The sequence below is a fragment of the Candidatus Manganitrophaceae bacterium genome, assembly GCA_016200325.1.
In the GTDB taxonomy this organism is placed as follows: domain Bacteria; phylum Nitrospirota; class Nitrospiria; order SBBL01; family Manganitrophaceae; genus Manganitrophus.
This window is the reverse complement of the sequence record JACQEZ010000011.1, coordinates 573590-631260: the sequence shown is the minus strand read 5'-3', so window position 1 is coordinate 631260 and position 57671 is coordinate 573590. Positions and strand designations below refer to the sequence as shown.

At 58.1% G+C, this 57671-nt stretch carries 52 protein-coding genes and 2 tRNA genes (2 of these 54 running past the window's edge); 17 read left to right on the top strand and 37 right to left on the bottom strand.

The genetic code is table 11. The features are described 5' to 3' along the window. From HY282_10910 to HY282_10865, 10 genes are all read left to right on the top strand, one after another. Positions 1 to 199 carry the end of a porin gene (locus HY282_10910; protein MBI3804257.1) on the top strand. Its footprint begins 992 nt before the window's first position, so the window shows 199 of its 1191 coding nt (coding positions 993-1191); its start codon lies off the left edge, out of view; it ends in the stop codon at positions 197 to 199. Between the two features lie 45 nt (positions 200 to 244). After that, positions 245 to 1747: an ammonium transporter gene (locus HY282_10905; GenBank protein ID MBI3804256.1), complete on the top strand. Its 1503-nt coding sequence runs from the start codon at positions 245 to 247 to the stop codon at positions 1745 to 1747. A 13-nt stretch (positions 1748 to 1760) separates the two neighbouring features. Further along, positions 1761 to 2099: a P-II family nitrogen regulator gene (locus HY282_10900; GenBank protein ID MBI3804255.1), complete on the top strand. Its 339-nt coding sequence runs from the start codon at positions 1761 to 1763 to the stop codon at positions 2097 to 2099. A 357-nt stretch (positions 2100 to 2456) separates the two neighbouring features. Next, on the top strand, positions 2457 to 4109 hold the full coding sequence (locus HY282_10895) for an ammonium transporter (protein MBI3804254.1): 1653 nt from the start codon (positions 2457 to 2459) through the stop codon (positions 4107 to 4109). Positions 4110 to 4225: 116 nt separating this feature from the next. Next, a complete protein-coding gene (locus tag HY282_10890) occupies positions 4226 to 4534 on the top strand; it encodes a nitrite reductase (NAD(P)H) small subunit (protein MBI3804253.1) in 309 nt (102 codons plus the stop codon). Positions 4535 to 4560: 26 nt separating this feature from the next. Then, positions 4561 to 4899, top strand: a complete 339-nt coding sequence (locus HY282_10885) for a P-II family nitrogen regulator (GenBank protein MBI3804252.1) — start codon at positions 4561 to 4563, stop codon at positions 4897 to 4899. Between the two features lie 109 nt (positions 4900 to 5008). Beyond that, complete coding sequence (locus HY282_10880; GenBank protein ID MBI3804251.1) at positions 5009 to 6340, top strand: sodium:proton antiporter; 1332 nt, start codon at positions 5009 to 5011, stop codon at positions 6338 to 6340. 57 nt (positions 6341 to 6397) lie between these two features. Further along, positions 6398 to 9004: a [protein-PII] uridylyltransferase gene (glnD, locus tag HY282_10875; GenBank protein MBI3804250.1), complete on the top strand. Its 2607-nt coding sequence runs from the start codon at positions 6398 to 6400 to the stop codon at positions 9002 to 9004. 27 nt (positions 9005 to 9031) lie between these two features. Next, complete coding sequence (locus HY282_10870; GenBank protein ID MBI3804249.1) at positions 9032 to 10432, top strand: ammonium transporter; 1401 nt, start codon at positions 9032 to 9034, stop codon at positions 10430 to 10432. Between the two features lie 47 nt (positions 10433 to 10479). Next, entirely contained in the window at positions 10480 to 10818 is a 339-nt protein-coding gene (locus HY282_10865) for a P-II family nitrogen regulator (protein MBI3804248.1), read from the top strand. Positions 10819 to 10872: 54 nt separating this feature from the next. Here the strand turns inward: HY282_10865 and folB are convergent, their stop codons facing one another. The 3 genes from folB to HY282_10850 form a co-directional block, all read right to left on the bottom strand. Continuing rightward, the gene (folB, locus tag HY282_10860) at positions 10873 to 11232 is read right to left on the bottom strand and encodes a dihydroneopterin aldolase (GenBank protein MBI3804247.1); all 360 of its coding nucleotides are present in this window, start codon (positions 11230 to 11232) and stop codon (positions 10873 to 10875) included. Between the two features lie 193 nt (positions 11233 to 11425). Further along, the gene (locus tag HY282_10855) at positions 11426 to 11713 is read right to left on the bottom strand and encodes a (2Fe-2S) ferredoxin domain-containing protein (protein MBI3804246.1); all 288 of its coding nucleotides are present in this window, start codon (positions 11711 to 11713) and stop codon (positions 11426 to 11428) included. 55 nt (positions 11714 to 11768) lie between these two features. After that, positions 11769 to 12755 carry an RNA polymerase factor sigma-32 gene (locus HY282_10850; GenBank protein MBI3804245.1) on the bottom strand — a complete coding sequence of 329 codons (987 nt, stop codon included), beginning with the start codon at positions 12753 to 12755 and terminating at the stop codon, positions 11769 to 11771. A gap of 227 nt (positions 12756 to 12982) precedes the next feature. Here HY282_10850 and HY282_10845 point away from each other — a divergent pair, with 227 nt between their 5' ends. Beyond that, a complete protein-coding gene (locus HY282_10845) occupies positions 12983 to 13429 on the top strand; it encodes an Hsp20/alpha crystallin family protein (protein ID MBI3804244.1) in 447 nt (148 codons plus the stop codon). Here HY282_10845 and HY282_10840 read toward each other — a convergent pair. Beyond that, a complete protein-coding gene (locus tag HY282_10840; GenBank protein MBI3804243.1) occupies positions 13426 to 13662 on the bottom strand; it encodes a hypothetical protein in 237 nt (78 codons plus the stop codon). The two genes, HY282_10845 and HY282_10840, sit on opposite strands and share 4 nt — an antisense overlap. 44 nt (positions 13663 to 13706) lie before the next feature. Further along, positions 13707 to 14111, bottom strand: a complete 405-nt coding sequence (locus tag HY282_10835; GenBank protein ID MBI3804242.1) for a hypothetical protein — start codon at positions 14109 to 14111, stop codon at positions 13707 to 13709. Between the two features lie 278 nt (positions 14112 to 14389). Between HY282_10835 and msrB the strand changes: the two genes are divergently transcribed. Then, positions 14390 to 14875, top strand: a complete 486-nt coding sequence (msrB, locus tag HY282_10830) for a peptide-methionine (R)-S-oxide reductase MsrB (protein ID MBI3804241.1) — start codon at positions 14390 to 14392, stop codon at positions 14873 to 14875. A gap of 7 nt (positions 14876 to 14882) precedes the next feature. Here msrB and hrpB read toward each other — a convergent pair whose 3' ends face one another. Continuing rightward, positions 14883 to 17396 carry an ATP-dependent helicase HrpB gene (gene hrpB / locus HY282_10825; protein ID MBI3804240.1) on the bottom strand — a complete coding sequence of 838 codons (2514 nt, stop codon included), beginning with the start codon at positions 17394 to 17396 and terminating at the stop codon, positions 14883 to 14885. Positions 17397 to 17700: 304 nt separating this feature from the next. On the opposite strand from hrpB, the gene HY282_10820 reads away from it, so the two are divergent. Beyond that, complete coding sequence (locus tag HY282_10820; protein MBI3804239.1) at positions 17701 to 17907, top strand: cold-shock protein; 207 nt, start codon at positions 17701 to 17703, stop codon at positions 17905 to 17907. Positions 17908 to 18115: 208 nt separating this feature from the next. Next, positions 18116 to 18499: a cupredoxin domain-containing protein gene (locus HY282_10815; GenBank protein ID MBI3804238.1), complete on the top strand. Its 384-nt coding sequence runs from the start codon at positions 18116 to 18118 to the stop codon at positions 18497 to 18499. A 187-nt stretch (positions 18500 to 18686) separates the two neighbouring features. Here the strand turns inward: HY282_10815 and HY282_10810 are convergent, their stop codons facing one another. The 8 genes from HY282_10810 to HY282_10775 form a co-directional block, all read right to left on the bottom strand. Further along, on the bottom strand, positions 18687 to 20012 hold the full coding sequence (locus HY282_10810) for a TolC family protein (protein ID MBI3804237.1): 1326 nt from the start codon (positions 20010 to 20012) through the stop codon (positions 18687 to 18689). A 7-nt stretch (positions 20013 to 20019) separates the two neighbouring features. Then, entirely contained in the window at positions 20020 to 23163 is a 3144-nt protein-coding gene (locus HY282_10805) for a multidrug efflux RND transporter permease subunit (protein ID MBI3804236.1), read from the bottom strand. Then, complete coding sequence (locus tag HY282_10800) at positions 23160 to 26264, bottom strand: multidrug efflux RND transporter permease subunit (GenBank protein MBI3804235.1); 3105 nt, start codon at positions 26262 to 26264, stop codon at positions 23160 to 23162. Before HY282_10800 ends, HY282_10805 begins: the two co-directional genes overlap by 4 nt. Then, complete coding sequence (locus HY282_10795) at positions 26261 to 27511, bottom strand: efflux RND transporter periplasmic adaptor subunit (GenBank protein ID MBI3804234.1); 1251 nt, start codon at positions 27509 to 27511, stop codon at positions 26261 to 26263. The genes HY282_10800 and HY282_10795 overlap by 4 nt, the downstream gene beginning before the upstream one ends. A 509-nt stretch (positions 27512 to 28020) precedes the next feature. Further along, complete coding sequence (locus HY282_10790) at positions 28021 to 29346, bottom strand: HAMP domain-containing histidine kinase (protein MBI3804233.1); 1326 nt, start codon at positions 29344 to 29346, stop codon at positions 28021 to 28023. Then, positions 29343 to 30047, bottom strand: coding sequence for a response regulator transcription factor (locus tag HY282_10785; GenBank protein MBI3804232.1), 705 nt, complete (start codon positions 30045 to 30047; stop codon positions 29343 to 29345). The genes HY282_10790 and HY282_10785 overlap by 4 nt, the downstream gene beginning before the upstream one ends. 246 nt (positions 30048 to 30293) lie before the next feature. Then, positions 30294 to 31106: an outer membrane lipoprotein-sorting protein gene (locus HY282_10780; GenBank protein MBI3804231.1), complete on the bottom strand. Its 813-nt coding sequence runs from the start codon at positions 31104 to 31106 to the stop codon at positions 30294 to 30296. Between the two features lie 335 nt (positions 31107 to 31441). Continuing rightward, a tRNA-Leu gene (locus tag HY282_10775) sits at positions 31442 to 31530 on the bottom strand. Between the two features lie 121 nt (positions 31531 to 31651). Between HY282_10775 and HY282_10770 the strand changes: the two genes are divergently transcribed. Further along, positions 31652 to 32047 (top strand): hypothetical protein, encoded by a 396-nt coding sequence (locus HY282_10770; GenBank protein ID MBI3804230.1) that lies wholly within the window; start codon positions 31652 to 31654, stop codon positions 32045 to 32047. Beyond that, positions 32031 to 32771, top strand: coding sequence for a hypothetical protein (locus HY282_10765; GenBank protein MBI3804229.1), 741 nt, complete (start codon positions 32031 to 32033; stop codon positions 32769 to 32771). Before HY282_10770 ends, HY282_10765 begins: the two co-directional genes overlap by 17 nt. Here the strand turns inward: HY282_10765 and HY282_10760 are convergent. Next, positions 32749 to 32940 (bottom strand): hypothetical protein, encoded by a 192-nt coding sequence (locus HY282_10760; GenBank protein ID MBI3804228.1) that lies wholly within the window; start codon positions 32938 to 32940, stop codon positions 32749 to 32751. The two genes, HY282_10765 and HY282_10760, sit on opposite strands and share 23 nt — an antisense overlap. 12 nt (positions 32941 to 32952) lie before the next feature. Here HY282_10760 and HY282_10755 point away from each other — a divergent pair. Next, positions 32953 to 33025: transfer RNA gene (locus HY282_10755), tRNA-Asn, on the top strand. 268 nt (positions 33026 to 33293) lie between these two features. Here the strand turns inward: HY282_10755 and HY282_10750 are convergent. From HY282_10750 to aspT, 22 genes are all read right to left on the bottom strand, one after another. Beyond that, positions 33294 to 34271 (bottom strand): DUF1207 domain-containing protein, encoded by a 978-nt coding sequence (locus tag HY282_10750; protein MBI3804227.1) that lies wholly within the window; start codon positions 34269 to 34271, stop codon positions 33294 to 33296. A 57-nt stretch (positions 34272 to 34328) separates the two neighbouring features. Then, entirely contained in the window at positions 34329 to 35216 is an 888-nt protein-coding gene (locus tag HY282_10745) for a YihY/virulence factor BrkB family protein (protein ID MBI3804226.1), read from the bottom strand. A gap of 44 nt (positions 35217 to 35260) precedes the next feature. After that, entirely contained in the window at positions 35261 to 36037 is a 777-nt protein-coding gene (locus HY282_10740) for a hypothetical protein (GenBank protein MBI3804225.1), read from the bottom strand. A 108-nt stretch (positions 36038 to 36145) separates the two neighbouring features. Continuing rightward, complete coding sequence (locus HY282_10735; protein MBI3804224.1) at positions 36146 to 37645, bottom strand: efflux transporter outer membrane subunit; 1500 nt, start codon at positions 37643 to 37645, stop codon at positions 36146 to 36148. A 141-nt stretch (positions 37646 to 37786) separates the two neighbouring features. Further along, entirely contained in the window at positions 37787 to 38737 is a 951-nt protein-coding gene (locus HY282_10730; protein MBI3804223.1) for an HlyD family secretion protein, read from the bottom strand. 16 nt (positions 38738 to 38753) lie between these two features. Next, positions 38754 to 39104 (bottom strand): DUF3302 domain-containing protein, encoded by a 351-nt coding sequence (locus HY282_10725; protein ID MBI3804222.1) that lies wholly within the window; start codon positions 39102 to 39104, stop codon positions 38754 to 38756. 98 nt (positions 39105 to 39202) lie between these two features. Continuing rightward, positions 39203 to 40639, bottom strand: coding sequence for a sugar porter family MFS transporter (locus tag HY282_10720; GenBank protein MBI3804221.1), 1437 nt, complete (start codon positions 40637 to 40639; stop codon positions 39203 to 39205). Between the two features lie 67 nt (positions 40640 to 40706). Beyond that, positions 40707 to 41519: a hypothetical protein gene (locus HY282_10715; GenBank protein ID MBI3804220.1), complete on the bottom strand. Its 813-nt coding sequence runs from the start codon at positions 41517 to 41519 to the stop codon at positions 40707 to 40709. Between the two features lie 22 nt (positions 41520 to 41541). Continuing rightward, on the bottom strand, positions 41542 to 44277 hold the full coding sequence (locus HY282_10710; GenBank protein MBI3804219.1) for a glucosidase: 2736 nt from the start codon (positions 44275 to 44277) through the stop codon (positions 41542 to 41544). 12 nt (positions 44278 to 44289) lie between these two features. Then, positions 44290 to 45840 carry an alpha-amylase gene (locus HY282_10705; protein ID MBI3804218.1) on the bottom strand — a complete coding sequence of 517 codons (1551 nt, stop codon included), beginning with the start codon at positions 45838 to 45840 and terminating at the stop codon, positions 44290 to 44292. Between the two features lie 30 nt (positions 45841 to 45870). Further along, complete coding sequence (locus HY282_10700) at positions 45871 to 46659, bottom strand: hypothetical protein (protein MBI3804217.1); 789 nt, start codon at positions 46657 to 46659, stop codon at positions 45871 to 45873. 68 nt (positions 46660 to 46727) lie between these two features. After that, positions 46728 to 47516, bottom strand: a complete 789-nt coding sequence (locus HY282_10695) for a hypothetical protein (GenBank protein MBI3804216.1) — start codon at positions 47514 to 47516, stop codon at positions 46728 to 46730. A 54-nt stretch (positions 47517 to 47570) separates the two neighbouring features. Next, positions 47571 to 48038 carry a hypothetical protein gene (locus HY282_10690; protein MBI3804215.1) on the bottom strand — a complete coding sequence of 156 codons (468 nt, stop codon included), beginning with the start codon at positions 48036 to 48038 and terminating at the stop codon, positions 47571 to 47573. A gap of 25 nt (positions 48039 to 48063) precedes the next feature. Then, a complete protein-coding gene (locus HY282_10685) occupies positions 48064 to 48597 on the bottom strand; it encodes a hypothetical protein (GenBank protein ID MBI3804214.1) in 534 nt (177 codons plus the stop codon). A 422-nt stretch (positions 48598 to 49019) separates the two neighbouring features. Further along, the gene (locus HY282_10680; GenBank protein MBI3804213.1) at positions 49020 to 49787 is read right to left on the bottom strand and encodes a DUF1344 domain-containing protein; all 768 of its coding nucleotides are present in this window, start codon (positions 49785 to 49787) and stop codon (positions 49020 to 49022) included. Positions 49788 to 49966: 179 nt separating this feature from the next. Beyond that, entirely contained in the window at positions 49967 to 50389 is a 423-nt protein-coding gene (locus tag HY282_10675; protein MBI3804212.1) for a hypothetical protein, read from the bottom strand. A gap of 57 nt (positions 50390 to 50446) precedes the next feature. Continuing rightward, a complete protein-coding gene (locus HY282_10670; GenBank protein ID MBI3804211.1) occupies positions 50447 to 50824 on the bottom strand; it encodes a hypothetical protein in 378 nt (125 codons plus the stop codon). Between the two features lie 74 nt (positions 50825 to 50898). Continuing rightward, entirely contained in the window at positions 50899 to 52941 is a 2043-nt protein-coding gene (locus tag HY282_10665) for an amylo-alpha-1,6-glucosidase (protein MBI3804210.1), read from the bottom strand. Then, the gene (locus HY282_10660) at positions 52938 to 53315 is read right to left on the bottom strand and encodes a hypothetical protein (protein ID MBI3804209.1); all 378 of its coding nucleotides are present in this window, start codon (positions 53313 to 53315) and stop codon (positions 52938 to 52940) included. Before HY282_10660 ends, HY282_10665 begins: the two co-directional genes overlap by 4 nt. Positions 53316 to 53422: 107 nt before the next feature. Then, positions 53423 to 55201 carry a glycoside hydrolase family 15 protein gene (locus HY282_10655; protein ID MBI3804208.1) on the bottom strand — a complete coding sequence of 593 codons (1779 nt, stop codon included), beginning with the start codon at positions 55199 to 55201 and terminating at the stop codon, positions 53423 to 53425. A gap of 527 nt (positions 55202 to 55728) precedes the next feature. Further along, positions 55729 to 56793, bottom strand: a complete 1065-nt coding sequence (locus tag HY282_10650; protein ID MBI3804207.1) for a hypothetical protein — start codon at positions 56791 to 56793, stop codon at positions 55729 to 55731. Between the two features lie 381 nt (positions 56794 to 57174). Then, positions 57175 to 57671, bottom strand: the 3' end of a protein-coding gene (aspT, locus tag HY282_10645) for an aspartate-alanine antiporter (GenBank protein ID MBI3804206.1). 1195 nt of this gene lie beyond the right edge of the window; only the last 497 of its 1692 coding nucleotides appear in the window; the start codon falls outside the window, past its right edge — the gene reads right to left on this strand; it ends in the stop codon at positions 57175 to 57177.

Below are 57671 nucleotides of genomic sequence, written 5' to 3'. Positions count from 1 at the left end.
CACCTTGGGCAACGGAATCACCACCGGCCCCAAGGTTCAAGAGGTCACGGTTACAGGGGAACACAAAGTGGCCGGGAATCTGCTCGTTCGGCTGGAATACCGACACGATATGGCGGATAAAGAAATTTTCGAAAAAGAAGGGGCTACCTTCGAGAAGAGCCAAAACCGGGTCGTTCTCGGTGCCATTTATAGCTTCTAAACTAAGACAGAATCGTTTACTTTAATTCGGAATAGGAGGAGATAAATGAAGGGTTTCAAGAAAGTCAGTTGGATTGGATTCGGAATATTCACGGCGCTGGTCTTGTCTCTCTCGCTGCCTGTTTGGGCGGAAGAGGCCGCCGCGCCCCCCGCGCCCGCAGGGGCTCCGGCGGTGGCGGCGGATGCCGCTCCTGGAGCGCCGGCCGCACCGGCGGCTCCCCCGAAGGTCGATACCGGCGACACCGCCTGGCTCCTCGCCTCTTCGGCGCTGGTCCTTCTGATGACCCCCGGGCTCGCCCTCTTCTACGGCGGGATGGTCCGGACGAAAAACACCCTCAGCACCATGATGCAGAGCTTCATTCTGATCTGCTTGATCAGCGTGCAGTGGGTGCTCTGGGGCTACTCTCTCTCTTTCGGCCCCGACAAAGGGGGACTCATCGGAGGGCTGGAGTGGCTGGGACTCAATGGGGTAGGGCTGGAGCCGAATCCCGACTATGGCGCGACCGTGCCGCACCAGGCCTTCATGATCTTCCAGGCAATGTTCGCCATCATCACCCCGGCGCTGATCACCGGCGCCTTCGCCGAAAGAATGAAGTTTTCCGCCTTCTTTGTCTTCTCGCTCCTCTGGGCGACCTTGGTTTATGATCCGCTGGCGCACTGGGTGTGGGGGGTCGGCGGCTGGATGCGCAACATGGGTGCGCTTGATTTCGCCGGCGGCACCGTCGTTCACATCAGCTCCGGCGTCTCTGCGCTGGCCGCGGCCCTCTATATGGGGAAGCGGGTCGGTTATGGAAAAGACCCGATGCCGCCGCATAACCTGCCGACGGTCGTCCTCGGCGCCGGAATTCTCTGGTTCGGTTGGTTCGGGTTCAACGCCGGGAGCGCCGTCGCCTCCGGGTCTCTCGCAACCTCCGCCTTCGTGGTGACCAATACCGCGGCGGCGATGGCGGCGCTCACCTGGATGTTCATCGAGTGGGCCCACAAAGGGAAACCAACGGTGTTGGGTGCGGTCAGCGGCGCGGTCGCTGGATTGGTCGCCATCACACCGGCCTCCGGTTTTGTCGGTCCGCTCCCTTCTTTGCTCATCGGGATCGGCGGTGGAGCGGTTTGCTACTTCGGCGCGATGATCCTCAAGAACATGATCGGTTATGATGACTCACTCGATGCGTTTGGGGTTCACGGTCTCGGCGGTACTTTCGGAGCATTGGCCACCGGTCTCTTTGCCAGCAAGGCGATCAACTCGGCCGGCGCGGATGGTCTTTTCTTTGGGAATCCAAAACAGCTGACGATCCAGGCGATTACGGTGGTGGCGACCTGGGCTTTCTCTTTCGTCATGACGATGATCCTGCTGAAGCTGGTTGATGCAACCATCGGGCTGCGTGTCTCGAAAGAGGCGGAGATCGCCGGGCTCGATATCAGCGAGCACGACAATTCGGCTTATCCCGAATTCGCCGTCAGCATGGTCTCCACCTCGGCTGAAATGAGCGTCTCTTATGCCGCACCGAAGCCGAAATCGTCAGAAAAAAGCGCTGAGAAGGTTTTGCGTTAAGGGGAGGAGAGCAATGAAAAAAATCGAGGCGGTGATCAAGCCGTTTAAATTGGAAGAGGTCAAAAAAGCCCTCTCGGACATCGGGATCTACGGAATGACCGTCAGCGAGGTCAAGGGGTTCGGTCGGCAGAAAGGCCACAAGGAGCAGTATCGCGGGGCCGAGTATACGATCGAGTTTGTCCCAAAGATCAAGCTGGAGATCGCCATTTCCGATGACGAGGAGGAAAAAGTGGTCGCCACCATCATGGCAGCGGCCAAAACCGGCAGCATCGGCGACGGAAAGATCTTCGTCACCACATTGAGCGAGGCCGTCCGAATCCGGACAGGAGAAACCGGAGAGGCCGCGCTTTAACGAAGGCACCAGGAGGCGGGGTGAGACTTTACCCCGCCTCTTTTTTAAAAAAAGACCCCTTAGGAACAAGCCACCGGGTAACACCGCTTGGATAAACTCAACCTGGGAGTATTGATGACCCATTCAAAACCGAGTTAGTAGAACGAAGACCACAGAGTAACACACCCGCTCTCCCTCCTCTGCTGCGCCCCCCCCTACTGCTGCGCCGGATCGCGAGTGAATCACATTTCATGGCTCGGTCTACAGCCCAAAACCCGAGGGGCCTGTCATCCCGGAGTAGTTTAAGATTTAAGACGCAGTCAATCATCCGTAATAGGAGGAGGGAAAATGAAAATAAGTAAAAGATTAAAAGCAGTGATGACCGCTCTACTTTTGGCGGCCTCGATTTCCTTCACGCCCATTTGGGCTGAAGAGACCGGAACCGCCCCGCCGGCGGCACCCCCTGCGCCGGCGGCGACAGCCGCAGCGCCGGAGGCAGCCCCTGCACCTCCCCCCGCACCCGACCCGAACGGATCCAACACCGGCGGCATCGGAGACGTCACTGCAAAGGTTCCCGGCAAACCAACCTTAGAGGAGGTCGCCGCCGAGACGGGACATACCAAAGTCGCCGTCAATATGATGTGGACCTTGATCACCGGATTCCTCGTGATGTTCATGCAATGCGGGTTCGCGCTGGTGGAGACCGGCTTCACCCGTGCCAAGAATGTGGCTCACACCATGGGGATGAACTTCATGGTTTATGCCGTCGGGATGACCGGCTTCTGGATCATGGGCTTCGCGCTCATGTTCGGCGGTGTCGGGGCGCTCGGCACCTTGGGAAGCACCCCGCTTCTCGATTCCGAATTTACCATTAACCTGTTTGGAAAAACCTTTGGTCTCTTCGGGCACAAAGGGTTCTTCCTCTCCGGAGCGACCTACGATGTCGCCATCTTTACGATGTTTCTCTTCCAGATGGTCTTCATGGACACCGCCGCGACGATTCCGACCGGCGCGATGGCCGAACGATGGAAATTTCTTCCTTTCGTCGTCTTCGGCTTCTTCATCTCGATGGTCACCTACCCGATTTATGGAAACTGGGTCTGGGGGGGCGGCTGGCTCTCACAACTGGGAGCGAATTTCGGTTTGGGTCATGGGGCGGTTGACTTTGCCGGCTCGGGAGTCGTCCACATGGTCGGCGGCGTCACCGCGCTGGCCGGGGCGATGATCCTCGGTCCTCGAATCGGAAAATATAATAAAGACGGCAGCGCCAACCCGATCCCGGGCCATCATATCCCGATGGCGATCGCCGGAACGTTTATTCTCGCCTTTGGGTGGTTTGGGTTTAATCCGGGCAGCACCCTCGCCGGAACCGATCTTCGGATCTCGGTCGTCGCGGTCAATACGATGCTTGCTTCGGCCTCCGGGGCGCTCGTTGCGATGATCTACATGTGGACCAAATATGGAAAACCCGATCCCTCTATGATGGCCAATGGAATGCTCGCCGGATTGGTGGCGATTACCGCGCCCTGCGCTTTCGTCACCGCCGGTTCAGCCTTCCTCATCGGAGCCATCGCAGGCCTGCTTGTCTGCATCGCGGTCTTCTTCGTTGAACGGACATTGAAAATCGATGATCCGGTCGGCGCCATCTCCGTCCATGGGGTCTGCGGGGCGTTCGGCGTTCTTTCCGTCGGCATCTTCGCAGACGGAACCTATGGAGACGGCCTGAATGGGGTAAAAGGAACCGTAAAAGGAATCCTTTATGGGGATGGCGGGCAACTGTTGGCGCAGTCGATCGATCTCATTGCCAACTTCGTCTTCATCTTCGTCGCCTCGTACGCCTTCTTTAAGCTGGTCGATTTGACGATCGGGAACCGGGTCTCTCCTGAGGTGGAGCTCGAAGGACTCGATATTCCGGAAATGGGGGTGGTTGGTTATCCCGAGTTCAGCTTATCGCACCTCTCCGCTTCCGCTCCTCCGTCGGAGCCTTCTATTACGAAAAAACCGATGAAGAAGGAGGAAGTATTGCGGTAAAGCGTTCATCGCCAGAGTGGTAGAACGGTATCAGGGCGATGGGAGGTTTAGGTTTTCTCCTCCCATTGCCCTTTGCCATCTGACATCATCAGCTCCGGATCAAAAGAGGGGATGCAATGCAAGAGTGGGTTCGGATGACAAGCTTAAATGAGCTTCCGTTGGGCACCGGGAAAAAGGTTTCGATGAACGGGAAAGACTTCGCTGTCTTTCATCTGAGCCTTGGGCTTTTTGTATTGGACAATCATTGCCGCTATCGCGATGGCGATCTCGGCCAAGGGAAGATTCAAGGCCAAACCGTGATCTGCACTCAACACGGATGTCGATTCAATATTGTTTCAGGCGAATGTCTCGATAATAAAGATATTCAGCTTGGGACCTACCGGGTCAAGACGACCGACCAGGAGATCTTCGTTCAGATCTATTAAATGGTCTTTTATCGATGGAGACGACGATGAAAAAGGTAGAGGCAATCATCAAACCTTTCAAATTGGAAGAGGTCAAGAAGGCCCTTTCGGATATCGGCATTTATGGAATGACGATCACAGAGGTGAAAGGGTTCGGCCGTCAAAAGGGCCATAAAGAGCAATATCGGGGGGCCGAATATACGATCGAATTCGTCCCGAAGATTAAGGTGGAGATTGCCCTCTCCGATGACGAAGAGGAGAAGGTGGTCGCCACGATCATGGCCGCCGCCAAAACCGGAACCATCGGCGATGGAAAGATCTTCGTCACCCCCTTGGGCGAGGCGGTCCGGATTCGAACGGGAGAAACCGGCGAGGCCGCCCTTTAAGATCAGACAGGTGGGAATGCTTCAGATTCTGAAAGGGCGGAGGGATTGATCGACCCCCTTCGCCCTTTCGTCCCTTTCGCAGAGTCGCATAGTAAAGACGGGATAAAAGATGGTCTTTGGGTTCGCTCTCATTCTCTCGATGATCTTGATCCCGCAGGCGGCTTTCGCCGCCGGGAGCGGCGAAGGGAGCGGCCCGCCGCTCTGGATGGCGCTGCCGTTCGTTCTTCTGCTGGCCGCGATCGCGCTTGGCCCGACGGTGGGACAGCGATGGTGGGGAAAATATTATCATGCCTTCTCCTTTGCATTGGTCGGCCTCGTCGTTTTATTTTACCTTCCCTCTCCGGACGGGGCGCGTCCGCTGCTGCACGCCGCCTCCGACTATCTCTCCTTCATCATTCTGATCGGCGCGCTCTTTGTGATCAGCAGCGGCATCTGGATTCAGATCAATCGTCCGGCAACCCCGCTCCTCAACACCCTCCTCCTTCTCTCCGGCGCGCTCTTGTCGAATCTGCTCGGGACGACCGGCGCGTCGATGCTCCTGATCCGTCCCTACCTCTCGATCAACCGGGGACGCCTGCACGGCTACCACCTCGCCTTTTTTATTTTCATCGTCAGCAACATCGGCGGCCTCCTCACCCCGATCGGAGACCCTCCGCTCTTTCTCGGCTATCTCAAAGGGATTCCCTTTTTCTGGGTGGTCCGGGCCGTTTGGCCGATCTGGCTCTGGGCAATCGGGTTCCTCCTCACCCTCTTCTTCCTGATCGATTTGACCGCCGCGCGCCGGGCCGCCCGCCTCGGTCTCGTACCGGAAACCCGAGTGACGGAACCGCTTCGGATCGAGGTCGTCGGGAAACACCAATTTTTACTCTTGGCGATCATCATCGGAGCGATCTTCCTGGAGAGCCCGATTCGAGAAGGGATCATTCTGGCCGCCGCCGCTCTGTCATACTCGACCGCCTCGAACCAGGCCTACGAAGGAAACCAGTTTTCCTTCGCCCCCCTCAAGGAGGTCGCCATTCTCTTCTTCGCCATCTTCACCACCATGGCGCCGGCGCTGGAGTGGCTCTCCGCCCATTCCGGCGAGTTGGGTCTGGTGCAGCCGGGCCATTTTTTCTGGGGGAGCGGTCTCCTCTCTTCGGTCCTGGACAATGCCCCGACCTATCTTAATTTCTTTACCATCATTTCGGGGCGCCACCCGACCTCCACGCTGGAGGCCCTCCTCGTCTCCAACGGGATTTTCATTCAAGCGATCTCCGTCGGATCGGTTTTTTTTGGTGCGAACACTTACATAGGCAATGGACCCAATTTCATGGTAAAATCGGTTGCGGAACAGGCCGGAATGATTCCGCCGACCTTCATGGGATATATGGTTCGCTATGCCTTCCCGATCTTGGTTCCCCTATATCTCTTCATCTGGATTCTCTTCTTTCGAGGCGTCTGAGTTGAACCGATTCCACATTTGTTTCCCACATTAAGAAGAGAACGGTTGAAAGGAGAGATGGATCCGTCCCCCAATATACTCAATGATCTTCGGAGCCATTTTCTAGAAAAACAGAAGGAGATCCGCGCCTTTCACAATCAAGGCGGGGCCGGTCTGCGGGTGGTCGAAGCCCTCTCCGATTTGGCGGATCATCTTCTGTTAAGAGGCTTCCAAACGATCAATCCGACGCTCGTCCAGGAGTGGGGAGGGGCGATGGTGCCGATCGGCGGTTACGGCCGCCGAGAGCTCTCGCCGGCCTCCGACATCGATCTGATGTTCCTCTTCCCGGAAGGCCGGCCGCTGCAGGCAGGAAAGCTCGCCTCCGAGCTCCTCCCCTTTTTTTGGGATCTCGGATATAAAATCGGCCACAGCGTTCGGAACGTAGAAGAGTGCATCGCCGCCGCGAAACAGGACCCTCTCATCGCCACCTCGCTTCTGGAATCGCGCCTTCTCACCGGCGACCGGGCGCTCTTCCAACAGTTTCATGAAGCGTTCTTCTCCAAGGTGGTCGGAAAAAATTTAAAGGGATTTCTGGCCGCCCTCAATGAGGGAAGAGAGGCCGGTCGGAAGGAGTTCGGCGCGACCCCCTATCTGTTGGAGCCGAACTTAAAACAAAGCCCCGGCGGGCTGCGGGACATTCACCACCTTCGCTGGGTGGCGCTCGCCCGGTACCGGACCAATTCGCTTGCACAGCTCTTTCAGTGGGGGCTCCTCTCCAATGCGGAATATTCGAGCCTGACCACCGCGCTCGACTTCCTCTGGCGCATTCGAAATCAGCTTCACTTTCAGGCGGGAAAAGCCTCGGATCATTTGACGATGGAACTGCAGGAAGAGCTCGCCCCGTTCTTTCATTTCGAAAACCGACGCGATCTGATGCGGCAATATTACATCCTGACCGGATGGGTGATCGAAATTTCCGACCGGTTTATCCGGGACGCCTTTCCGGCCAGCCGGTGGAATAAATGGCGTCGGACCTGGCAGACCCGCCAGGTCGCCCCCGGCTTTCAGCTCGTCTCCGAGGAGATCGTCCCGCAGGCGGAGAACCTCTTTCAATTTTTCGCGAAGGATGAAAACCTCTTTCAGATTTTCCTCCTCGCCAAAGAGCATCATGCCCGAATCCCCGGCCCGATCCTCGAAGTGCTGCACCAGGTGGCCGAACAGGAGCGGGACCGGCCGGTCTCGCCCGAAGGGGCCCAACGCTTCCGAAGCATTCTTGCCAGGCCGGGCGGAATCGCCGACACGCTGCGTCTGATGCACCGGACGCATGTTCTCTGGCGGATCATCCCGGAGTTCGGCCGGATCAACCGCCTGGTCCAGGAGAGCCGATCCCATTTCTTCACCGTCGATGAGCACAGCTTCCGTGCTGTGGAAGAGGCGGAGCGGCTGGCCGCCGAGAGCGGACCGATCGGGAAGATCTACGCCGGAATTCAGCGGAAAGATCTCCTCCACCTCGGCCTTCTTTTGCACGATGTCGGCAAGGGGCGGCCGGAAGATCATAGTGAAATCGGGGCGACAATCGCCGAGGCGGTCGGCACACAGCTCGGTTATACCGAAGATGATCGATCCCTGCTGATCTTTTTGGTCCGCCGTCACCTGATTCTCTCCGAGGTGGCCCTCTATCGCGATTTTTCCAATGAACCGATTCTTTTGCAATTTGCCAAAGAGGTGGCCCGACCGGAGACGCTGAAGAAGCTCTTTATCTTGACCTGCGCCGACATCCGGGCGGTCGGCCCCGGCACCTGGACCACCTGGAAGGGAGAGCTGCTGCTGAAACTCTACCAAGAGGCGATCTCGATCCTGGCTGGCGAGGCGTCCGATCCGGAAGATCAAAAAACCGCCGCCATCTTGACCCGGCTCCGCCAGGAGGCAAAAGGAAAATATCCGGAGGTCTGGCTGGAGGAGACGCTCGCCGCCTTGACCCCCCGCTATCTTCTGGCGACGCCGTTTGAAAAAGTTTTGGTCGATCTCTCCGCTTTTTTTCACCTGCTGATCGATCCGATCCATGTCGGGGCGCGCCCTCTGCCCGAGCTGGGGATGACGGAGTATACCCTCTATACCTATGACCAGATCACGCCGGGCCTCTTCTCCAAGATGACCGGGGTCTTGGCCGCAAAAGGGCTCCAGATTATGGCGGCGCAGGTCTTCACACAGACCAACGGCTTTGTCGTCGACACCTTTCAAGTGATCGACCCGGACTATACCGGAGCGGTGCCGCCCGAGCGGGTCGAGACGATCTCACAGGAGGTCCGCAACGTCCTGACCGGCAAGGAGACGATTGCAAAGCTCTTTGCCCGAGGGGAGCGATTTCGCCTGCAGAAGAGCCGGCCGCCGGCCGTGTCGGTGCGGGTGGAGCTCGACAACGACAGCTCGCATCACTTTACCATCATCGATATTTTTGCCCCCGACCGGAGGGGCCTTCTTTATGCCATCGCCAAGACCCTCTTCGACCTGGAGCTCTCGGTCCACTCGGCGAAGATCGCCACCCGACTCGATCAGATCGTCGACGTATTTTACGTACAAGGTCCCGATCATGGGAAGATCACCGACCCGGAGCAAATCCATGCGGTGAAAGAGCAACTCACGCTGGAGATCGAGCAGGTTTTTTCAATTAAGGAAGGAAAGTAACTAAGCGTCAAACCCAGAGGAGGAATGATGGCAATCGATCAAAAAAAGGGAATTCAAGGACTTCTCGTTTTATTTTTTTTAATCACTTTAATCGGGTTCACTCCGGCCTTCTCTTCCGCCGAAGAGGCGCCCGCACCTCCGGCGGCGACCCCGGCACCGCCTTCCTCTACACCGGCCGCTCCGGACGCCGCCGCGCCCCCGAAAGTCGATACCGGCGACACTGCCTGGCTCCTCGCCTCTTCGGCGCTGGTTCTTCTGATGACCCCCGGGCTCGCCCTCTTCTACGGCGGGATGGTCCGGACCAAAAATGTGTTGGGGACGTTCATGCAGAGCTTCATCTTGATCTGTGTAATCAGCATCCAGTGGGTGCTCTGGGGTTATTCTCTCTCCTTCGGCCCCGACCAAGGAGGGGTCATCGGGAGCCTGGCCTGGCTGGGGCTCAATGGGGTGGGGCTGGAGCCGAATCCTGATTACGGCGCGACCGTGCCGCACCAGGCCTTCATGATCTTCCAGGCGATGTTCGCCATTATTACGCCTGCGCTGATCACCGGCGCCATCGCCGAGCGGATGAAGTTCTCCGCCTTTTTGGTCTTCTCGCTTCTCTGGGCGACCTTGGTTTATGATCCGCTGGCGCACTGGGTGTGGGGGGTCGGCGGGTGGATGCGCAACATGGGTGCGCTTGATTTCGCCGGCGGCACCGTCGTTCACATCAGCTCCGGCGTCTCTGCGCTGGCCGCGGCCCTCTATATGGGGAAGCGGGTCGGCTATGGAAAAGATCCGATGCCGCCGCATAACCTGCCGATGACGGTCCTCGGCGCCGGGATTCTCTGGTTCGGTTGGTTCGGCTTTAACGCCGGAAGCGCCGTCGCCTCCGGGTCTCTCGCAACCTCCGCCTTTGTCGTGACGAATACCGCGGCGGCAGCCGCGGCCCTCACCTGGATGATCGTGGAGTGGTCGCATCGCGGCAAGCCGACCGTGCTCGGCGCCGTCAGCGGCGCGGTGGCCGGATTGGTCGCCATCACACCGGCGTCCGGCTTTGTCGGTCCGATCTCTTCTATTTTTATCGGGATCGGCGGCGGGGCGGTCTGCTATTTCGGTGCGGTGATCCTGAAGAACAAACTCGGCTATGACGACTCCCTCGATGCCTTCGGCGTCCATGGACTCGGCGGCACCTTCGGCGCGTTGGCCACCGGGCTCTTTGCCACAAAAGCGATCAATGCCGCCGGTGCCGACGGGCTCTTCTTCGGAAACCCCAAGCAGCTGATGATTCAGGGAATCACGGTGGCGGCCACCTGGGTCTTCGCCTTCGTCATGACGATGATCCTCCTTAAAATAGTCGATGCAACCATCGGACTGCGCGTCACGCGGGAGGACGAGATCACCGGGCTCGACATGTCGGAGCATGGGGAGACCAGTTACAATCTTTAATTTCTTTCGTTTATAATAGCCTTTTTCTCATCTAAGGAGATGGAGAGATGAAGAAGATCGAAGCGATTATCAAGCCGTTCAAGTTGGAAGAGGTGAAGAAGGCGTTGAATGACGTGGGGATTCTCGGCATGACGGTCACGGAGGTCAAAGGCTACGGCCGACAAAAGGGACACAAGGAGCTCTACCGCGGCGCGGAATATACGATTGAATTCGTTCCGAAGCTGAAGATCGAGATCGCCCTCCCGGAAAAAGATGTCGACAAGGCGGTGGCGACGATTCTTGCCTCCGCTAAAACCGGAAGCATCGGCGACGGGAAGGTCTTCGTGACCGATCTGGAGGTGGCGGTTCGCATCCGAACGGGCGAGAGCGGGGATGCGGCGCTCTAAAAGAAAGTGTGGAATTCGGCGTGCGGAGTGAAAACGGCCTTCATCTATTTATCTTCATTCCGCACTCCGAACGATTTCTACGACGACCCCTCCCTTGATCTCTTCGCGGGGAGGGAGGCATTTCTTCACACGAACGGTCACCGAGGCCACCCGGGGATCTTTTAACACTTTCGCGGCAATCCGCTCGGCGAGGGTCTCGATCAGGTGAACTTGGCTCTCCCGTCCGATCCGTGCGATCTCTCCGGAGAGCCGATCGTAGTCGATCGTCGCTTCAAGGCGATCCGCCTCGGCGGCCCGCTTTAAATCGCAGCGCATCTCCACGTCGACCGACAGACGCTGGCCGATGGTCCGCTCTTCTTGCGTCACCCCGCAGTGGCCGTGAAACTCTATTTGATGGATAATCAGTTTGTCCATTTATCTGTGGGGGCCCGTCCGGCAAGTGATAAAGAAAGGGTCCTCCGATGCCCCCACACCCCGCGGCTCGCACCGGCAAAGCCGGCTGCTCGCCTTTGTTGTTTTTGGATCCGGGTTTTCAGGAAGCCTGCTTCCTGGAAGACTGATAGCGGCAGCCACACATTCCATTCACAATTTTCGGCGCTCTCTCTAATTAATCGACGGGGAGCTGGATCAGGTGGGAGAGCGGCTTTCCCTCGATGAGATGCTCTCGGACGAGCCGGTCGGCTTCTTTTTCCTCGACATGGCCGTACCAGGTCCCTTCCGGATAGACAACGAGATTCGGGCCGTTGCCGCATTGGCCGAGGCAGCGACAGAGGGTCACCCGGACACTTCTGCGAAGGTGGTGCTTTTCTAAGCTGGTCTGAAGGGTTTGCAGTGTTTCTTCCGCCCCCTGCTGGCTGCAGGTCGGCCCGGTACAGACGAAGAGATGATAAAACATGGGTCCCCCGATTCAGCCGGGTTATAACATACCGACCGGCAAATGTAAACGCCGGTCAGAGCGGGCCGATATCTTTAAAATCTTTAATATTCTCTTTCATAAACTGCTTCAGCTTCTTGATCAGATTTTCTTCGAGCTGGCGAACCCGCTCCTTTGAGATACTGTATTTTTTACCGAACACATCGAGCGTCTTGGGGTGCTCCGATAAGATGCGATCTTGAAGGATCTCCAACTCCCGCGGCTTCAGCGTTTTTGAAAATTCCTTCAGCTTCGCCTGAAAGAGATCCCGGAGCTCATCGTTCGCCAGTCGCTCATCGGCCGGCTCCTGATCCGATGGGAGAATGTTCGCCAGCGTTTCATCCGACTCGGCGCCGACCGGCTCATCCAGAGAATGCTCCCTTCCTCCGAGCCGCTGCTCCATCTCAATAACCTCTTTTTCTTTCACATCGAGTCGGTCTGCCAGAAGTTTGGGGCCGGCTTCGTAACCCATCTTCTCCAACCGCTCCCGCTCCTTAGAAAGCCGGAAGAAGAGTTTTCGTTGCGCCTCGGTGGTGCCGATCCGGACCAGCCGCCAATTCTGAAGGATGTATTTTAAAATATAGGCCCGAATCCACCAGGTCGCGTAAGTCGATACACGGATGTCTTTATACGGATCAAACTTTTTGATCCCTTGCATTAAGCCGACATTCCCCTCTTGAATCAGATCCATGGTGTTGAAGGGGAGATTCTTATACTCCATGGCGATTGAGACGACGAGGCGAAGATGGGAGAGGACCAGCTGCGTGACCGCCTGAAGATCCCCCTCTTCTTTAAATTTAATCGCAAGCCGTTTTTCCTCCTCTCGGCTTAGAAACGGATATTTTCGAACTTCGGCCAGGAATCGCTGAAGGGGATCATAAATCGTGAGCCCCTGCTCCTCCGGCTCGCCGTCGATTTCTGGGATCAGCCCTACTCCGTCCGTCTGATCTATCTCTGCTCCCGGCTCTGCTTCCGGCCCCGGCTCTAGCTCTTCCTCTATATCTTCGATGTCCGACTCTTCCATTTTCGAATCCAATGTAAAACGAAGGGGAAGTATAACAAAAAACAGATCGATAAAAAAGATACTGGGAGGAAATGGTCCCCCCTTGACCTGGAGGAAAGGCGACTTATGTTAAAAACGTGTGGTTCATCAATTTGTAATAAGTTTGGATGAGCCCGCTTCTGAAATGGAAAGGAGAAGAACGATTTAATTGACCCGCCCTGCAGGCGGATTATTGAAAGGAGGAATCTATGGCAATCGCAAAATGGGAACCCCTGAAAGACCTGGTCACATTGCAGGATCGGATGAATCAATTCTTGTCGGATACCCTAAACACGTATGAGACCGAAAACGGACGGACCGTTCAAGACTGGATCCCTGCGGTCGACATTTATGAGGACGCCGATGCGATTCAGCTCCACGCGGAGCTCCCCGGTATGGAGATGAAAGAAATTGAGGTCAAAGTGGCGAACAATCTCCTGGAAATTAAGGGAGAAAAAAAGATCGAGAAGGAAGATAAAAAAGAGCACTACTATCGGATAGAACGGGTGTTCGGCCGATTTGCCCGCTCCTTCCGGCTTCCCGGAACGGTCGATCAGGAGAAAATCAAGGCGAAATATGAAAAGGGTGTCCTCACCCTGACCCTCCCCAAACGCGAAGAGACCAAACCGAGAAGCATCACCGTCGAAGTCCATTAATCTTGTTGAAAGATCGCCCCGTGCCCCGATCGGATCGGCCGGGGCGATCTTTTTGCTTTAAAGATCCAGAAGCGTCTCTTATCATTTCCGCTCATATCGAATTGAACATAAGCGCTGCCGAGATCTCTCCGGCTGCTCTCCTCTTCAGTTTTTCGCTCTCCGTAATCCTGGATCGCATCATCATATATTCCTCTCACTTTATAGGCCCTCGGCACGAATACGCTTTCGGCCATCCAAGGCTTCCGGGAAAACCCCTTAATCGTTACGCCGATTTGCCTCAGTTTCGAAAGGCTTTCCTTCGGGCATAAAGATAAGGCAACAAGATCAGGAGGATCAGGATAAAAATCATCCGAATCCGATGCGGAGGAGGGAGGACCAGACGGCTGACCGTTGCGCTGGCCAAACCATAGAGAGAATAAAAGATGAAAAGAGGATACGCCCACCGGCGGCCGAGGATGGCGCCATAACCGGAGGCAAAATGAAGCACGGGAGAAAGGAATTTAAAAAACCATCCCGCCGGTCCGGTCAGCTTCATTCCAAAAACAGGAAGCCCGTACGCTGGGTTCGCGATAATAATATAGGTATCCATGACCCCCGAGAGAATCATCAGAACGCCCAAAAAAATAATGTCGGCCGGAACGGATTGGCGAGCTGGAACGATTTCCTCTGACATCGAGGACATGGTTTCCTCCCCTGCCGAGAGATGTTTTGTATGTAAGAGACCGCTCGGTAACAGGTATGATTATTTTTTATCACAGTCACCGACCACAATCAATTGCAAAAGCGGATCGCTCTTGCCGGTTCTCGCTTTCCAGGAAATGGCGCCATCGCTCAAAAACCGCGGTCGATAGCGATGTAAGGAAGGGATCGGTTACGCGACCAATAGGAAGAGAAAGTAAAAAACGGAGTAAGATGAAGGTAGGGGTGTAATGACGACATCGGCAATGGAAAGGAGGCGCCATGAACCGGAGAGACGCATTAAAAATCGGAATGCTGGGGACAATCGCCTATTTTATGGACCTTTGGCCGGTACGCGCTGAAGCGCCTGAAGAGGCCTTCGAGATTAAAAAAACGGAAGAGGAGTGGCGGGCGGTCCTGACCTCGGAGCAATTTAATGTCCTCCGAAAAGAGGCGACGGAGCCTCCCTTCAAAAATCCCTATTTCAACAACAAAAAACCGGGCCTCTACAGCTGTGCCGGATGCGACCTCCCCCTTTTCTCCTCCGAGACCAAATATGACAGCCACACCGGCTGGCCGAGCTTCTGGAAACCGATCGAGCCGACGGCGGTCCGTACGAAAACCGACTGGAAGCTCCTCTACCCCCGGACCGAGGTCCATTGCCGCCGATGCGGAGGCCATCAAGGACACCTCTTTGATGACGGTCCCCCGCCGACGCGGCTTCGGTACTGTATCAATTCGGCCGCGTTGAAATTTGTCCCAAAATAAACGGCGCTTAAGGAGAGCGCGGCCTCAAGCGTCGGGTCGGCACCGCATTCCACGGGTCATCGGGCCACGGATGTTTCGGATAGCGTCCCTTTAACTCTTTCTTGACCTCAGCATAGGTCCGTTCCCAGAAGCCGCGCAGATCTTGGGTCACTTGGATGGGACGACGCGCCGGGGAGAGAAGATGGAGCGTGACCGGCACCTTCCCCCAGGCGACCCGGGGCGTTTCGGCAAGCCCGAACATCTCTTGCAGTTTGACGGCGAGCACCGGCGGCTCTCCAGGCCGGTATTCCAGCCGGAGTCGCGATCCGCTGGGGACCGTCAGATGGCTTGGCGCACCCTCTTCCAATCGCCGGCCTTGATTCCAGTCGAGCCGGGCTTTTAAGGCGGCGAGCAGGTCGAGCTGCTTCAGCTGCTCGCGGCGGGTGAACCGATCGAGAAAGGGGGCGAGCCATTCTTCCAACGTCTCCCCCAGCGCAACATCGGAGAGATCGGGCCAACCCTCCTCCGGAAACCAGTGACGCAGCGACAAAACCCGCGCCTGCCAATCGCGCGCCTCATCGCCCCAAGGCAGCGCGGCGACACCCAACTGCCGAACCCCCTCCAGCATCGCACCGCGAAGCCGCTCCCGATCGGGGGTGGAAAGGGGCACGCTGTCGATGACCAATTCACCGAGCCGTTCTTCCTTCAACGCAATCACCCGCTGCTGGCGCGTGTCCCACCGGATGACCGCTTCGGTCCGAACGTGCGCGGCCAGCTCTTGCCGTAATTGATCGATCTCAACGGCGGCCGCCAAATAGATCGCCCCCTCTATTTCGCCTGCGTCCAGACTCGCCACCACCAGCGTCGGCTGGCGTAGCCGCTGTTCCTGCTCCGGCAGGCGGGCGCCGCGGCCGGAAGCGAGAAGGTAGCGAACCTCTCCGGGAGCGCGCTGCTGTGCGACCCGGTCGGGATAGGCGAACGCGAGGAGGAGACCGGCCTGCTCCAGATCCCGTCCGGCGTCCGTTTTTTGGCCGCGCAGGAGCCGCTGATACTGATGCGCCGCCTGTTCGACCCGCTGGCAGGCGCTCGGATCGGCGCCGTGCGACGCTGCTCCCGCTCTCCCCTCCTCCCGAAAGGCGCGCAGCGCCTCCAGCCGATCGATCAGATTGCAAGAGCGCCGCCGATCCCCAACGAGGATCTCTCGCTCCGACAACAACGCGGCAAGGTCGCAGGCGAGACGGCCGAATCCGCGCGCCTCGGCCCGGGACAACATGTGCGCCAAACGGGGATGCAAGGGGAAGGCGACCATCGCCCGGCCCGACGGGGTGATCGATCCCGCTTCGTCCAACGCGTCGAGTTCCGTCAGCAAGCGGCGTGCTTGGGCGAGGGCCGCCTGCGGAGGGGGGTCGAGCCAGGAGAGGGTGTCGGCCTCGCGCACCCCCCACTGCGCAAGCTCGAGCGCCAGCGGCGTCAGATCAGCGGTGCGGATTTCGGGAATCGGCTGGGCCATCAACCCCCGCTGCGTCGCCTCACTCCAGAGCCGGTAGCAGATGCCGGGACCGAGCCGTCCGGCGCGGCCCGCCCGCTGTTCGGCCGAAGCGCGGGAAATCCGCTTGGTCGTCAGCCGGGTCAATCCGCGGGCCGGATCAAATTCGGGAACCCGGACAAATCCGGCATCGATCACCACGCCGACCCCCTCGATGGTCAAACTCGTCTCCGCAATCGGCGTCGCGAGCACCACCTTGCGCCCCCCCGTCGTCGGTCGGAGGGCACGATCTTGTGCCTCCCAAGGCAGGTCGCCATACAATGGAAAGAGTTCGATCCGGCGCGGACTCAACAGCGGCGTGAGCAGCGCCTGCGTCCGGCGTATCTCGGACGACCCCGGAAGAAAGACGAGGAGGTCTCCTGGGTCCCGGTCGAGCGCCTGGAGGACTGCTTGATGGACGACCTGCGGCAGTCGGCCTTCAGGATCGCGGGAAGCGTAACGGATGTCGACCGGAAATTGTCGCCCCTGACTCGTGATCACCGGTGCGTCGCCGAGGAGGGAGGCCACGGCGGCTCCCTCCAGCGTCGCCGACATGACGAGGAGCTTTAAATCGTCGCGCAAGACCCGTTGACTGTCGAGACAGAGGGCGAGGGCGAGATCGCCATGGAGATGCCGTTCATGAAACTCATCGAAGATCACGAGACCGACCCCTTCCAATGCCGGATCGGACTGCAAGCGACGGGTCAGAATTCCCTCGGTCAGCACTTCGATCCGGGTCTTCTTTGAAACCTTTGTTTCGAAGCGAATCCGATAGCCGACCGTCTCGCCGACCGATTCTCCCAACAGCGCCGCAATCCGCGCCGCCGCCGCCCGTGCCGCCAGCCGGCGCGGCTCCAGCATCAGAATCGACCGATCTCTCAGCCACGGCTCTCGCAGCAGAGCCTGCGGAATGCGGGTCGTCTTGCCGGCGCCGGGAGGCGCCTGTAAAACCACGGCAGAATGAGCGGACAAACGCTGCCGCAGTGGGGGGATGACTTCATCAATCGGGAGTGACATCTTCCTCCAGAAAAGAGGGCGCGCCGCGGAGGCGCCGGCCGTCAGCGATTATACACCGCCTCAATAAAATAAGGGAGGTCGGAGAACCGACTCCCCCGTGTGAATCCCCTTGACAAAAGAGAAATTAATTTCGTTGATTTTTTATAAAAAATCATGGTACAAGTGAGGGGAGTCCATTGTAAAAGTTGAAGAGGAGAAAACCGGATCGGCTGCAGCTATTACAACTCGCTGCAGCTTTTTTTTTAACTTAGAACAATGGACGTTGCCATCAGCGAGAGCTGATAAAAAAGAGGAGAAACACCCAATGATCAAAGGAACAGTAAAGTGGTTCAACGGCAGCAAAGGCTATGGATTTATTACCCGTGAGGATGGGGGAGCCGATGTGTTTGTTCACTTTTCGGCCATTGTCGGTGACGGCTACAAGTCCCTTGAAGAAGGCAACAAAGTCGAATTCGATGTCACGCAAGGGCAGAAAGGTCCTCAAGCCACCAATGTCAGATTAATTTCCTAAAGGGATTTTTTCTGATCGAATCGCCCCGCCGGATTTTTCCTCCGGCGGGGCTTTTTTGTTTTGAAAACGGCTCGAATCGTCCTCCCCCTGACTTGCCCCTGACGTTGGGCTTGGCCTGTGGTATGATTGCTTTATCCTGCACTGTCCGCTACAATTAATTTAAGAGATGTTCCAACGAAAATTTATTATCATGAACGAGGGCGTAAGTATGAATAAAAAAAAGTCGTCCCTTTTTCGAGTCGGTCTGCTCCTCATCATCCTCTGGGTCGCCCTGCTGAATTTGCAGGGGGCCGATGCAGCCAATAAGATCGAATTCAAAATTCCGGAAGGCCGGACCGAGTTTTCACCCAAAACACAACAGATCAAAATGGGGAGCCAGGTCACCTGGATTAATGAAGACAAGCGAACCCACTTTCTGACCGCCGCCGATCCGAACCGGAAAGAGCCGGCGCATGTCGTCGATGATCTTTTGATTCACCATCTCCTTCCCCCCGGCGAGACCTTTCAAATGCAATTTGATAAGCCCGGCACCTACGACTTCTTTTGCGCCATTCACATGGAAATGCGCGGCACGTTGACCGTCACGCCGTAATTCAACGTCTCGTTTGTATTGAGCCTCTCCCCATCGCATCCTCCCGGCAGCCCTCCTTGATATCGATCGCTTCAAATCCATGGTTGGGATAACAGCCTCTCTGCTCATCTTTATTTAAGCTATTTCGCTTCACCTATGAGTGAACTTAACGCGTTTCTAAAGCCACCGAGCCATCGCCCGATCCTCCTTATGAAGTCCGTCCGAGCGCCTGCAGCAGACGCGCCCGCGCGGAGGCGAGATTGTAGTCGGCCTGCACCTTCTGCGCCTCGGCGTTGGTCAAGGCAAGCTGCGCATCCGACAGCTCGATAATATTGCCGACCCCCGTTTCGTACCGCTTCTCCGCCAGCCGGAGCTGCTCTTTCGCGTTGAGCACCGCTTCGCCCGCCGCCCCGATGGCCGCCTGAGCGGCCAGGACCGCCAGGCGCGCTTGGTCGACGACGAGGCGCACCTCCTGCCGAAATGTATCGACCTGGGCGTTGAGATTGGTCAGATTGGCGCGGGCCTCTCTGCTTTGTGCCCGGGTCAATCCCCCTTGGAACAACGGCCAGGAGAGAAGGACATTGGCATCCCAATTCCACGCGAGATCTCCGAGTCCGGTTCCCGCCTTGGTCAGGTCGGTCGACACGCTCAGGGTCGGCCAATAGGCCCCCTTAATCGATCGCATCGTCAACTCCTGCGCGCGGACCTGGTTTGCGAAGGCGGCGAATTCCGGCCGGGCTTTCAGCGCCTCCTCCAGCAGCGGGTCAATCGGACTGTTCTCATTCTCGAGCGGAGGAAGGGTCTCATCGACGACGTCATAATTCGTCGGACCTTCGATTCCCATTGCCTGATTCAACTGGGCCTTGCCGGTCTCATACCCGTTCTGAGCGTTGATCAGCTGCACACGGGCATTCGCCAGGTTGGTCCGGGCCTGTGCCAGATCGATTTCCGGTTGGGTGCCGACCTGGACAAATCCTTGGACCTGAACAAAGTGCCGCTCCTGGTTCGCCAGCGTCTCCTGCGCGACCTGAAGCAACTCTTTCGCGGCGCGCGCATTAAAGTAGGCGATCCGGAGGTTGAGGTCGATCTCAAGAAGGGTAGCCCGCTCGGTCTCGGCCTGCGCTTGCGCAATCGCCTTGGCGGCCTTCCATCGCCCCGTCGTTTGACCAAAGTCATAGACGAGCTGGCTCGCGCCAAGGCCGAAGCTGTAAAAGTCAAAGGTGTCGAACCGGGACAAGGGGTTGATCGTGGAGAAGGTCGTCGCGCCGGGACGAATGACCCGATTGGCCGTGGCCCGTTGATAGTTGGCGTTTGCACTTACCTGCGGCAAGAGGGGCGCGCGCGCCTCATCGGCGCGGGCGCGGGCCGCTTCCGTACCGGCGCGGGCTTGGCGGAGTTGAGGTTGGTTTGTCCGGGCAGTCTGAAGCGCCTCTCCCAGGGAAAGGGTTCGGGGGGGAGAGGTCTCCCCCCACGCCGGCGTTGAGAGGAGCAGAAGCGTGATGGTAAATCGGATGATGGCGTCTCTTTTCGGCATAACCCTCCTATGAATGTTTCTCGCCGCCGGGCTCGCTGACCCGCATGAGCCCTTCCTGCGCCGCCCCGGTCGTTTGGAAAGATCCCTCCCGGCGACGGTGTTTGGAAAAGCGATCGAGCGTCAGATAGATGACCGGGGTCGTGTAAAGCGTGAGAAGCTGAGAGAGGAGCAGTCCGCCGACGATCGTGATTCCGAGCGGCCGCCGCAGCTCCGCGCCGATGCCGTGGCCGAGCGCCAGCGGCAACCCGCCGAGCATCGCCGCCATCGTCGTCATCATGATTGGGCGAAAGCGCAAGAGACAGGCCTGATAAATCGCTTCTCGGGTGCTGAGCCCCTGCTCCCGTTCCGCCTCCAGGGCAAAGTCGATCATCATGATCGCATTTTTCTTCACGATCCCGATTAAAAGAAGAATTCCGATCAGAGCGATAATACTGAACTCGGTATTAAAAAACATCAGGGCCAACAGCGCGCCGACGCCGGCCGACGGCAGCGTCGACAAGATGGTGATCGGGTGGATGTAGCTTTCATAAAGGACTCCCAAGACGATATATACCGCAAAGAGCGCCGCCAGGACCAGGATCGGCTGGCTCGCCAGCGACTCACTGAAGGCCTGCGCCGTCCCTTGAAAGGAGGCATGAATGCTGGCGGGAAGGCCCATCTCCCGCTCGATCCGATGAATCGCATCGATCCCCTCTCCGAGGGCGACGCCGGGGGCCATGTTGAACGACAGGGTGACCGAGGGGAACTGTCCTTGATGGTTGATCGAGAGCGATGTCGCCGACGGCGAGAAGCGCGCGAAGGTGCCGAGCGGCACCGGCACTCCCGTTTGAGATTTCACATAAATATGGCTGAGCGCATCGGGATGCTGCCGGAACTCCGGTTTGACCTCCAACACCACCCGGTATTGATTGAGCTGGGTGAACAGCGTCGCCACCTGCCGTTGGCCGAGCGCGTCATACAAGGTATCATCCACCGCCTGCGGCAGAATCCCAAGCCGGGAGGCGGTGTCGCGGTCGATGTTCACATCGAGCTGGAGCGCATTGGTCTGCTGGTCGGTTGCGACGTCTCTGAGCTGCGGCAGCCCGCGCATCTTCTCCAGCACGCGGGGGGCCCACCGTTTCAACTCGTCGAGGTCGGCGTCCTGAAGCGTATATTGATATTGGGTCCGGCCCAAGCGTCCACCGATCCGGACATCCTGCACCGCTTGCAGGTAGAGATTGATCCCTTCCACCTGCGCCAGCTTCGGACGAAGGCGTGTGATGATCTGCTCGACAGTCGCCTTTCGTTCCGACAGCGGCTTGAGCTCAATAAACATCGAGCCGGTATTCAGCGACGAGCCCCCGCCGCCGCCGATGTTTGAGACCATGTGCGCCACGCCGGGGTCGGCCATGACCACCGCGTTGAGCGCCTCTTGACGCGTTCGCATGGCGGTAAAGGAGATATCTTGCGGCGCGTCGGAAATTCCGTTCAATTGTCCCGTGTCCTGCTGCGGAAAGAGCCCCTTCGGGATGATGACATAGAGATAAACGGTCAAGGCCAATGTTCCGAGGGTGAGGATCAACATCAAGGTATGATGGTTCAAGACCCAGCGCAGCCCGCGGTCGTAGAGATGGAGCATCCCATCGAAGAAGCGCTCCGACACCCGATAAAAGCGGCCGTGCTCCTCCGTCTCGCGGCGGCGTAAAAGACGGGAGCACATCATCGGGGTCAGGGTAAGGGAGAGAACCGCGGAAATCGTAATTGCGATGCTGAGGGTGACCGCAAATTCCCGGAAGAGCCGTCCGACCACCCCGCCCATGAGGAGGATCGGGATAAACACCGCCAACAGCGACACGCTGATCGAGACGATGGTGAAGCCGATCTGTTTGGCGCCGATGAGCGCCGCCTCCATCGGGGGCCGGCCCCGCTCGATATAGCGGGTGATGTTCTCCGTCACGACAATCGCATCGTCAACGACGAACCCGGTCGAAATGGTCAGCGCCATCAACGACAGGTTATCGAGACTGTAGCCGCAGAGATACATCGCGCCGAAGGTCGCGATGAGAGAGAGGGGAACCGCGACGCTCGGAATGGAGGTGGCCCAGCCGCTGCGCAAGAAGAGAAAGACCACCAGGATGACCAGCGCGATCGAGATGAGGAGGGTGAGCTCGACATCTTGAACGGAGCCGCGGATCGTCTGGCTCCGGTCGCTCGCCACATCGATCTTGATCGCCGGCGAGATCGACTCGCTCAGCTGGGGGAGGATCCCTTTGATCCGGTCGATGACGTCGATGATGTTCGCGCCCGGCTGGCGGCGGATGATCACGAGTACCGCCCGTTTCCCGTCGGTCCAGGCGGCGAGCCGATTGTTCTCCACGTCATCGAAGACCTTCGCCACATCGCCGAGCCGGACCGGCGCCCCGTCGCGGTAGGCCAAGATGAGCGGCCGGTAACCGTCGGCGCGAAGCAATTGGTCGTTCGCGGCGATCGTATGGGTCTGCTCGGCGCCGTTGAGCGCCCCCTTCGGCTGGTTCACCGTCGACTGGGCCAATACCGCCCGAACATCCTCCAAGCCGAGGCCGACGCCGGCCAACGCCACCGGATCGATCTGCACACGCACCGCCGGCTGCTGTCCTCCCCCGACGAAGACCTGTCCGACGCCGGAGACCTGCGATATCTTTTGGGCTAAAACGGTATTGGCCGCGTCGAACATCTGGCCGAGCGGCAGGGTGTCCGAGGTGAGCGATAAAATCAGGATCGGCGCATCGGCGGGATTGACCTTCCGATAGTTCGGGCGGGTCGGAAGGTTCGCCGGCAGATCGCCGCCGGCGGCATTGATGGCGGCTTGGACGTCGCGCGCGGCGGAATCGACATCGCGGTCGAGATCAAATTGTAAAGTGATGTTGGTCGTCCCGAGCGAGCTGCTCGAGGTCATCTCGGTCAGACCGGCGATCCGCCCGAAGCGCCGCTCCAGCGGGGTCGCCACGGCGGACGCCATCGTCTCGGGGCTCGCGCCGGGAAGGCTCGCCGAAACCGAGATCGTCGGCATGTCGACGCGGGGGAGCGGCGCCACCGGGAGCCGGAGGTAACCGGAGAGGCCGGCCAGCAGCAGCGCGGCGGCAAACAACACCGTGGCCACCGGCCTTTGGATGAAGGGACGGGAGAGATTCATCCTTTTTCACTCGAGACGGCGACCGGCGCGGGCCGCCGGCGCTGCGCCCAGCTCCGAAGCCGCTCCATATAAAGATAGATCACCGTGGTGGTATAAAGGGTCAGCAGCTGTGAGAGGATCAGGCCGCCGACGATGGAGATCCCGAGCGGGCGGCGCAACTCGGAGCCGGTGCCGCTCCCGAGCGCCAACGGCAGGCCGCCGAGGAGCGCCGCCATCGTCGTCATCATGATCGGCCGAAACCGGAGCAGGCAGGCCTGGTAGATCGACTCGCGCGGCGAGAGTCCCTGCTCCCGCTCCGCCTCCAGGGCAAAGTCGATCATCATGATCGCATTCTTCTTCACGATTCCAATCAGCAGGATAATCCCGATCAACGCAATGATGCTGAACTCGGTTCCGCAGAGCATCAGCGCCAAAAAGGCCCCCACCCCGGCCGACGGGAGCGTGGAGAGGATCGTGATCGGATGGATATAACTTTCATAAAGAACGCCGAGGACGATGTAGACGGTCAAGAGCGCCGCCACGATTAAGATCGGCTCGCTGGCGAGCGATTCGCGAAACGCCTGCGCCGTTCCGACAAAACCGGCATGGAGGCCGGGGGGAAGATTGACCTCCTTTTCGGCCTGATGGATCGCCGCGACCGCCTCGCCGAGCGACGTCCCCGACGCCAGATTAAATGACAGCGTCACGGCGGGAAACTGTCCCTGATGGTTGATTGCCAGAGCGGTGGAGGTCGGCTCAAAGTGAACGAAGGCGCTGAGTGGGACCTGCTCGCCGGTCTGAGAGCGGACGTAAATTTGGTGAAGCGCCTCGACATTCTTCTGAAACGCCGGCTGCACTTCCAAAATCACCCGGTATTGATTCAACTGAGTGAAGATGGTCGAAACGATCCGTTGCCCGAACGCGTCGTAAAGGGTGTCGTCGATCGCCTGCGGCAGAATGCCGAGTCGCGAGGCGGCATCGCGGTCGATCGTCAGGGCGAGCTGTAGGCCGCCGAGTTGCAGGTCGCTCGCCGCATCCCGCAGCTCCGGGAGGGTCCGTAATTTCTGGAGCATCTTCGGCGCCCACTCGCGGAGCTCATTGCCGTCGGCATCTTCCAGGGTGTACTGGAATTGCGTGCTGCTGACCCGATTTTCGATCTGCAGATCTTGCACCGGCTGAAGGTAAAGGGTCACCCCTTCCACCTCGGACAGCTTCGGCCGAAGACGGGCGATGATTTCCTCGGCGCCCGCCCGGCGCGCCGACCGCGGTTTTAAGGTAATCGACATCCGCCCGCTGTTGGGGGTCGGGTTGGTTCCATCGGCGCCGATGAAAGAGGAGAGACTGACCACATCCGGATCGGTCAATACGACCTCCGAGAGCGCCCGCTGCCGGTCCATCATCCGGGTGAACGACACATCGGGCGCCGCCTCGGAAATCCCGATCAGGATTCCGGTATCTTGTTGGGGAAAAAATCCTTTCGGAATCATCACCGCGAGCAGCAGGGTCAGCGCCAGCGTCGCCAGCGTCACCGCCAGTGTGAGCGGCTGATGGTCGAGGACCCACTTCAGCCCGCGATCATAAATCTGCACCATCCGATCGAAGAACCGCTCCAACGCACGCTGGAAGCGCCCCTGTTGCGTTTCGTGCGGGCGAAGGATGTGCGCGCACATCATCGCCGTCAGCGTCAACGAGAGGATGGCGGAAACGAAAATGGCAATGCTGAGGGTCATCGCAAACTCGCGGAAGAGCCGGCCGATGATCCCCCCCATGAAGAGCAGCGGGATCAGCACGGCGACGAGCGAGACGGTGAGCGACACGATCGTAAAGCCAATCTGGCCCGCCCCTTTGAGCGCCGCCTCAAAGGGGGGATCCCCCTCTTCGATATATCGGGCGATGTTCTCGATCATCACGATCGCATCGTCGACGACGAAGCCGGTGGAGATCGTCAGCGCCATCAACGTTAAATTGTTGAGGCTATAGCCGGCGAGGTACATCAAGCCGAACGTGCCGATCAAAGAGAGCGGAACGGCAACGCCGGGAATCAGGGTCGCCCGGAGGCTTCGCAAAAAGAGATACATGACCGCAACGACCAAAACGATGGTCAGCACCAAGGTGAATTGGACATCTTCCACGGAGGCCCGGACCGTCTCGGTCCGATCGCTCAGGACCGAGACGTCGATCCCTTGCGGCAGCGTCGCCCGAAGCTGCGGCAAAAGGGCCTTCACCCGGTCGGCGGTCTGGATGACGTTCGCCCCCGGCTGCCGTTGGACGTTGATGATGATCGCCCGCTGGTCGTTCGCCCAGCCGGCAAGCTGAGTGTTCTCGACGCCGTCGATTACATCACCGACGTCGCTTAAGCGAATCGGCGCGCCGTTTCGATAGGCGAGGATCAGCGGCCGAAAAGAGGCCGCCTTCAAAAACTGATCGTTGGTGGCGAGGGTAAAATTCTGCCGGGGGCCGTCGATGTTTCCTTTCGGTTGGTTGACGTTGGCCTGCGCCAGCACCTGCCGGACATCTTCCAGACTCAGCCCGGTGCCGGCAAGCGCCGCCGGATCGACCTGCACCCGGACGGCCGGCTTCTGACTGCCGTTGATCGTGACGAGTCCGACCCCGGAGACCTGCGACATCTTCTGGGCCAGGATCGAATCGGCATAGTCGTTCACCTCGCTCAGCGGAAGCAGGTCGGAGCGGACTGCGAGGGTCAGAATCGGCGCATCGGCCGGATTGCTCTTCGAGTAGGTCGGCGGCGCCGGGAGGGTCCGGGGAAGGAGGTTCGACGCGGCGTTGATGGCGGCCTGCACATCTTGCTCCGCGGCGTCGATATTCCGGTCGAGGTCAAACTGAAGGGTGATCTGGGAGGCGCCGAAGCTCGAGACCGACGTCATCTGGGTGAGCGACGGCATCTGGCCGAACTGCCGCTCCAGCGGCGTCGTCACCGCCGACGCCATCGTGTCGGCGCTGCCGCCGGGGAGGATCGTCGAGACGACGATCGTTGGATATTCGACTTGCGGAAGGGCCGAGACGGGAAGCTGCCGATACCCCGCAAACCCGGCCAAGAGCAGACCGATCGTCAGCAAGGTCGTCGCGACCGGCCGCCGGATAAACGGCTCGGAGATGCTCACGACCGGCTCCCCGCAGGACCCGGCGCCGGCGAGCCCCCCGGCATCGAGCCGGCCCCCGCCGGGGGCGTTGTACCGGAGGGAGGGGTTGCGCCGCCCGAGGCGGATGGAACGCCGGGAGCGGAGGCCGCGCCGGAGGGCGGGCCGGGCCGATCTCCGCTGCGGGGTTGCACCTTGCTGTCGGGGCGGAGCTGATTTTGTCCGTCGGTGACAACCTGCTCACCCACTTTCAATCCGCTCCGGATGACGGTGAGATCGCCTTGCGTCAACGCGACCTCGACCGGGCGCGCCTCGACCGTCTGATCGGATTTGATCACGTAGACGAAGAGCCCCTTGGGACCGCGCTGAACGGCGGGGGAGGGGACCACCATCGCATTTTTGTTTGTGGTCAGAAGCAGCCGGGTCTTCACAAATTGGTTTGGCCAGAGAAGCCGCTTCGGATTGGGGAAGACCGCCTTGAGCCGCATCGTCGCGGTGTTGACGTTGATCTGATTGTCAATCAGCTCCAGTTTTCCGGTCGCCAAGAGGGTCTCGCCGTCTTGGCTGTAGGCGTCGACCCGGAGCGCCCCTCCCCGCATCTGCTCGGCCACCCGGGTCAGGTTCTCGGCCGGGAGGGTAAAGAGGACCGAGATCGGATCGAGCTGGGTGATCAGGACGATGCCGTTCTGATCGGTGGCACGGATGAGGTTGCCCGGATCGACCTGACGGACCCCGGTAACCCCGTCGATCGGTGAGATAATCCGCGCATATTCGAGATTCAGCTTAGCGCTCTCGATCACTGCCTCATCGACCCGGACCGCCCCTTCCAATTGCCCGACCGCCGCCCGCTGGTCATCCACCTGCTGTTGGGCAATCAACTTCTGCTCGCGAAGGGTGGCGAACCGCTCGAGATTCAGCTTTCCGCTCTGCAGCAGCGCACTGTCGCGGGCGAGCGCCCCTTCCGCCTGGCGGAGCTGAATCAGAAAAGGACGGGGATCGATCTGGGCGAGCAACTCTCCGCGGCGCACCTCTTGCCCTTCTCGAAAGGAGACCTCATTGAGCCGTCCGTCGACCTGCGACTTGACCGTGACGCTTTTATATGCAGCGACGTTGCCGAGCCCTTCAAGGTAGATCGGCATATCCCGCTCCACCACCGGGGCGGCGATGACCGGAACGGCACGCGCGGCGGGGCCGCCGCTCCCAGGACCTTGGGCCGATCGGCCGGCGTCGGGGGCGGCACGCAGGCGCGCGGCGATCACGGCGGCGATCATTGCGACCGCGAGAAGAATAAAAATGAGTCCCTTTTTACCCCTCACCCCAGTCGATCTCCGACTCGTTCCGTTCAATTTGGGAAGATCGGCCTCTCCGGAAAGCTCCCGACCTTTCCCGGAGGAGACCTCTTCCCGCTCATGCGGGTCCCGCTCTTTTAGCACGTTTTATTGTCCTTTCTTCCAAAAATGACACAGGTCATCGGCTGAATCAAGTGCGGATCGATCTGGAATGAGACGGTTTCCGCACCGGCACAGGCGCTTTCTCTTCCGATCGATTCTTCAAAATCATGGCGTCGAGGCGCTCCCTGCACAAAAGAGCATTTTAATCCGGCGGGGCGCTCTCTGTTGATCGCGGATCTTCGGGAAAGGGACGACCGCCATCATGCCGCATCGTCGGCAAGCCATCGTCGACTCCGCATCTTTATCATCAATATTAAAATTAAAATTAAACCGGTCCTAGATTCTTAGCGTCGGGCCGATGGAACCGGCAGAGATTTCCCTTCTTCCGATCATGATCCACCGTTCCCCGGTCCTCCGTTTTTTGAATGGGGGAAAAAAAGAGAGACGATGGTTCCTGCATCCGGCACACTCTCGACTTCGATTTTTCCATGGTGCCCCTCCATAATCGTCTTACAAAGGCTCAACCCGAGCCCGTATCCACCCGTATCTTTGGATCGCGATTTATCGACCCGATAAAACGGCTCGAAAATAAAGGGAAGTTCATCCTCCGGAATCCCCATCCCCCGATCCTGGACACGGATGATCAGATACGGCCCCCGATCCTCCATGAACACTTTTACCGGCACGTTGCTGTCGAAAGAATATTTGATTGCATTATCCAAGATATTCTTTAAAACACTCTTTACCCGGTCGGGGTCGACGGTCAACTCAATCCGATCGGGCAGCTTGATCGCTTCTACCCCTGGATGCTGTCCTTTAAATGTTCCGAGAACGCCGGATAACAACTCGACGATGTCGATCTGCTGCAGGTTGAGCTGGGCGTGCATATAATGCGACCGAGCGGTTTTGAGTACTTCCGAGACCATCTCTTCCATCTCGGCAACATCTTCTTTAATACTTCTTTGGGTATGGCCGTCGGGAAGAGATTCGAGCGCCACCTTCATCCGGGTGAGGGGAGAGCGAAGCTCATGGCTGACGTCGAGCATCAACTGCTCTTTGGCTCGAAGCATGGTCCGGATCCGGTCGGTCATGGCGTTGAATGCTTTTGCCAATTCACCCAGCTCATCCGACCGTTTGAGCGAGAGACGATAATCGAGGTTCCCTTTGCTCACCTCCCGGACCCCCTCCTTCAACGCCCGCACGGGGCTGAGCACCGAGCGAATCAACAGATAGGCCCCCGCCAAGATCAGCGACAACAGGGTCACCAAACGGACCACCGCGCCGACATCGAGGACATCCCATTCGAAGCCGCGCCCCAGCTCAAAAATAAAACGGCCCTCTCCTTGATTTAATATAAAAAACCGATGCCCCCGATCCTCCCCCATTTGGAAGTTCGGGTATTCGTTTGAGGTTTGCAATTTCAGCGGGGGCGGCGGAGAGAGCGATTCGGACGTCGACCAGCTCTGGGCCGGGCTCTCATATCGGATATTAAAGGTCAGTTGCTGCGAGACCCTCTTGGCCCGATCGAAGTCGGGCGGGTTGCCGATTTCCTGGACAATATACATCAGATGGTGAATGATATTCTTTTGCCTGGCCGGCTCGTTTTTTTTCACCATCTGCTGCATAAAGCCGGTGACCGAGAGATTGATGCAGACCCCTGCGACGAGGAGAATCAAGAGCAGCTTTGTAAAAACCGAGTTTAAAATTCTCTTCATCGATCGACCTGTTCCGGATCTTCCGCTTCGATGAAAATATATCCGATCCCCCAGACTGTTTTTATAAACGAGGGGGTTTTCGGATCATCATTTAATTTGTGCCGCAGTCGGCTCATGGTGATATCGACGGTGCGATTGAAAGCATTCCACTCCACCCCGCCGAGCTCCTCCAGGATTTGGTCTCGGTTCAGCACTTTTCTCGGGTTTCTGACCAGCAGCGCCAAGGCGGCAAACTCGTTCGTCGTTAAATCGAGGACGGCGCCGTCCAACCGAGCCGTCCGTTTGGGAAAGTCGATCTCCAACCGGCCGAACCGTTTGATCTGCATCTGGTCGAGTCCCCGCGCCCTTCGAAGCACCGACTGAATGCGGGCGACCAACTCCCTCGGCTCGAACGGTTTGGGAAGGTAGTCGTCCGCGCCGAGCTCCAAGCCGACGATTTTATCGGTGACCTCTCCCCTTGCGGTCAGCATGATGATCGGAACCGTCTGGAACTCACGAATTTTTTTGCAGACCTCAAACCCGTTCATTCCGGGAAGCATCACATCCAAAATGACCAGGTCGGGGGTTTCCTGTTTCAACTTTTTTAGCCCCTCCTCGGGGTGGGTCGCGGCGACGACCTTGAAATCAAATTCGGTCAAAAAACCGATCAGGAGCTGATTCAGCTTGGCGTCATCATCAATGATCAGTATATTTGCTTTCATTTCCTTACCCTCACAAGGGAGGTGAATGGGGCCTGCCTTATGGAAACGATCCCGCGTCAGACAGGAATCGGATCACCTGATCCAATCGTATCAAAATTCCAAGAGAGATGCTTTGCACGGGAGTAACAAGTTGTAACAAGATGTACTCGCACCCCGCTTTCGCTTGAACGCATTGAGGCCGATCCTCTCAATCCGCGGCCTTCTCGGAATATTCACAACGAGCATCCATCCTTTTCCCAACAGCGCTTATTGACGGAGCGCCCGCTCGGAGAATTGATCTTCCGACAAACCGACGTTCACCTTGACATTGCTCAGCTCAACGAAGGTTTTGCGGGAGGTCTGCGCATTGACGACTTCGGACCCCTTCCAGACCAAACTCTCGCCGACCTGCTGCCATTCGATCCATTGCGTCTTCAGCAGTTTTCCCTCATCGGAGAAATAATCGATCCTCCGAACCGTCCCCTCCTTTTTGGAAATGTAGGAGGTCTTCTTGCTATAGAGCGGATGATCTTTGAAGTGGGTCTCAATGACATAGCAGGGCTCTCCCCGGACCTCCTCATCGGCGAGCAGCTTGTGCTCATCCCGCTCAAGGGGCCGCTGATGCATGTCTTCAAAAACGAGCTCCGAATCGTCCTCTTTGTCATGGTGGTGGTGGCCTCCCGACTGAAGCCGGCGGACCTGGCGCAGCTCCGGGAGATAGAGCCAAATGTCGGCCTGTTTCTCTTCAGGCCGTTCCCAGAGGAGATATTTCTCTCCTTTATCATGGGCCGGCGACTCGGTCACCAGGAGGGTTTTGCTGTTGATGTTGTCCTTGCCGAAATAGTTCTTCCAATAGAGCCGCATCACGGTTTTCTTCTCGGTTCCATCGGTGTTAACCAACCGGAAGGTGACCTGAGAGGTCTGGTCTTTCAGCTCATAGATCCGTTTGTTCGATGCCTTGAGAATCGCTTCGGCCGAAGGGACCGGCTTGGCCGGGCTCTCATCGTCGGCGAGGGAGAGGGGTGGAAGAACCAGCAGGGAAACTAATAAGAAGGCACTGCTGAGGATATTCTGGGTCATACTTCCTCCATTTCTGGTTGCTTTCTAGTGACCGCCTCAGCCGCGCGCTTGTCCGAGGGAGCAAAGCAGGCCTTCGGCTTTGGCCAAAATCCAAAGCCGCTTAAGCGGAGGAGACATCGGAATAATTCGATTATAGAATAAGTATCAAAGTTTTCAAAAAGATGCTTTGCTCAAACGTAACAAGTTGTAACAAATTGTAATCCGAGATCGACCGCTGCTTTATCAAAGAATGAAGCCGGAGTCGATTCAGTCCGTTTGGCAATCACGCGGCTGCGTCGATAGGGATGATGAAGAAGAAGAGCGAATCAGGAAAGAGGAAGCGACCCAAATTTTCTTGGTACCGGAGGCCGGAATCGAACCGGCACGTCCCTTGCGGGACGAGGGATTTTAAGTCCCTTGCGTCTACCAATTCCGCCACTCCGGCGCTTGAGCACGAAACAGGTTCGGTTGTAACATTTTTTCCTTTCTTTCGTCAAGGATGACGACGAAGCGCCGTCGGCATATTTTGGTTGAAAAACAGCGCCTCTCTGGCTACAATGCCTGTCATGAATGACCGGCGGCAGAAAACCGAATGGAGGAAAATCGGACACGCTTCGGCCGTGATTGGCCTTCTCCTCCTCTTTATGGTCGGCTGCGGCGGGCCCTCTTATCGATTTTATAAAGCCACCTGGTTCGGCAAGTTAAAACCGGGATTGTCGCGGGAGGCGGTCAAGGAGCTCGTCGGAGAACCCGCCGAGATCAATCGGCGCCAGATGTCTCCGGAGGAGCTCCGAGAGGTCTGGGTGTATCACCTCAAAGACCTCAATCCGCAGAACCACCTCTATCCCTCGCTTCGAATGATTGTCTTCAGCAACGGGACGATGGTCGCCCTCGATCCACACGACCCTTACTCCTCCCAACTCAGCCCTGCAGCGAGTCCCTCCGTTGAAGCGGCAAAATAAACCTGCTCAAAGTGCGCTTTATTGGATTCATCACGCCGCGACCGGACGGCGGATCGATCCGGGAGGGGACATGATCAAGAAGATCAAAAAAAAGATTCAAAAGGGGCCGAAGGCAACGTACGCCGTTCCGATGGCGATGGTCTTCACCGCGTTATATGGACCCCGTCGGGAAGGGAAAGATTTTCGTCAACCGCTGGAACAGATCTCCGAAATCCGCGAGGTGCTCCAGCGCCACCTCGGCCAAACACTGATTTTAGCCGATCGACCGCTGTCGCTCGCCGAGTACCTCTCATGGGGTTTCAAATCGAGGCCTTCCCGCTTGGCGGAGATGTTTTCCGGCGCAGGCGTCCTCCCGATGGGTCCCGTGACGGAAGAAGAACCGCTGGAGCGGTCACCCCGTCTTGGCATTTTTCCAATGATTGTTTTGGTCCAGGAGCGGGAGCTTGAATCCTTTTCAGACCAGTTGTCGGAAGACCTTTCGGAGATCACGCGGGTCGCCTTTCAGAACGCAATTTATTCGGCCCTTCGCTTAATCCCCGGCTACGATCTCCTCCTCTACTCTCTTCCCATGCCGGCCCAAGGGCTAAACCATGCAATCGATTCTCTGAATCAACAGATGCAGGCGGCGTTCGAGCAGGCAGCCGTCCCCTTTCCCGGCCCGTTCGAACCGATTCCCTCTTCGGCCCTTGAAGTCATCCCCCTCAAAGAACCCTGCACGAAATAAGGGGCCGGTCCTTTTGGAATTCTCCCGTATCCAGCCGCAAGCCGAGCGGCTTGCGGCGCGGAATGACGATGAGAAAATCAGCCGGGTGACACAAACCGCCTGTGGTCAGCTCGTCAAAGAGATTGACTTTCTGCGTGGGGGCAGATAAAATACTCCCCGCTTTCATCATTCTTTCCTTTATTCCCCGGTAGCTCAGCTGGCAGAGCAGACGGCTGTTAACCGTCGTGTCGCTGGTTCGAATCCGGCCCGGGGAGCTTCGAGGGGAGCCGTTTGCGATTATTAAACGGCTCCCCTCCTTTTGTTTTTACAGAAAAATCTCAACGCGCGTTCTGGCGTTCACAAAACATCCTCCATCATCCCAGATCGGATTCGAACCCATCTTACGTTAACAATAAACACAAATGACACCTGGTCTGATATAAACACGGGTCTTTAGGAAATAACATTAGAAGATCGAGCAGCATGAAGCGAATAACTCCGCCGGGTTCCAGGACTCACTTCCCGCGTTCGGAGGACCCCTTCTCAAAAGTTAAACGCCAACCCGATTGAAGCATAATTTAACCGCTCACGGAAGAATTCACCCAAGGGATCATGACCATAATGATAGTTGACGAAAAGCCTCATCGAGCGGGTATGCGATTCGTTCCATTTGACGACCCCTGCCTCGATTGTCCAACTGACGTTCCAGCCGACCTCTTGTCGGCTTTGAAGATCGGCCGCGGCAAACCCGCGGGCTCCCAGCGGAAGGCTCGGCCCGCCCTCCCACTCCGCCCCCGCCTGAAGGCGCCACGGCCGGTTCCCATCACCCAGGATAAAAGCATACCCTGCCTCGGTATAGAAACGAAGCGCCGCGGAAGGCAGGTACGCTGTCCCGAAAGCGATCTCCTCGCGGCGGTACGCAATACGCGTGCTCAGATTTTCCCGCAGGATCAGCTCATCTCCGAGATGATCGCTCTCATGGGAATACTGAAGACGCCATGCCGACAGCCTACCGGTTCCGCTGATTGAGATACCGGCGCGGTAATCCGTCCCAACCATATCCAACGTGTGATGAAGATCGAACCGAGACCATACCCCGGCCATTCCCGCCAGTTGGAATCTCTCTGTCGATGCTGCTTCGTGATTCATGTTCAACAAGGGGAAGGCGCCTCCAAATGCAATCTCATTCTGGACGGCTCCTCCGGTGCCGCTGAGCAGAATCGCAGAAAAGCGAGGCTGCCTTGGGTCGGCGATATAAGTCTGATAATCGAGTCGCTGCGGTAAAAACTCCAATCGGTTCGATACCGTCTCTTCGGCATGGACGGTTCCCAAGAAACAACAACAGACAACGAACAGTGCGAGCCAGTGTGTTTGGGCGCCGGAATTCACGATCCGCAAGACCGAATTCGTCGTCGGGGCGCCGAGAATGGGGCAGGCGATAACGGCATTCAGCTCATGTATCGGATTGACGGCGGTCGCGATGGCGCGGGGAATCGCCGTAAAGCCGCCCACGCGTCCCACGACCCGCTCTGTTCGTATATTTTCCCGAGAGAGGGTCCAGTCAGAGCGCACCTCTTCTTACCCCCCGATTTGCATTCGGGGCGGTTTGCCCCGGGACTCCTTGCGTGAGAGCTTACCGGACCGTTGAAGAGAAATCCGCATCAACTCGGCCCCGTATAAAAAAATTCCATTCGCATAGTAGAACCAGAACATCACAAGGATCAGTGATGCGGCGAACTCGATGTTCGAAGGGGTATCGGGTCTATTCCTTCCCCAAGCGACAATTAACTTCCCAAGCAAATGAAAGAGAGCGATCAACGCCGCCCAAGGGATGATCTGTCGCCAGGTCAGGCGAACCGGAAGCAAGATTTTGAACCAGAGGATCATCAAGGACCAGAAGGTCAGAAAGGCAATGAGGGTCCCGGCCGCCCGTCGTGTCGCATCGGTCAAAGCGGAACCCGGTCCCAGAACCAGGGCGCCTGCCAGGAAACCCGCCAGTGCGATGAGCGCGGAAATGAACGCAAAGAGGATGCCCAAAAACCGCCTTTTTAGCTGCGCCCGGAAGCCGGGCACCGCGCGGCGCACATCCCAAATGGTCTGAAGCGAATCGTGCAACTGGGTAAAATATCCCGATGCGCCGACCACCAGCGCAATCCCACCGACGATCCCCAGCGAGAGGAGCGCTCTCGGTTCCACGTGCTCTCGCTCTACCAGGAGGAGCCGCACGAGCGCGGCAATATGCGGTCCCACCCAACCGACCATGACAGGAAGGAAATGGGCTCGGGTCCAGGCTTCTCCAAATAAGCTTCCTGCGATCAGCAGGACAAACGCCAAAAAAGGGGTGACCGTAAGAAGCAGATTGAACGACAAGGCGGCGGACAATCCATCACACCGATCCATCGTCCATTCACGCGCCGCAGCGAACGTCAACTCGGCGGCCCTTTCGACGCTGATCAGTATCTTCAAGAATCAATGACTCCTTTACCCCTCTTCCCCACGCTCATCCGCCGTTAAAATCGAAGCGATAACCCTGCAAACGGGCCGATCAGACGGAAGCTTCCCTGAATGTCGTTACTCGTACTTTTGGCATTGAAATCCTCATATCGATATCCGCCGACGAGGCTGAAGTTCTTAAACGGAATGATTTTGATGCCGGTCTCCCCATTGATGAAGTAACCATAAGGGCCGCCCGGAACGCCGGAACCTTGAACATAGAGATTCATCCACTTCAACGGATTGAGATCGAGCGCCAGGCCGAGCGATGGAACGGGGAAGGTTTGGCTTGCCTCCGCGCGTTGAGAAAGGTTGTTCAGCTGTCCCTCGACCGAGAGGGAGGCATAGACCGCACGCAGATCGAGCATGGTGCCGAATTTAAACAGGCCGTCGCCGATGTTGATAAATTCCCAGATCCATGCGAAGTGATACTCTTGAACCTTCAGCTCCGAAGAGACCCGCGCCCCGACCGTAAAAGTTCGATCCCGGACCGTAATCGTCCGGTCGAGCGTTCTTTCTCCGCTGTTGCTCGACCAGACCGCATCGAGAAACAACCGACTCTTCGGTCCCGTATACCAGGTGATTCTTCCCTCCGGGAAGTTGTTGTTGCCCAGATCGAGATCGCGTTGCAAGCTGACATCGCTCCCGCGGACCTCCCCATTCGCCTCCAGATGGCCTCTCCATTCCGCGAACCAGTAACGACCTTCGAACTCCAGGGTCGCCTCTTTCTCCTCGGCATAAGCGGAAACAGCGGTGGCCAAGAGGAGGAGTGATAGGATCCATATTTTTTTCATTTTGTTTTCCTCATCATTGTCTCTGGCATCCCGGCCCTGAGACGATTTTCCTGCATTAGGTTCGGGTCGCCGCAGGAAGGATGGTGCCGCCTGGGAGGCCGGCTTCGGTCACGGACGGCCCGGTGCCGTGACGGAGGCCTGGTGTTTCAGCGATGAAGAAGCCTCCTCCGAAGGGGCACCGGTTTCGCCCAGGGGCACCGCTTTGGGTTCCTTCTTCGTCCACCCTCCGCCGAGGGCCAGATAGAGGTTCACGCGCTGCACCAAGCGCTCCCCCTGCACGCTGAGACTGGTGCTTTGTGCAGAGTAGAGCCGCAGCCGCTGTTGAAGCACAGAGAGGAGATCGGTTTTGCCCACTTTATACTGGCTCTCTGAGATCTCAACGACCCGTTCGTAGTCGTTCACGACTTGTGCAAGCACCTCCTGTCGCTGGCGCAGCGTCTGCTCGGCATTCAGCGCGTTCTCCACCTCTTGAAACGCGTTGAGGACCGCGGCCGCATATTGCATCACCGCTTCCTGCTGCTCCGCGTTTTTGATCTGGACCTGCGCGCGAAGCTCCCCTCCCCGGAAGATGGGGGCGAGGAGGCTTCCTCCGACTCCCCCGGTCGGGTTGCTGAAGCTGGACCGTTTACTGAATACCTCGCTGCTGATCAGGCCGAGTGAGGCGGTCAGGCTGAATTGGGGAAGCATCGCCGCCTTCGCCTGCTCGACTTGAAAGAAAGCCGACGAAACCCGGCGCTCCGCCGCGAAGATATCGGGTCGACGTTCGAGCAGATCCGAAGGAAGCCCCGCCGGAACCGGCGTCGTGATGCGGGCCAGCGCTTCGGCCACCTTGATTTCCCCGGAAGGATATCGACCGACCAATACTTCTAACGCTCCCCGGGATTGCGCATTCGCCTGCTCAAGCTTCAGCAGACTATCGCGAAGGCTTCCCGCGTCGGCCCGGGCGAGCGCCACATCCTGATCACCCGCCGCGCCCACCTTCCGTTTGCTCTTCGTCAGCTCCAACAACTGTTCGCTCGATTCCAACATCTGGCGGGCGGTCCGCTCCTGCAAAACACCTTGCACGGCCAGAAACCAACTCCGCGCGACCAAAGCGGCGAGTGAAAGGCGCGCGGAGGCATAATCGGCCTCCGCAGAGACGAACTGTTCCTCCGCTGCGGCCCTACCGGCGCGCACCCGTCCCCAGACGTCGATCTCCCACGAAGCCAAGGCGGTGATGAAATTGATCCCGGTTCCCTCGCCCATTCCTCGACTCCCCTTGCCGATCACCGAGACCGCCGGATAAAGGGCTCCCCCCGCCGCCTTCATGTAGCCCGCCGCCTGTTGCACGCGCGCCGCCCCGGCCTGCAGATCGGCATTGTAGGTCAACGCCTCCTCGACCAGATGACTCAGGAGATCATCACCGAATGTGACGACCCAATCGGCCGGAACCGCCCCCTCGGCGCTCCCGCTCACCTTCCAGTGCTCCGGAATGGTTGCGTGGGGGAGCGCTTCCCTTCTGAGCGCCTCTTGTCCCGGCGGCCGTTTCAGGCTGCAACTGGAAAGCAGCGCAATCATGACCGCTGTTGCGATGAGCGCCGTCCGTTTCGCACGGCGGAATCTCTTCATGGCATACGGCTCTTTCTTTTCTATAAAGGTTGAGTAGCCGTCATTCCCGCGAACGCGGGAATCCAGAAGGTCATAACTTCAAATAAACTGGATTCCCGATTAAACATTCGGGAATGACGGACAAAGAGTTTCATCACCCCGCTAATGAAGCTTCAGGATGAACCAATTGAGCTTGGCGCTCACCCGGAGCAGGATCTTACGAAGCAGATGAATCGGCGCCAACTGCTCGGTATAAATCGCGGCGGCGCCGCGCGCGCCCGGCGCGAGGAATAGATCCTTGTCTTTGCCGTCGAGCATCAGCTTCACGGCGAACCGCTGCGACGGCGCTTCTCCCACCTGCGGCAAAGTGCCGCCGATCGGCAATTGGCCCTGCCCCGTTGCCCAAACGATGGAATCGACCCGGCATTTGATAATCTGCCCGGGATAGGTTTCCAGGATGATCTCGGCCTGATCGCCCGACTTGACCTTGCGCAGCTCGTTCTGTTCAAAAAGGGCGATGACCCACTGTTCATCTTCGACAAAACTCATCGCCGGCGTGATCGGGAACGGCACCACGAACGAACCGACCCGAAGCTGCAAGTTGATCACTTTGCCGCTCCCGGGGGCGAGGACGGTTGTTTCAGAGAGATTCCAGCGGGCCGAATCGAGCTGCGCGCGCAGTTGCCGAGCATCGCTCCGGTCGCGATCGACATCAATCTGGCTGGCGGCGCCGGTCTTCACCAACGCAGCCGATTGTTTCAGGCGCGTCTCGGCGAGCGCAAGTTGGGCTTGGATCCGTTTGACATCGAGCTCGAAAGGGGTGGGGTCGACCCGGAACAGAACGTCTCCCTTTTTGACCGCACTGTTGGGTTCGACCGGTACGTCGATCACGCGCCCCCGCACCTGGGGCAGGATCTGCACGACGTAGTTGATCACCCGCACATCGTGGGACGACGGCGCCACAATGTTCAGGACGAAAATGAGCAGTGCCAGTATGACAAAAGGGAAGGTGATGACGATCGCCTGGGAAACAAAGTTCCACGGCAGCCATTTGAACTTAAAGAAAATGAGCCAGACGAAAAAGGAATAGATCAGCAGAAGCAAGATTTCCATACGTTACCTCATCTTCTCATGCAGCCTTCCGTTCCGGTTCCTGCGGCTCCGACGGCGCTTCCGGTTCGGCCACATCGGTGCCATAAGCCCTTTTGTACATCACCGGTTTGGTGGCGGCCCAGAGCCAGGCGAGTGGCCAGAGCAACCCTCCGAAAAAGAGCGACAGAATGCAGAGGGTCTTAATCGCGGCAAGCTGAGGGTGCCTGCGTTTTTCGGCGAATTTCTCCGGAAGGATGTGCACCATCAGAAAAACCGCAATTGCCACAATCGGCGCCACGATCAGTACCACCCAGGTGAGAATGTCGGCGAGGGTGTCTTCAAAAGCGTGCCCTTCGGATTCCGCTGCAAAGGCCCGAATCGACGACATCAGAATGATGGCAAAGATCCAAAAGAAAAGGCCGGAGCGCACAACGGGGGAAGAGACACCCCGGGTGGAGCGGGCGGGCCCTTTTTGATTTTTCTTCATCAGGCCGCCCCCCGAAACCGGCGTTGCTCCGACGTCTCCCCTCTCCCCCCGCGGGCAATAAAATACGCTTCGATTTCCTCCAGCGTCTTCCCCTTGGTCTCCGGCACCAACCGCTTGACGAAGAACCAGGTGATCACCCCCATGAGAGCGTAAAACCAGAAGACACCCGCTTTACCTAAGACAGCCGCCAAGGTTAGAAATGTGTAGGCCACCAAGAAGTTCGCCCCCCAATTCGCAACCGTGGCAATGGCCATTCCCTGCGCGCGTAACTTGAGCGGGTAAATCTCGGCGATCAGAAGCCAGAAAATCGGCCCCAATCCAATGGCGAAAAAAGCGATGTAGATCATCAGGGAGATCGCGGTGATCAGACCCAACCCTCCTCCTCCCGCCTCGGCCTGGTCGCCCCGGAGCGCGAATCCCAATCCGAGCAGGATCAGCGCCGCGGTCATCCCTGCAACGCCCCACAACAGAAGCGGTCGGCGGCCGACCCGGTCGATCAGCCAGAGGGAAACCGCCGTGAAGAGGACGTTCACGACGCCGATGCCGCTTGTCGCGGCGATCGCGGCGCTATCCGACTGTAAGCCGGCCCCTTTGAAGATCGCCGGAGCATAGTAGATGACGGTGTTGACCCCGGTCACCTGCTGGAGGATCGCCAGCCCCACGCCGATGATCAGCGCCAACCGGACCGGCGGGGCGAGCAGATCCGAGACCTTCCCGCCGCTCTCCGAACGGATCGCCTCATCGATCTCGGCGAGTTCCTCGGTCACCTGCGGCGTCCCCCGGATTTTCGGCAATACTTTTTCCGCCGTCTCCCGGCGCCCGGCGGAGACGAGCCATCGGGGGCTGTCGGGCAAGGCATACATCCCAAAGAGGAGGATGAGACCGGGAAGCGCGCCGACCGCGAACATCGCGCGCCAGTTTTGGGCGGGAGCATAGTAATAATTGACGCCGTATGAGACGAGGATGCCGACCGTCACCGCAAACTGATTCAGCGAGACCATGCTTCCCCGAATCTGCGCCGGGGCCAATTCGGAAATGTAAAGGGGCACCATAAACGAGGCAACCCCGATCGCCGCGCCGATCAGCACCCGGCCGATCAGAAAAGAGGTCATCCCGCCGGCGATTGAAACGATCACCGTCCCCGCCAGAAAGAGAAGGGTGGCATAGATGATGGAGAGACGGCGGCCCAGGCGATCCCCCATGGCCCCTCCCGCGAGCGCCCCTAAGATCGCGCCGATCAGGACCGAGCTGGTCGCGAGCTCCGCCTGCTTGTGCGTAAGGTTCCACTGCTTCACGATAAAGAGGATGGCGCCTGAGATGACCCCCGTATCGAAACCGAAGAGAATCCCGCCGATCGCGGCGATGGCGGCAGCGACAAGAACATAGGTCGTCAGTCTCGATCTGTTTTCTTTTTCGTTTAAATTTTCCTTTTCCATTTCATCCTTCCTTTCACCAGGTCGGTATTTTTAATATGCGCTTCATGACCCGGAAGATCCTTCCTCGCTAGAAATATAAAAAGTAGATGTTCGCTTCTATTTTAAAGTCATAAACTTGATATTGCTGCACGAGGGGAAAAGAGACCTCCAGGGTTCCGATGGTCGTTGGACTCCACTTTCTTCCCACCAAAAAATCGAACGGGATAAACCATTTCCCCGAGTCGCCCGGCCTTTGGGCCTCAAAGTTGTATCGGATATCGCTGCTTGGATAGAAATTCAGGAACCATCCTTCCGTCAGTGTGAGATTCAAGCTGGGGGCAAACTGGAATTCCCGTATCCGATTGCGATTATCCTCTCCGGCCACATCGACCGCGTAGCGGACCAATGGGGCGAACCAACTCCCCTCTCTTTGACCGGTGAGCGTCCACCGCGCTGCCGCACTTGGAATGATCTGATATTTGCCTGCGCCCATTTGATCCTGACTTGCCGTCGGCAAGATAAACTGACTGCCGGCCATCCAGGCAAAGGTGCTGCTCGGTCTGTTGATCACGATTGCCTGGAGCAGAACATCGCCGAATCCGAGCTTGGTATCACCGCTCGGATTGTCCGAACTGGCCTGATTGGTGATCACGAGTGGGAGATCAAGCCGGGTCGCCCACGCCCATTCTTGGCTCATTATATAAAGCTGGTCTCCCCTGAGTGCGAGGCTGTGAAAGCGGTCATGGTTTGACGGGGGGAGATTTTGATATTGATATCGCAAGTCAGTCCGGGAGATTGGATTGGTTGGATCGAGTCCATTGTCGCTTTCACTTTCAGCCCATCCGGAAACCGCGACGCCGAGCGTCAGCCCCAGCAAAACGAAAATCATTCTGAACCGCATTTTCCCCTCCTCCCTTATCCGTTTAAGCGGCCGCCGCGACATCGGTCACGCCGAACTTCTTTCCCGCTTCGAGATAACTCTTTGCATCGATCGTGTTGAAGATTTGGATCAACGGGGCCACCATTCCCGTCCAACCGGTTTGATGGCTGGCGCCGAGACCGGCGCCGTTGTCGCCGTGAAAATATTCATAAAACAAAAGATTGTTCCGCCAATTCGGGTCGGCCTGAAACTTCTCCGTCCCGCCGAAGACCGGCCGTCGGCCCTGCGCATCGGGAAGGAAAATGCGGGTGAGGCGGGCCGTGATTTCCCGGGCGACTTCGAAGAGGTTCATCCGGTTTCCCGAGCCGGTCGGGCATTCCACTTTGAAGTCGTCTCCATAATAGAGATAGAACTGGAGCAGGGCCCGGATGATCAGCACGTTCACCGGGAACCAGATCGGGCCGCGCCAGTTGGAGTTGCCGCCGAACATCCCGGAGTCCGATTCGGCCGGTCGATAATCGACCCGGTAGGCCCGGCCGTCGACATAAAAAGTGTAGGGATGCTCCTCATGATAACGGGAGAGGGAGCGCAAACCATAGGGACTCAAAAATTCATTCTCGTCGAGCATGCGGGACAAGATGTGGACCAGCCGGTGCGGATTCACCAGCGCCAGAATCCCGCGGCCGTTGACGCCGAGGCGCCCCGGTCCGGTCGGATGGATCGCCGAGGCCTGACGCATCTGCTTCATCCGCCGGGACGCATGCTCTAAAAGATGGGGGAGACGTTCGCGTTGATACGGCTCCACCACCGTGGTCGCGCAGAGCGGAAGGAGGCCGACCATCGACCGGACCCGGAGCGGCACGGCACGGCCGTCCGGCAACCGGAGGACATCATAATAGAAACCGTCTTCTTCATCCCAAAGTCCGGTCGCCCCGCCCCCCATCCGGTTCATCGCCGACGCGATCAACAGGAAGTGGTCGGCGAATTTGGGGGCGAGATCGTCGTAGACCGGATCCTCGACGGCGAGCTCCGCCGCCATCTCCAGCATGTTCTGGCAGTACATCGCCATCCAGGCGGTGCCGTCGGCCTGCTCCAGATGTCCGCCGGTCGGGAGCGCCGCGCTCCGGTCGAAGACGCCGATGTTGTCGAGGCCGAGGAAGCCTCCTTCGAAGATGTTCCGCCCTTCCCGGTCTTTCCGGTTCACCCACCAGGTGAAATTGGCCATCAGCTTATTGAAAGCGCGTTTCAGAAAAGCGATATCCCCCTTTCCGCGCAGTCTTTTTTGAGTCTGATAAACGAAGAGCGTCGCCCAGGCATGCACCGGCGGGTTCACGTCGCTGAAGTTCCACTCATAGGCCGGGATCTGGCCGCTCGGATGAAGATAGTATTCGCGCAACATCAGATCGAGCTGCTCCTGGGCAAAATCGACATCGACGGCGGAGAGCGCCACCGCGTGAAAGGCGAGGTCCCAGGCGGCATACCAGGGGTATTCCCATTTGTCCGGCATCGAAATGACCTGCTCATTGATCATGTGGAACCAATCCTGGTTCCGGATCGGCCGCCGCATGCCATGCCTCGGCCCGGCGTCATGCTGATCGAGCCATTGACTCAGATCATATCGGTAATACTGTTTCGACCAGAGCATCCCGGCAAGCCCCTGGCGCATCACCCGCGCCTCTTCCTCTCCGACCGAGGCGGGTGTAATTGAACGGTAAAATTCATTCGCCTCCCGCTGCCGGGTCTCCACGATCTCTTCGAAAGGAATTCCGAAGAGGTGGTTGCGGACATCGGCCGGCGCGACCCTCATCAGGCGGAGTTGAACCGCCGCCTCTTGGCCGGGACCGATCTCCATCTGATAATGGGCCGAGGCCTTTGTCCCCTTCTTCCCCGGGTTGACCGCGTCTCCCCGGCCGTTCACGACCGAATCGTTGATCCCGTCTTTGACATAGGGAGAAGCGTTCCGCCCGCCGAAGAGCCGCTGGTTGTTCGTTTCATTTTCGGTGAAGAGGAGCGGAGGCGATCCGGCGCAATAAAGGTAGCGCAGGCCGAGGTCGGGATGGAATGCCTCGATCACGCTCGCCCCCCACCCCTCGCCGGGATTGATCTGCTGAAGTTGCGGTTTGAGGACGACGTCCCCCCACGACCAGGTATTGCGGTACCAGAGGGTCGGCAGCAGATGGAGCGACGCCGGCTCGGGACCGCGGTTGTGGGCGGTGATTTTGATCAGAATCTCTTCGGGCGAAGCCTTGGCATACTCGACGAAAATATCAAAGTAGCGGTCCTCCTTGAAAACCCCCGTATCGAGCAGCTCGTATTCGAAGTCGCCTCGGTTTCTTCCTTGATTCGTGGAGACGAGGTCGGTGTAAGGAAAGGGAGCCTGCGGGTACTTGTAGAGATATTTCATATAGGAGTGCGTCGGCATATTGTCGATGTAGAAATAATATTCTTTGACATCCTCGCCATGGTTCCCCTCGGCATTGGTCAAGCCGAAGAGCCGCTCTTTAAGGATCGCGTCTTGACCATTCCAGAAGGCAAGGGCGAAACAGAGCCGTTGCTTGTCGTCGGAGATCCCCGCGATTCCGTCCTCTCCCCACTGGTAGGCGCGGGATCGAGCCTGGTCGTGTGACAAGTAGCTCCAGGCATCACCCGATTCACTGTAATCTTCCCGCACCGTCCCCCACTGCCGCTCACTCAGATAAGGGCCCCACTTTCTCCACGGGCCCCGTGGGGAGGACGCTTCCTCTAATCTTTTCTGCTCTTCGGTTTTATTATTTCCCATCTTAGGACTCCTCTAGTTAGAACGGATCGCCTCGGAAAGAAGTGTCGGAATCGACTCATCAGACTCCACCTGCGCTTCGACTGAAAAAAGATGGTAACCCCATGCCGGCATGTCGAGATAAAGACCTCTGCTCAGGAGGTCATCGCCGTTTCGGTCATAAACGGCCGACCCCATCCGATCTTGCAGACGCCAAGTGCGGCCCGCCAGCTTCGGGAAAGGAAGCCGCACGTAGCATTGGCCCTGGGTGGAACTGAAGTTCACCGCTACCAGCCGTTGTGCGGCGTTGGGTCCCGACCATCCATAGGCAATAAAATGGTCGAAGGTCCCGTTGCCCTCCCAGGCGGCGGCCGCCTCCAAGAGCCGCCAGTTCCCCTGCCGGAACGGCTCTTCCCTCAAGCAGGCGAGTAAGAGATCGTAGAATTTCAACATCGCTTCATCGACCGGCTCTTCCGGCCCCCGGCGCAAATGGACCGGAACCCGCTTCTGCTTCCCTTCGAGCTCTCCCTGGTGAAAGAAGCGGAGGCCGGGTGAAAGAAAGGTGATCACCGCGGCGGCACGATGTATTTCGGGCGGAAAAACGGCGGCGGCACGCGGCTCGTCGTGGTTCTCCAGAAAGCGGGCCAGCCGATCTTGGAAATCCAAGCCGGCCCGGAGATGCTCCCGCACCGGCCGGGCCTGTCCCTCCCTCAATCGATCGTAGAGCCGCTTGTCGTAACAGTAATCGAATCCTTGATGCTGCAGGGCCCACTCCAAGTCCCAGTAGACTTCGGCCATAAAGAGAAATTCGGGATATTGCTCTCGAACCGCGTCGATGGCCTTTCGCCAGAACGGCGCCGCCTTGATTCCCCAGGTTCGCTCGAAGACCTCCGGGAGCAGAAGCATCGCCATGTCGCAGCGGACGCCGTCGCAACGGGCGGCGACCTTCAGGAGCTCTGCAATCATCGCCTCCTGCACGGCAGGGTGGCCGTAATTGAGCTGGAATGTGTCGGGCCATCCCGGGAAATAGGGATCCCGGCCGTAGGCCATAATGCGATCGGCGCGGTCGGCGCGATCTTCCGATCGGCCGACGCGGGTGTAGTTCCAGGGCTCCCGCGCGAGATCGGCTTCGTTTCCCGTCACATAATAGTCGGGGTGTTGCCGCACCCATCGGTGGTCGCGTGCCGTATGGTTCGGGACGAAATCGAGCATCAATTTGAGCCCTCTGGCTTTCAGCCGTTCGCGCAAACGGGCCAGCGCCGGGTCTCCGCCGAAATTTGAATGGACCGAATAATCGGCCACGGAGAAAAAGGAGCCGGTGATATCCTCTTCGGAGAAATCCGGCAGAAGTGCTTCATATTCCCGGCGCCACTCGGGAATGGAGCGGGAGACCTCCCGCCCCATCGGACCGGTCTGCCAAATTCCGAGAAGCCAGACCCAGTCGAAGCCCCACGCCACCAGCGCGTTTAAATCCGAGTCGGCGATGTCGTCTAGGGTAGCGGGGCGCCGATGGTTTCGTGAAAGCTGGGTCAAGTAAATCGGCGTATTGATCTGATAGAGCGTGGGATATCGTATGCGTTGATCCATCGGACCTCTCCCGATCGTTCAGCACGTCATTTAGAATCGGAACGATACCCCGGCGATCCATCCATTAAAAGTAAGTTTGGTTTCATTGTTCACGGAGAGGTTTTTATCCTCCATATCGATCGACAACCAGCGGTATCCGGCTTCAACTCCGATGACCTTGTTGAATTCGTATCCCAAAAAGGTGATCGCTTGCCAGGTCAGTTTTGATTTGACGTCATTTGTGCTGATACCGAAGCCGCCGATATCTCCTCGCCCGCCGAATATGATATGTTCCGTCAAGTGGGTTAGAAGACGTAGCCCAACGAATGGCTCGACGACATCGGTGTTATTGTGATTGTTGAGTGTCACATTGACAATCGGAGCGCTCGCTGTCGTGTCTGTCTCGAGTCCCCAATACCTTCCTCCGATCAGCAGATCGAAAGAGGTCCTGTGCGGAGTTCCGGCCCCTAATTCGGCGATACGAAAGAACCCGCCGAACTCGGTCATCCAGGCTTTAAGCGTGGTATCGACGTTCGTGTTCAGAACAGTCTGCGTGTCTTCTACTTTAAGATAGTTCGGCTGGACAAAGAGACCGAAGCGCCCGAATCTGGCTTCCATCTGCACCATCACAGCCGAATCGGTCTTGTCCAAGAGCTGATCGACCCCAGCATTCCCACCTAGGGTCTGTTCTCCGATAGTCACATGGCCGTGAACAGTGGGAGACCAATAATAGGGAACAATCGTAAATTCAAATTTATCGTCTTCTGCGAAGGAGCGTGTTCCGGGCACGACGATGAGAAGCAATGTCGCAATGAACAGAATTCTTTTTATGGCGCTCATAGATTCCTCCTGATTGATATGGATGAGGTGCGCTCAGTCCACCTCCACTTCGTCGGATTTCCCTTCGATCAGAATCGGAAGGACAATCCGACGACCGGCCCTTGGGCGGTAATTTTCATCTCATTATTCGAGCTCAAATTTTTATCCCGGACGTTGAGCGCAAGGGCTCGATATCCGACCTGCAAACTGATCATGTCATTAAAGTCATATTCTAAAAAACCGAGCGTCTGCCAGCTCCGTATGGCCTCGAAGTTTGTATTGTTCACCCCGAACCCGCCGATATCTCCCCATATTGTGAAAGCAAGTCGGTCCGTCACATAAGCCCCAAAACGAAGGCCCACAAGGGGATCGAGCACATGGTTGCCCTGGGTGGATTCGAGTCTCACTCCAGGGACAGGGGAATTTGCAGTGACTTCTGTTGTCGCGCTCCAGTGCCTTCCCCCAATAATCAGATCGAGAACTCCTGGCCGCTTGTTTCCCCACTCCCCGAGCCGATAAAATCCGCCGAATTCGAACATCCATCCCATGACGTTGATATCTACGTTCACCCCACGAATTCCTTGATCATTGTCGAACTTAAAATAGTTCGATTGCAGAAAGAGGCCGAATGCCCCCTTTCTCGCTTCCAGGTGCAGCATGCCATCAAGGGCGGGAGTATCGATAATTTCATCGACTCCGACATCTCTGCTCGGAACCTCGTGACCAATGATCAGATGACCTTTCATTGAGGGGATCCAGACATAGGGAACGATCGTCCACTCCCATTCATTGTTTCCTGTCTCTTCTGCAAAAGAAGGCATTTCCAATACTGCGATCAGCAACATGGTGATGCATAGAATCCCCTTGACTGCATTCAAAGATCGCTCCTTTCAGCGGACCTATCTGTGCCTGTTATCATCTCTCGTCGAGTTCTATCCGACCCGATAGCCCTTCCCCTGCAAACAGGTGCTGTACGCGCGGTTATAGCTTTGATTTGCCTGCTGTTGCTGGGCCGTCGCCTGTTGCTGCGTTTGTTGTTGCTGCTCCGCTTGGTTCCGCTGTTTCGCAGCGCCTCCCACCGCGCCGGCGCCGGCGCCGATCGCGGCTCCTTTTCCGGCATCGCCCGCAATGGCTCCCACCACCGTCCCAGCAACCGCTCCCCTTACCGCCCCACCGGCGGCCCCCCCGCTGGGGGGCGGCGTGCCGGCCGGCTGTTGTGATACTTGATTCGGATCGACGCCGGTTTGCTGCTTGGCCCAGCTGTAGCAGGCAAATTCATCCTGCTCCTGCTGCTGTTGGGTTTGGCCTTTTTCGGGATAGACAAAGATTTCAGCGTGCACTTCATTCATGACGGCCAAACCCAACAAAAACCAAAGAGCGATGATCAAATGAATCTTCATGGTCCCTCCATTTCCCCGCGCTCATTCACTTCGCCGGGATGTTGTAGGTCAACTTCGGCCAAACCGCGACCCCTTCGCTCAAAAGCTGGGATGTTTCATATCCCGCCACCGTTCCTGTCTGATGGACCTGCATTTGGGAGATCATTTCTCCCCGGCCGGTGATGCCGATGAATTTCCCGGTGCCTCCGTTCAATTCAAACGGCCCGCGGCAGCTCTGCGGATCTCCGGTGCAGGTAAAGTGGGCATACACCCGGTCACCATCCACGTCGCTGAGGATGCAGCGGCCTTGCCCGCTTTTTGTATTTGTCTTCAAATTTCCATTCATCGTTCCCGGACAGACAATCGACAGCGAGTTTAGCGCCCCTCTATCATTGGTGACGAACATCGTCCCGGTGAAAACGCTGACCAAATAGACCTCGTCATCGCTCACCGGGAATGCATATCCCCGGGCCTGCCACGGGGAGGTCGCCTGCACGACCTTTTCCTCCGCAGCAACAACGGAGAGGCCGAATACCCCTCCCAACAAGATTGCCGCCGTCAGTCCTGCGATTCCTTTCATCGAAGCCTCCTTCTATCTTCTTCTACCCGCCGCGTTAAACCAGTCACCGTGCCAGGCCGTTCGGTCGTTCTGGGCCGACCGTCACCGGCCGCCCACGGAAACCCGGTTCGAACTTATTGAGCCTGCGGGATCGGCCAATTCGGAACAACATAGTGTGCCTTTGTCCGGATTTATCGGAGCGGCTCACAACGGCTGGCTCCCGTGGCATTCAGGCGCTCTTCCTTTCTTGTCAGACCCTCCGCCGTCGTGAGTGATCGCCGTCCGCTACAGGCGCTCCCACCGCGACGAAGATTCGGGCTAACATTCCTATACGGTATTGTAGAAAAGCCCCCTCTTTCCTTATCCGGAACAATTCAGCCTAACTGTACCGGTACGTCGAAGAAGGCTGAAGCGCACGCGCTCCCCGACGCCCGGCATGGCAATTAGGAAGGGCTCGTTACCTTGAGTGCGAGTGCCTCGGTGTACTGAACATCGACTTTATCGCCGACATTGATTTTCTCCAGCTTCACCTGCGGATCGACTGAAAAGGTCTGCGAGTTTCCCTCAGGGCCCTTCAGTGTCACGGTGTGCTTGGCCGGATCGACGGCTTCAACATTGGCCGTCATCTCGTGGGTTTTCACAATCCTCCCGGATGGTTTTTCGCCTTTGGGCGCTACCTCGACCGTCGCCCTGTCGGACGGCGGCTTTGGTTCTCCGGCTTTTCTAATCGCCACCGCGACGGTCTGAAGGTAATCGATTGTCACCTTGTCTCCGACCTTGATCTGGTCGAAGTTTCTGGCCTCTTCTGGGACCTCGATGGTTCTGGTCTCACCGTCGGGGGTTTGAAGCGTCACCAATCGGTTGGCCTTGTCGATTGCCTTAACCTGGGCCGTCACTCTGGTTTTCTCGACGCTTACCACATTTCCCGGACCGGCGGCCGTCCCCTGATCGGCGGCAAGGGAAACATCTCCCAGACCGAATAACAGCCCAATCAGGGCCATTGAAACGATTTCTGCTCTGTCGATCGACTTCATTGTCTCTCCTCCTACTAAGTGAGTGGCCTCATGAATGACATTTTGCTCGGATGATTCCGTGATTTTCAGCGGGGAAGCGCGTCCCCCCTGATCGGCGCTCAGGGAAGCCCCACCCCGTCCGAGTGTCAGCCCAATGAGGACAACCCCGATGATCTTTGTTCTTCTGATGGTTTTCATCGTCTCCTCTTATAAAATGGATAATTGTAAAGCCGGATCTCCCGCTCAATGAAATTTCTTCTATCGTCTGGACATGCTTTTTCTGTGTTGCAGCCTTATTTTCTCCATCCCCTTTCCCGACGCTGAATGCAAGGCACTTACAGGGGATAAGGACGGATGCTGATGACGCGAGACGTGTATCAACCGGGTCCGTTGATTGCCGGATTCAGATATTTAATCGCCACCCCAATCAGCTGTCGTTCTCCTTTGAGAGGCACGGTTCCATTCCACCAAGGGCCGAGGAGATAAACACCGATCGCCTGAATGCTGTCATACACAACCACCACCGCATCCGCCCCCAACTTCCCTGCCTCCATACGCAATCTCTCCTCCACCTTCGACACAGACGGCGCAGGATCGACCGACGCGTCGACAACAATCTCGCCGAGCCTCTGACTCCGATCTGTCGGCTCCCCGCGCAAGATTTTTACCCTGGCCGGATTGCTCGCTGGAAAGCGGGACGCCCCGGCGTATTGAATCGAGTGCGCATCGAGGGTGCTGCACGATTCGATCGGGAGGGACAAGATCGCCAGAAGGAGCGCAACGACCATTCCGCCTCTCATCCTGAATTGGGACCCGCGATTATCTTGAAGATGATTTTCCCTTTGCATGGTGCCTCCTTATCCCAGCCACCAACCGGGATTTCCCCACACCGCCCAATCGAGCGCAATCCGCTGATCCGGTTTGGCCTTCATCGCTTCCCGATGGGTCAGGTGTCTGTTAAGGGCAAGGCGTCGGTATTCCTGATAGGTCTCCTCATCCCCAAAGTAGATACACCCGCAGACGGTCGAATCGGCATAAACATAATAGACAGCACCCCCTTTGGTCTCGGTGACCAGCCGGTGTGCGGGAAGGGTCGCGAGATTCCGTCGTTTCTCAGAATCATCGGCACGAATGACCCTGAAACCGCCGGCGGAGAGAAAACCCTCATCTTGAATAATGTCTGTTGGATGGGCGGCGCATCCGATCAGCATACCGATCAAAAATAACGGTCCCATCCACATCAATGACCTCATGATCCGTTCCTTTTACATTCCCTTCCAATTGCATTCACCGCGCACGATCTGGGTGATTAGGCGGCTGCAGCCAGCCGCGCCCGACCAAAGGCATCCATCCGACCCCACCGGCCCGGCACATCCAGAAGCTCCAGCCGGTCGATCGGAGGCGGAATCGCCGGATCGACGATTAGGTGCTGCCCGTCCGATTCAAGCCCCAGAAGGGTACGGATGAGGAGGAGCGGCGCGCCGGTGGCCCAGGCCTGCGGACTGCAGGCGGTCGGATACTCCACCGGAAATTGCGTCATCTCGCGCGGATAACCGGCGAAGGCTTCGGGGAGGCGATGGTGAAAATAAACCGCCGCTTCCAAGATCCCGAGCGATAGGCGCGCCGCTTCGGCCTTGTAGCCGTAGCGTCGCAGTCCCCAGGCGATGATTGAATTGTCGTGGGGCCAGACGGTGCCGACGTGGTATCCGATCGGATTGAAGGAGCCCTCCCCCCGCGCCATCGTCCGCACCCCCCAACCGGAGAAGAGCGCATCCCCCATCAGGTGGCGGACGCACTGATCGGCTTTGTCTTGGTCGGCGATCCCGCTCCAGAGGAGATGTCCGATGTTCGATGTGAGCGAGTCGACCTTCCTCTTTTGTCCATCGAGCGCCAAGGCGAAGAAGCCCCGCTCGGGGATCCAGAAGTCCCGGTTGAACCGCTCCTTCAACGCCTTCGCATCCTGTTCGAGGCGATCGGCCCAGGCGGGATCGCCCCAGACCTCTCTGGCCAGGCGCGCGGTTCGCATTTTGGCGTCATAGACATAGCCCTGGATCTCGCAGGTGGCGCGGGGGAGGGGGGCCAGGGTCCCGTCGGCGAACGCGATCGAATCCCACGAATCTTTCCAGCATTGGTTTTCCAGGCCGGTCTCCTTGTTGCGCCGCTCATATTCGACATAGCCGTCGCCATCGCGATCGCCAAAGCGATCGATCCACTCGATCGCCCCGCGTGCTTCACGCTCCAGCGCGGCGACCAGTTTCCGGTCTCCCGACCACCGTTCGTACTCCTCCAGCAAAATGAGAAAGAGCGGCGTCGCGTCGGCAGAGCCGAAATAGGGCGAGTGGGGGCGCTCCTCGAAGGCGGTCTTCTCGCCGAGGCGCAGCTCGTGCAATATTTTTCCCGGCTCTTCATCCCGAAACGGATCGTTGACGCGGCCGTGAAAAAGCGCCAGGAGACGAAGGGTCGCCGCGGCAAGCTCGGGGGTGAAGGGGAGCGCCTGGAAGCTGACGATTAGGCTGTCCCGTCCGAAAAGCGACATGAACCAGGGAAGGCCGGCCGCCGGAACCGGCTCGGGAATGACGGGAGAGCTGAACCGGAGCGCCGCCAGATCGAGCAGGCTTCTCTCATAGATGCGGCTGAGCGGCTCCCAGGAAGCGTTGAGGCGCGGCGCCGACGCCATCCACTCTTCCAGACCCTCGCCGAGCTCGGGCCGCGGCTCGATGTCTTTGGGAGTGTACTTGACCCGCGGCTTCACCTGGCGCCCCGGGTTGATCACCGCCACGACCTCGATCGTCGTCGTCCACATGCCGTGCGCGGGCACTTCGGCGATGAAGTTGAGCGCGCCTTCCTCCCGCGTGGCGGGGGCGCTGCTTTGAATCCAGGTCTCCCGGACGAAGCGGTCGCGCCGGTATCCCAGCACCAACTTGTCGGCGTCCAGCCGGTGATAGAACTCCCCCTTCTTCGCCAGCTTATCTTTGACCTCGAAGAGATCGGCGAAGTCTGAGCCGGCCTCGATGCGTACCTGCAGCCTCTTCGGCTCTTTTCCGTGATTGACGATGATAATTTCCTCCATGAATCCGTCTCCGACCGCGCGCCGCCGCACAAGCGACATGTCCGAGTCGACGTAGATCGTCCCGGTCGACAGGGTGGTGTAGAACTGCGCCCGGAAATAGTGGAGGGTGTCGGTCGAAAGGACATTCGGCCGGCGTCCGTCCACCGTGAGAACCCAGCGGGAAAGGAACCGGGTATCGTTGAGAAACAGCCCATAGGTATCGGCCGGCGTCGCCTCCATGTCGCCGCGAATATCGCTGACGGCAAAGGTGTTCCCATCGAGAATGCTGATTGTCTGACTCATTTCGCTCCCTCCTTCTTTCGCGCCTCTTTCCCTTCGATAAAGGGAGAGCCCCCCCGAAGCTCGAGGACGACCCTCAATGCCAGCTCCCGGTCGCCTTGCCCCGCGGCGGCCCGCCCCTGCAGCGCCTCCACGACGGGGTGCGCTTCGCCGCGCAGCAGCCGGGCGATCTCCGCCTTGGATTCGCAGATCACGACCGCCTCCGCACTGTCTCCGCCGCCCCTCAATTCCACTTCGCCGTCGTCGACCTGAAGGAGGTAGGCCCCGCCCCCTTCCGCCTCGAACTTCACCCGTCCCCGAACCCCCTTCAGCGCCGGCATTTTCTTTTTTCCCTTCGGCACCCGCTCCATCCATTTCTCCAACTCTTCCGCATTCATGAATTCCTCCTTCCTTTCTGTTACCGTCCAACTCCGTTTCATCACGCCGATCTGCTCTCGTTCTTGACCGCTCCCCTTGACCGCTCCCAATGATCGGTTCCCATTCGTTATCTGTTTTCAGTGCCGAGAACGCGCGCCGATTGGATCAGCGCCAGGTGCGAGAACGCCTGCGGGAAGTTTCCAATCAGACGACCCGTTCTCGGCTCGTACTCCTCGGACAAGAGACCGAGGTCGTTGCGCAGCGATAGCAATCGGTTGAACAGCCCCTCCGCCTCACTCCGTCGGTTTGAGTAAGCATAGGCGTCGACGAGCCAGAAGCTGCATGCCAGAAACGCCCCTTCGGTGCCGGGAAGACCGTCGTTCGTATGCTCCGTGTTGTAGCGGAGGACGAAGCCGTCTCGCAGAAGGTTTTTTTCGATCGCCTGGATTGTCCCTTGCACGCGGGGATCGCTGCCCGGTAAAAAACCGATCTCTGGAATGAGGAGTGCCGTCGCATCGAGCGCTTCGCTGTTGTAGGCCTGTGTAAATGCATTGAGCTTCGGATTGAAACCATGCTCGAGAATATCCCGACGAATCCGATCTCGCAGGGCGCGGATCGACGACAGCATTGCGTGAAGCTCATCCTCCGGTTTGAGGAACTCTTCGATATAACGCACAAGCCGATCGATCGCCACCCAGGCCATTAATTTGGAGTAGACAAAGTGTTGTCGTCCGCCGCGGACCTCCCAGATGCCGTCGTCGGGTCGCTGCCACGCGGTGGAGAGGAACTCCATTAAAGCACGCAACTGCCCGCGCCCGGCCCCCTCCGACATCCCCATGCGGCGCGCCTCATACATCGCTTCGATCACCTCGCCATAGACGTCGAGCTGGAACTGATCGCTTGCGGCGTTGCCGATCCGAACCGGACGCGACTCTTCATAGCCGGGGAGCCACAGCGCCTCGAACTCCGTCAATCGGCGCTCTCCCAACACCCCATACATGATCTGCATTTCTTCGGGCGCCCCCGCGACCGCTCGCAACAGCCAGTTGCGCCAGTCGGTCGCCTCGTCGACATAGCCGCCGGCCATGAGCGCCCGGAGGGTGAGGGTCGCGTCACGCAGCCAACAGAAACGATAGTCCCAGTTGCGAACGCCGCCGACCTCTTCGGGAAGACTGGTCGTCGGGGCGGCGATGATCCCCCCGGTCGGGGCATAGCTCATCGCCTTGAGAACGATGAGCGAGCGGTCGACGACCTCTTTGTATGGACCTCGATACCGGGATCGCCCCGACCACTCCTTCCACCATCGCTCCGTTTCGGAGAGGGCCGAGATCGGGTCGAGCGGGTCGGGGGGCGGAAGATGCGCCGCCTGCCACGACAGCACAAACGGGACGCGCTCTCCCTTTTTCACCGTGAACTGGCCGCGCACATTGTGCTCGGTGCATTCAACGGCGGCCGGGGTTCTGAGAATCAGCGAGTCGGGGGCGACCGTGAGCCGAATCCCGTCTTCGGTTTTTTCGATCCAGGGTTTGTTCCGGCCATACCCGAAGCGCGCGCCAAGCCACGAAAAAACCGGGACGCTTCCTTCAAGCCCTTCGATAATCCGGATCACCGACTGGGCATAGAGACCGATCGGCATAAAATCGATCATCCGAACCGCGCCGCCGTCGCACTCGAAGTCGGTCTCCAGGATCAGCGTCCCCGGCCGATAACGACGCGCGTTGCGGCGCACGTCGACGCCCGGATGAATGAGCCAACAGCCATGCTCATCTCGGCCGAGCAGCGCCGCCATGCAGGCGTCCGAATCAAATCGTGGGACACAGAGCCAATCGATCGATCCCTCGCGCGACACCAACGCCGAGCCGTACCTGTCTCCGATAAAGCCGTAATCTTCAATCCGTGATGGCATACTCTCTCCTCCAACTCATCTCTGCTGTGATCGATCTCGAAGGCGCTCTGTCGCGTTGGACCGAGAATGGCCATAGGCGCCGGTCTGCTTTGTATTGATGCACGCAGTAAACAGGCGGAGCATAAAGGTGGTCCCGTTGCTGCTGAATCAAGATTCGCTTTTGCCTCGGCGCATTCATCGCCGAGGGAGGCTCATGGTTTAAAAAGGTGTAAAGAGGTAAACGTGGAAATACGGAAACGGAGGAACGTTGGATATTCTGGATATCAGGAGCGGTTGGATCGGAGGCGAACGGTTGAGGGTCATCCGTGCCTGATGGTCATTCTATTTAAAGACAGAGAAAGAACACAATACACCCATTCGAATGAGTATAAACAAGAACCCTCAGACCCTGTTTGTGTTAGCTAATAGAAGTGAGTCATCTCCATTACTCTCAATCGAAGTCGGGCAAACAGAAAACCTAACCGAAGCGAAAAAAAGAGCTGGGCAACCGACCGGGAAGTTGCTTGGAACAGCCCCTTGAGCCTACATTAGAAGTTGTATTTTGCCGAGAACTGCATGCGCGTGTCATCTCCCTTATCTCCATTCTTATTTTCGCGCTGGCCCCAAAGCACCTCCACCCCCATCAAGACCTCCTTCGTCGGGTACCACAGCAGGTTTCCCGAGGCGTAGGCCCCATCCTTGAAGGCATTGTCGGACTGCCCGCCGGTATTGTTTTGGCGTTGTGTGCTGTAACCGATGGTGCTGCTCCACCTCTCACTCCAGTAATGATCATAATAAACAAGCCATCCCAGCAGGGGGACGGCCTCGGCCTCTGTCAGAGCCCCGTTGGGGGCGAGATCGGTGCAGTAGTCGTTAAAGTAGGCGGCAATCCCTCTGCCGTAGGCCACCTGCGCCAGAAGCTTGTCCTTGCCGATGGTCTTGAGGCTTCCGCTCAGGTTGGCCCCGCCGCCGAATACGTGTCCGGAATTTCTTCCGGTCGGGATGGTTGGATTCTGATAGCCGAGCCAACGGCCGATGCCGGCCAGCTGCGCATGGCCCCAGGCCGGGTCGACGCGGTACTGTGCGGTCACATCCGGATAGCGATTCCATGATTTCCAGCCTTCCGGCGTGGCTGCGTTCCCTACGTCGAGTGCGGACCCGGGGTTCTCAAGGGCCACCGCGAATTTCTGCTGCTCGGTTTTCAGCGGCGTCCAGCGGAACTGGATATTGCGGAAGAAGACCATGCCGCCCGGCCCCCAGTAATCGACGATGTTGGGGAAGACGTCCCCGTCCATGAAGAGGCTGTTGGTCTGGCCGGCCAGGAAGGGCCCCCACTCTCCGTACGCGTGGCGCAGGCGGATCGTCGTTTGACCTTGATCCGCGCCGACGCCGAAGAGGTCGAATTCGAATTTTGTCTGTATCTGTCCCGCATCCGTCGGAAAGTCGGCCTTGGCGCCGAAGCGCGACTGCCGGACACTAAAGAGGGTATTCCCGTTCTTTAAACCGCATCCTGGGTCAGCAGTGAGACCCGCGCATTCGACCGGGATCTTGGAGGGACGGAGGGTCGCCTCCCAATCAGGATCGGTCTTTTTGAAGTCATAAATGGCATCCAACTGAGTAAAACCATAAATCTCTAACTGTGGCCCTTCGGCCGCTTCTACGCCGGAGAAAGTGAGCCCGATGCCGAATAGACTGACCGTTAATGCGATCATCATTGCGATTTGTTTTCTCATGTCCCGCTCCTTCTTTAGGCCGTCATGAATACCGGTTGAGGGTTATTGGCCGCTGCCGAATACGTTCGCGCCGAGATGCGCGGTGATATACTCAATCACTTTGGGCCTCCTGCACGAGGCGTTTGAGGGTCGCCGAATCGGTGGAGACCTCCCGGGCCATCGCCCGGAACGGCGACATCAGCAACACCGCTGCCGTGAACATCATGAGTACAGCATCGTAACGATCTTTGACTTTTCATGGACCTCTCCTCTGTTTCATTTTTATCCAAACTGCGAACGCAACAATACGATGAACGTGCCCCACATGGTGAGCAGGATATTGGCCAGCGCATACGGCACGGTGTAGCCAAGGACCGGCGTCGGGCTGTCAGCCTTCTCCTGCAACGCGATCAGCGCCGGAGCGACGGTCTGGGTGCCGGCGATGGCGCCGACCAGAAGGATGGGGTGCATCCGCAAGACGTATCGGCCGAACCAGAAGGCGACGAGCATCGGCGTCAGTGTGACCGCCGCCCCGCCGAGCAGCAGCCGCGGACCGGTCGCTTTGATCGCCTCGATGAAGATCGGCCCGGCATGCAGACCGACCACCGCGACGAATCCGGCCAGGCCGAGCTGCGTCATCAGGTTGACCGCGGCGTCGGGGATCTTTCCCATCGCCGGCCTCACCGCGTGCAGCCAGCCGAAGACCAGACCGGCGATCAAAACGCCGACGCTGGTCGTCAGCGACAGTTTCAACGTTCCGAGCATGAGGGATGGAAGAC

Bases quoted from the DNA above. Each gene is read 5' to 3' on its own strand.
- HY282_10905 (MBI3804256.1), top strand. From the start codon at position 245: ATGAAGGGTTTCAAGAAAGTCAGTTGGATTGGATTCGGAATATTCACG.
- HY282_10900 (MBI3804255.1), top strand. From the start codon at position 1,761: ATGAAAAAAATCGAGGCGGTGATCAAGCCGTTTAAATTGGAAGAGGTC.
- HY282_10895 (MBI3804254.1), top strand. From the start codon at position 2,457: ATGACCGCTCTACTTTTGGCGGCCTCGATTTCCTTCACGCCCATTTGG.
- HY282_10890 (MBI3804253.1), top strand. From the start codon at position 4,226: ATGCAAGAGTGGGTTCGGATGACAAGCTTAAATGAGCTTCCGTTGGGC.
- HY282_10885 (MBI3804252.1), top strand. From the start codon at position 4,561: ATGAAAAAGGTAGAGGCAATCATCAAACCTTTCAAATTGGAAGAGGTC.
- HY282_10880 (MBI3804251.1), top strand. From the start codon at position 5,009: ATGGTCTTTGGGTTCGCTCTCATTCTCTCGATGATCTTGATCCCGCAG.
- glnD (MBI3804250.1), top strand. From the start codon at position 6,398: ATGGATCCGTCCCCCAATATACTCAATGATCTTCGGAGCCATTTTCTA.
- HY282_10870 (MBI3804249.1), top strand. From the start codon at position 9,032: ATGGCAATCGATCAAAAAAAGGGAATTCAAGGACTTCTCGTTTTATTT.
- HY282_10865 (MBI3804248.1), top strand. From the start codon at position 10,480: ATGAAGAAGATCGAAGCGATTATCAAGCCGTTCAAGTTGGAAGAGGTG.
- folB (MBI3804247.1), bottom strand. From the start codon at position 11,232: ATGGACAAACTGATTATCCATCAAATAGAGTTTCACGGCCACTGCGGG.
- HY282_10855 (MBI3804246.1), bottom strand. From the start codon at position 11,713: ATGTTTTATCATCTCTTCGTCTGTACCGGGCCGACCTGCAGCCAGCAG.
- HY282_10850 (MBI3804245.1), bottom strand. From the start codon at position 12,755: ATGGAAGAGTCGGACATCGAAGATATAGAGGAAGAGCTAGAGCCGGGG.
- HY282_10845 (MBI3804244.1), top strand. From the start codon at position 12,983: ATGGCAATCGCAAAATGGGAACCCCTGAAAGACCTGGTCACATTGCAG.
- HY282_10840 (MBI3804243.1), bottom strand. From the start codon at position 13,662: ATGGCCGAAAGCGTATTCGTGCCGAGGGCCTATAAAGTGAGAGGAATA.
- HY282_10835 (MBI3804242.1), bottom strand. From the start codon at position 14,111: ATGTCCTCGATGTCAGAGGAAATCGTTCCAGCTCGCCAATCCGTTCCG.
- msrB (MBI3804241.1), top strand. From the start codon at position 14,390: ATGAACCGGAGAGACGCATTAAAAATCGGAATGCTGGGGACAATCGCC.
- hrpB (MBI3804240.1), bottom strand. From the start codon at position 17,396: ATGTCACTCCCGATTGATGAAGTCATCCCCCCACTGCGGCAGCGTTTG.
- HY282_10820 (MBI3804239.1), top strand. From the start codon at position 17,701: ATGATCAAAGGAACAGTAAAGTGGTTCAACGGCAGCAAAGGCTATGGA.
- HY282_10815 (MBI3804238.1), top strand. From the start codon at position 18,116: ATGAATAAAAAAAAGTCGTCCCTTTTTCGAGTCGGTCTGCTCCTCATC.
- HY282_10810 (MBI3804237.1), bottom strand. From the start codon at position 20,012: ATGCCGAAAAGAGACGCCATCATCCGATTTACCATCACGCTTCTGCTC.
- HY282_10805 (MBI3804236.1), bottom strand. From the start codon at position 23,163: ATGAATCTCTCCCGTCCCTTCATCCAAAGGCCGGTGGCCACGGTGTTG.
- HY282_10795 (MBI3804234.1), bottom strand. From the start codon at position 27,511: ATGATCGCCGCCGTGATCGCCGCGCGCCTGCGTGCCGCCCCCGACGCC.
- HY282_10790 (MBI3804233.1), bottom strand. From the start codon at position 29,346: ATGAAGAGAATTTTAAACTCGGTTTTTACAAAGCTGCTCTTGATTCTC.
- HY282_10785 (MBI3804232.1), bottom strand. From the start codon at position 30,047: ATGAAAGCAAATATACTGATCATTGATGATGACGCCAAGCTGAATCAG.
- HY282_10780 (MBI3804231.1), bottom strand. From the start codon at position 31,106: ATGACCCAGAATATCCTCAGCAGTGCCTTCTTATTAGTTTCCCTGCTG.
- HY282_10770 (MBI3804230.1), top strand. From the start codon at position 31,652: ATGAATGACCGGCGGCAGAAAACCGAATGGAGGAAAATCGGACACGCT.
- HY282_10760 (MBI3804228.1), bottom strand. From the start codon at position 32,940: ATGATGAAAGCGGGGAGTATTTTATCTGCCCCCACGCAGAAAGTCAAT.
- HY282_10740 (MBI3804225.1), bottom strand. From the start codon at position 36,037: ATGAAAAAAATATGGATCCTATCACTCCTCCTCTTGGCCACCGCTGTT.
- HY282_10735 (MBI3804224.1), bottom strand. From the start codon at position 37,645: ATGAAGAGATTCCGCCGTGCGAAACGGACGGCGCTCATCGCAACAGCG.
- HY282_10730 (MBI3804223.1), bottom strand. From the start codon at position 38,737: ATGGAAATCTTGCTTCTGCTGATCTATTCCTTTTTCGTCTGGCTCATT.
- HY282_10725 (MBI3804222.1), bottom strand. From the start codon at position 39,104: ATGTCGTCGATTCGGGCCTTTGCAGCGGAATCCGAAGGGCACGCTTTT.
- HY282_10720 (MBI3804221.1), bottom strand. From the start codon at position 40,639: ATGGAAAAGGAAAATTTAAACGAAAAAGAAAACAGATCGAGACTGACG.
- HY282_10715 (MBI3804220.1), bottom strand. From the start codon at position 41,519: ATGCGGTTCAGAATGATTTTCGTTTTGCTGGGGCTGACGCTCGGCGTC.
- HY282_10710 (MBI3804219.1), bottom strand. From the start codon at position 44,277: ATGGGAAATAATAAAACCGAAGAGCAGAAAAGATTAGAGGAAGCGTCC.
- HY282_10705 (MBI3804218.1), bottom strand. From the start codon at position 45,840: ATGGATCAACGCATACGATATCCCACGCTCTATCAGATCAATACGCCG.
- HY282_10700 (MBI3804217.1), bottom strand. From the start codon at position 46,659: ATGAGCGCCATAAAAAGAATTCTGTTCATTGCGACATTGCTTCTCATC.
- HY282_10690 (MBI3804215.1), bottom strand. From the start codon at position 48,038: ATGAAGATTCATTTGATCATCGCTCTTTGGTTTTTGTTGGGTTTGGCC.
- HY282_10685 (MBI3804214.1), bottom strand. From the start codon at position 48,597: ATGAAAGGAATCGCAGGACTGACGGCGGCAATCTTGTTGGGAGGGGTA.
- HY282_10680 (MBI3804213.1), bottom strand. From the start codon at position 49,787: ATGAAAACCATCAGAAGAACAAAGATCATCGGGGTTGTCCTCATTGGG.
- HY282_10675 (MBI3804212.1), bottom strand. From the start codon at position 50,389: ATGAGAGGCGGAATGGTCGTTGCGCTCCTTCTGGCGATCTTGTCCCTC.
- HY282_10670 (MBI3804211.1), bottom strand. From the start codon at position 50,824: ATGGGACCGTTATTTTTGATCGGTATGCTGATCGGATGCGCCGCCCAT.
- HY282_10665 (MBI3804210.1), bottom strand. From the start codon at position 52,941: ATGAGTCAGACAATCAGCATTCTCGATGGGAACACCTTTGCCGTCAGC.
- HY282_10660 (MBI3804209.1), bottom strand. From the start codon at position 53,315: ATGAATGCGGAAGAGTTGGAGAAATGGATGGAGCGGGTGCCGAAGGGA.
- HY282_10655 (MBI3804208.1), bottom strand. From the start codon at position 55,201: ATGCCATCACGGATTGAAGATTACGGCTTTATCGGAGACAGGTACGGC.